46 protein-coding genes and 1 pseudogene are annotated in these 55,746 nt (G+C 66.2%); 34 read left to right on the plus strand and 13 right to left on the minus strand.

Annotated features, from left to right (window positions below; translation table 11 throughout):
- The 6 genes from aroB to B447_RS16300 form a co-directional block, all read left to right on the plus strand.
- Nucleotides 1-777 (plus strand): 3-dehydroquinate synthase (gene aroB / locus B447_RS16275; RefSeq protein ID WP_002942823.1); only part of this gene is annotated, 777 nt, incomplete at its 5' end.
- Between the two features lie 38 nt (nt 778-815).
- Nucleotides 816-1,940 (plus strand): deoxyguanosinetriphosphate triphosphohydrolase, encoded by a 1,125-nt coding sequence (locus B447_RS16280; protein WP_002925801.1) that lies wholly within the window; start codon nt 816-818, stop codon nt 1,938-1,940.
- A gap of 341 nt (nt 1,941-2,281) precedes the next feature.
- On the plus strand, nt 2,282-6,964 hold the full coding sequence (locus tag B447_RS16285) for a glutamate synthase-related protein (protein ID WP_002925802.1): 4,683 nt from the start codon (nt 2,282-2,284) through the stop codon (nt 6,962-6,964).
- The gene (locus B447_RS16290; protein WP_002925803.1) at nt 6,965-8,428 is read left to right on the plus strand and encodes a glutamate synthase subunit beta; all 1,464 of its coding nucleotides are present in this window, start codon (nt 6,965-6,967) and stop codon (nt 8,426-8,428) included.
- An 81-nt stretch (nt 8,429-8,509) separates the two neighbouring features.
- Complete coding sequence (gene aroQ, locus B447_RS16295; protein WP_002925804.1) at nt 8,510-8,944, plus strand: type II 3-dehydroquinate dehydratase; 435 nt, start codon at nt 8,510-8,512, stop codon at nt 8,942-8,944.
- A 142-nt stretch (nt 8,945-9,086) separates the two neighbouring features.
- Entirely contained in the window at nt 9,087-11,066 is a 1,980-nt protein-coding gene (locus B447_RS16300) for an LTA synthase family protein (protein ID WP_232431654.1), read from the plus strand.
- A 48-nt stretch (nt 11,067-11,114) separates the two neighbouring features.
- Here the strand turns inward: B447_RS16300 and B447_RS16305 are convergent, their stop codons facing one another.
- Nucleotides 11,115-12,368 (minus strand): D-amino acid dehydrogenase, encoded by a 1,254-nt coding sequence (locus B447_RS16305; RefSeq protein WP_002942828.1) that lies wholly within the window; start codon nt 12,366-12,368, stop codon nt 11,115-11,117.
- A gap of 33 nt (nt 12,369-12,401) precedes the next feature.
- Entirely contained in the window at nt 12,402-13,223 is an 822-nt protein-coding gene (locus B447_RS16310) for an IclR family transcriptional regulator (RefSeq protein ID WP_002925813.1), read from the minus strand.
- Nucleotides 13,224-13,382: 159 nt separating this feature from the next.
- Here B447_RS16310 and xsc (B447_RS16315) point away from each other — a divergent pair, with 159 nt between their 5' ends.
- The 4 genes from xsc (B447_RS16315) to B447_RS16330 all read left to right on the plus strand — a co-directional run bounded on the left by xsc (B447_RS16315) (nt 13,383) and on the right by B447_RS16330 (nt 19,180).
- Complete coding sequence (gene xsc / locus B447_RS16315; protein ID WP_002942831.1) at nt 13,383-15,200, plus strand: sulfoacetaldehyde acetyltransferase; 1,818 nt, start codon at nt 13,383-13,385, stop codon at nt 15,198-15,200.
- A gap of 179 nt (nt 15,201-15,379) precedes the next feature.
- On the plus strand, nt 15,380-16,396 hold the full coding sequence (gene pta / locus B447_RS16320; RefSeq protein ID WP_002925818.1) for a phosphate acetyltransferase: 1,017 nt from the start codon (nt 15,380-15,382) through the stop codon (nt 16,394-16,396).
- Nucleotides 16,397-16,440: 44 nt separating this feature from the next.
- The gene (locus B447_RS16325) at nt 16,441-18,321 is read left to right on the plus strand and encodes a methyl-accepting chemotaxis protein (RefSeq protein WP_002942834.1); all 1,881 of its coding nucleotides are present in this window, start codon (nt 16,441-16,443) and stop codon (nt 18,319-18,321) included.
- 106 nt (nt 18,322-18,427) lie between these two features.
- A complete protein-coding gene (locus B447_RS16330) occupies nt 18,428-19,180 on the plus strand; it encodes a sulfite exporter TauE/SafE family protein (RefSeq protein ID WP_002925830.1) in 753 nt (250 codons plus the stop codon).
- A gap of 171 nt (nt 19,181-19,351) precedes the next feature.
- Here the strand turns inward: B447_RS16330 and B447_RS22285 are convergent, their stop codons facing one another.
- Both B447_RS22285 and B447_RS23060 read right to left on the minus strand, forming a co-directional pair.
- Entirely contained in the window at nt 19,352-19,996 is a 645-nt protein-coding gene (locus B447_RS22285; RefSeq protein ID WP_232431655.1) for an IclR family transcriptional regulator, read from the minus strand.
- A 21-nt stretch (nt 19,997-20,017) separates the two neighbouring features.
- A pseudogene (locus B447_RS23060) lies at nt 20,018-20,428 on the minus strand (hypothetical protein); the annotation flags it as partial.
- Nucleotides 20,429-20,691: 263 nt separating this feature from the next.
- Here B447_RS23060 and B447_RS16345 point away from each other — a divergent pair.
- From B447_RS16345 to B447_RS16365, 5 genes are all read left to right on the plus strand, one after another.
- A complete protein-coding gene (locus B447_RS16345) occupies nt 20,692-22,287 on the plus strand; it encodes a GMC family oxidoreductase (protein WP_002942840.1) in 1,596 nt (531 codons plus the stop codon).
- A gap of 79 nt (nt 22,288-22,366) precedes the next feature.
- Nucleotides 22,367-23,593 (plus strand): TRAP transporter substrate-binding protein, encoded by a 1,227-nt coding sequence (locus tag B447_RS16350; RefSeq protein WP_002942841.1) that lies wholly within the window; start codon nt 22,367-22,369, stop codon nt 23,591-23,593.
- 93 nt (nt 23,594-23,686) lie between these two features.
- Nucleotides 23,687-24,220: a TRAP transporter small permease gene (locus tag B447_RS16355; protein ID WP_002925844.1), complete on the plus strand. Its 534-nt coding sequence runs from the start codon at nt 23,687-23,689 to the stop codon at nt 24,218-24,220.
- A 9-nt stretch (nt 24,221-24,229) separates the two neighbouring features.
- Nucleotides 24,230-25,516 carry a TRAP transporter large permease gene (locus tag B447_RS16360; protein ID WP_002925845.1) on the plus strand — a complete coding sequence of 429 codons (1,287 nt, stop codon included), beginning with the start codon at nt 24,230-24,232 and terminating at the stop codon, nt 25,514-25,516.
- 247 nt (nt 25,517-25,763) lie between these two features.
- Complete coding sequence (locus tag B447_RS16365; protein ID WP_002942843.1) at nt 25,764-26,144, plus strand: hypothetical protein; 381 nt, start codon at nt 25,764-25,766, stop codon at nt 26,142-26,144.
- Nucleotides 26,145-26,160: 16 nt separating this feature from the next.
- Here B447_RS16365 and B447_RS16370 read toward each other — a convergent pair whose 3' ends face one another.
- From B447_RS16370 to B447_RS16385, 4 genes are read right to left on the minus strand one after another with little or no spacing between them, the layout of a single operon-like run.
- On the minus strand, nt 26,161-26,538 hold the full coding sequence (locus B447_RS16370) for a Lin0512 family protein (RefSeq protein WP_002925847.1): 378 nt from the start codon (nt 26,536-26,538) through the stop codon (nt 26,161-26,163).
- On the minus strand, nt 26,531-26,884 hold the full coding sequence (locus B447_RS16375) for a Lin0512 family protein (RefSeq protein ID WP_002925848.1): 354 nt from the start codon (nt 26,882-26,884) through the stop codon (nt 26,531-26,533). Before B447_RS16375 ends, B447_RS16370 begins: the two co-directional genes overlap by 8 nt.
- Nucleotides 26,885-26,935: 51 nt before the next feature.
- Complete coding sequence (locus B447_RS16380; RefSeq protein ID WP_232431656.1) at nt 26,936-28,669, minus strand: cobaltochelatase CobT-related protein; 1,734 nt, start codon at nt 28,667-28,669, stop codon at nt 26,936-26,938.
- Nucleotides 28,666-29,646, minus strand: coding sequence for an AAA family ATPase (locus B447_RS16385; RefSeq protein WP_002942853.1), 981 nt, complete (start codon nt 29,644-29,646; stop codon nt 28,666-28,668). Before B447_RS16385 ends, B447_RS16380 begins: the two co-directional genes overlap by 4 nt.
- A 232-nt stretch (nt 29,647-29,878) precedes the next feature.
- Here B447_RS16385 and xsc (B447_RS16390) point away from each other — a divergent pair, with 232 nt between their 5' ends.
- The 4 genes from xsc (B447_RS16390) to B447_RS16405 all read left to right on the plus strand — a co-directional run bounded on the left by xsc (B447_RS16390) (nt 29,879) and on the right by B447_RS16405 (nt 38,272).
- Nucleotides 29,879-31,696 (plus strand): sulfoacetaldehyde acetyltransferase, encoded by a 1,818-nt coding sequence (gene xsc / locus B447_RS16390; protein ID WP_002942855.1) that lies wholly within the window; start codon nt 29,879-29,881, stop codon nt 31,694-31,696.
- 103 nt (nt 31,697-31,799) lie between these two features.
- A complete protein-coding gene (locus tag B447_RS16395; RefSeq protein ID WP_002942868.1) occupies nt 31,800-32,840 on the plus strand; it encodes a YeiH family protein in 1,041 nt (346 codons plus the stop codon).
- 21 nt (nt 32,841-32,861) lie between these two features.
- Nucleotides 32,862-34,778 carry a phosphomethylpyrimidine synthase ThiC gene (thiC, locus tag B447_RS16400; protein ID WP_002942875.1) on the plus strand — a complete coding sequence of 639 codons (1,917 nt, stop codon included), beginning with the start codon at nt 32,862-32,864 and terminating at the stop codon, nt 34,776-34,778.
- A gap of 203 nt (nt 34,779-34,981) precedes the next feature.
- Complete coding sequence (locus tag B447_RS16405; RefSeq protein WP_002942878.1) at nt 34,982-38,272, plus strand: DEAD/DEAH box helicase; 3,291 nt, start codon at nt 34,982-34,984, stop codon at nt 38,270-38,272.
- A 276-nt stretch (nt 38,273-38,548) separates the two neighbouring features.
- Here B447_RS16405 and B447_RS16410 read toward each other — a convergent pair whose 3' ends face one another.
- The 4 genes from B447_RS16410 to crcB all read right to left on the minus strand — a co-directional run bounded on the left by B447_RS16410 (nt 38,549) and on the right by crcB (nt 41,253).
- On the minus strand, nt 38,549-39,205 hold the full coding sequence (locus tag B447_RS16410) for an OmpA family protein (protein WP_002942880.1): 657 nt from the start codon (nt 39,203-39,205) through the stop codon (nt 38,549-38,551).
- Between the two features lie 44 nt (nt 39,206-39,249).
- Nucleotides 39,250-40,173 carry a hypothetical protein gene (locus B447_RS16415; RefSeq protein WP_232431657.1) on the minus strand — a complete coding sequence of 308 codons (924 nt, stop codon included), beginning with the start codon at nt 40,171-40,173 and terminating at the stop codon, nt 39,250-39,252.
- A gap of 4 nt (nt 40,174-40,177) precedes the next feature.
- Nucleotides 40,178-40,756 (minus strand): tetratricopeptide repeat protein, encoded by a 579-nt coding sequence (locus B447_RS16420; protein WP_232431658.1) that lies wholly within the window; start codon nt 40,754-40,756, stop codon nt 40,178-40,180.
- Nucleotides 40,757-40,863: 107 nt separating this feature from the next.
- Complete coding sequence (gene crcB / locus B447_RS16425; protein ID WP_002942884.1) at nt 40,864-41,253, minus strand: fluoride efflux transporter CrcB; 390 nt, start codon at nt 41,251-41,253, stop codon at nt 40,864-40,866.
- A 182-nt stretch (nt 41,254-41,435) separates the two neighbouring features.
- Here crcB and B447_RS16430 point away from each other — a divergent pair, with 182 nt between their 5' ends.
- From B447_RS16430 to mnhG, 15 genes are all read left to right on the plus strand, one after another.
- Nucleotides 41,436-43,169, plus strand: coding sequence for a glutamine--tRNA ligase/YqeY domain fusion protein (locus tag B447_RS16430; RefSeq protein ID WP_002942886.1), 1,734 nt, complete (start codon nt 41,436-41,438; stop codon nt 43,167-43,169).
- 23 nt (nt 43,170-43,192) lie between these two features.
- On the plus strand, nt 43,193-43,525 hold the full coding sequence (locus B447_RS16435) for a nucleotidyltransferase domain-containing protein (RefSeq protein ID WP_002942892.1): 333 nt from the start codon (nt 43,193-43,195) through the stop codon (nt 43,523-43,525).
- A complete protein-coding gene (locus tag B447_RS16440; protein ID WP_002942895.1) occupies nt 43,509-43,928 on the plus strand; it encodes a HEPN domain-containing protein in 420 nt (139 codons plus the stop codon). The genes B447_RS16435 and B447_RS16440 overlap by 17 nt, the downstream gene beginning before the upstream one ends.
- Nucleotides 43,925-44,074: a hypothetical protein gene (locus tag B447_RS16445; RefSeq protein WP_002942897.1), complete on the plus strand. Its 150-nt coding sequence runs from the start codon at nt 43,925-43,927 to the stop codon at nt 44,072-44,074. Before B447_RS16440 ends, B447_RS16445 begins: the two co-directional genes overlap by 4 nt.
- 13 nt (nt 44,075-44,087) lie before the next feature.
- The gene (locus tag B447_RS16450; protein WP_002942900.1) at nt 44,088-45,230 is read left to right on the plus strand and encodes an efflux RND transporter periplasmic adaptor subunit; all 1,143 of its coding nucleotides are present in this window, start codon (nt 44,088-44,090) and stop codon (nt 45,228-45,230) included.
- A 36-nt stretch (nt 45,231-45,266) separates the two neighbouring features.
- A complete protein-coding gene (locus B447_RS16455; protein ID WP_002942904.1) occupies nt 45,267-45,962 on the plus strand; it encodes an ABC transporter ATP-binding protein in 696 nt (231 codons plus the stop codon).
- The gene (locus B447_RS16460) at nt 45,959-47,167 is read left to right on the plus strand and encodes an ABC transporter permease (RefSeq protein WP_002942908.1); all 1,209 of its coding nucleotides are present in this window, start codon (nt 45,959-45,961) and stop codon (nt 47,165-47,167) included. The genes B447_RS16455 and B447_RS16460 overlap by 4 nt, the downstream gene beginning before the upstream one ends.
- Nucleotides 47,168-47,173: 6 nt before the next feature.
- On the plus strand, nt 47,174-48,373 hold the full coding sequence (locus B447_RS16465) for an ABC transporter permease (RefSeq protein ID WP_002942910.1): 1,200 nt from the start codon (nt 47,174-47,176) through the stop codon (nt 48,371-48,373).
- Between the two features lie 170 nt (nt 48,374-48,543).
- Nucleotides 48,544-48,759 carry a hypothetical protein gene (locus B447_RS16470; RefSeq protein ID WP_002942911.1) on the plus strand — a complete coding sequence of 72 codons (216 nt, stop codon included), beginning with the start codon at nt 48,544-48,546 and terminating at the stop codon, nt 48,757-48,759.
- A 207-nt stretch (nt 48,760-48,966) separates the two neighbouring features.
- Entirely contained in the window at nt 48,967-51,753 is a 2,787-nt protein-coding gene (gene mbhE / locus B447_RS16475; RefSeq protein ID WP_002942915.1) for a hydrogen gas-evolving membrane-bound hydrogenase subunit E, read from the plus strand.
- A 3-nt stretch (nt 51,754-51,756) separates the two neighbouring features.
- On the plus strand, nt 51,757-52,182 hold the full coding sequence (locus tag B447_RS16480; RefSeq protein ID WP_002932681.1) for a Na+/H+ antiporter subunit C: 426 nt from the start codon (nt 51,757-51,759) through the stop codon (nt 52,180-52,182).
- Nucleotides 52,179-53,672 (plus strand): proton-conducting transporter transmembrane domain-containing protein, encoded by a 1,494-nt coding sequence (locus B447_RS16485; protein ID WP_002942917.1) that lies wholly within the window; start codon nt 52,179-52,181, stop codon nt 53,670-53,672. Before B447_RS16480 ends, B447_RS16485 begins: the two co-directional genes overlap by 4 nt.
- 2 nt (nt 53,673-53,674) lie before the next feature.
- Nucleotides 53,675-54,184, plus strand: coding sequence for a Na+/H+ antiporter subunit E (locus B447_RS16490; RefSeq protein ID WP_232431659.1), 510 nt, complete (start codon nt 53,675-53,677; stop codon nt 54,182-54,184).
- Nucleotides 54,181-54,549, plus strand: a complete 369-nt coding sequence (locus tag B447_RS16495; RefSeq protein ID WP_002932674.1) for a monovalent cation/H+ antiporter complex subunit F — start codon at nt 54,181-54,183, stop codon at nt 54,547-54,549. Before B447_RS16490 ends, B447_RS16495 begins: the two co-directional genes overlap by 4 nt.
- Nucleotides 54,546-54,920, plus strand: a complete 375-nt coding sequence (gene mnhG, locus B447_RS16500; protein WP_002942922.1) for a monovalent cation/H(+) antiporter subunit G — start codon at nt 54,546-54,548, stop codon at nt 54,918-54,920. The genes B447_RS16495 and mnhG overlap by 4 nt, the downstream gene beginning before the upstream one ends.
- Before the next feature lie 19 nt (nt 54,921-54,939).
- Here the strand turns inward: mnhG and B447_RS16505 are convergent.
- On the minus strand, nt 54,940-55,746 hold an 807-nt coding region (locus B447_RS16505), incomplete at its 5' end, for a pseudouridine synthase (RefSeq protein WP_002942925.1).

Here is a 55,746-nt window from a genome sequence, read left to right on the forward strand (position 1 = left end):
GGGGGGGGGGTCGTGGGCGACATGGGGGGCTTCGCCGCTGCCTGCTACCAGCGCGGCATGCCCTTCATCCAGGTGCCGACCACGCTGCTGGCCCAGGTCGACTCCTCGGTGGGCGGCAAGACGGCGATCAATCATCCACTCGGCAAGAACATGATCGGCGCCTTCTACCAGCCCCGCCTGGTGCTGGCCGACATCGATACGCTGGCCACGCTGCCTGATCGCGAGCTCTCTGCAGGCCTGGCCGAGGTCATCAAGTACGGGCTGATTCGCGACCCCGAGTTCCTCGCCTGGCTTGAGCAGAACCTTGAGCGCCTGGTGGCGCGCGACGCCGATGCGCTGGCGTATGCGATCGAGCGTTCCTGCCGCAACAAGGCCGAGGTGGTGGCTGCGGATGAGACTGAGCAGGGCGAGCGCGCGCTGCTGAACCTCGGCCACACTTTCGGCCATGCGATCGAGACCGGCCTTGGCTATGGCGAATGGCTTCATGGCGAGGCGGTGGCTGCCGGCACCATGATGGCAGCGGAGTTGTCGCGTCGTCTCGGTTGGCTGGGCGATGCCGAGGTCGCGCGAGTTGGCGCGCTGTTCGAGCGTGCGCGGCTGCCTGTGTGGGGGCCGCTGCTCGGGGCTGAGCGCTATCTCGAGCTCATGGCGCACGACAAGAAGGTGGAGGCGGGGCGCCTGCGCCTCGTGCTGCTGCGTGAGCTGGGGCGTGCGGTGATCCACGGCGATGCGCAGCAGACCGATATCGCCGCCGCCATCGAGGCGCGCTGCCGCTGAGCGCTTGCGCGTTGCGAGTCTGAACAGAGGAGATGCCGATGCTGCAGCTTGCGCCGTACGCGGTCACCGAACACAACTCGCGTGGCCGTGCCCACGACGAACCCGTGCCGGTGGCGCGCGGTCAGTTCCAGCGCGACCGTGATCGTATCGTGCATTCCACTGCGTTTCGTCGCCTCGAGTACAAGACCCAGGTGTTTGTGAATCACGAGGGCGACCTGTTTCGAACCCGCCTTACTCACAGTATCGAGGTGGCGCAGATCACCCGTGGCATCGCCCGCCAGCTTGGGCTTAACGAGGATCTCGCCGAATCCATCGCGCTTGCCCACGATCTTGGCCACACGCCTTTCGGCCATGCCGGCCAGGAGGCGCTCAATGCCTGCATGCGCGACCACGGCGGTTTCGAGCACAACCTGCAGTCGTTGCGCACGGTGGACGTACTCGAGGACCGCTATGCCGCCTTTGACGGCCTGAACCTCATGTTCGAGACCCGCGAGGGCATCCTCAAGCACTGCTCGCGCGCCAATGCCGAACGCCTGGGCGATGTCGGTCGGCGCTTCCTCGAAGGAACCCAGCCCTCGCTCGAGGCCCAGCTCGCCAATCTTGCCGACGAGATCGCCTACAACAACCACGATGTGGACGATGGGCTGCGCTCGGGTCTGATCACGCTCGAACAGCTCGAAGAGGTCGCTCTGTTCGCCGCGCAGCGTCGCGAAGTCGAGGCGCGCTGGCCCGGGCTGGCGGGACGCAAGCTGATCAACGAGACCGTGCGCCGGATGATCCATCTGATGGTCATCGATCTGCTCGAGCAAACGCGCGCCAACGTCGCCTCAGCCGGTGTCGCCTCGCTCGACGACGTTCGTCGCGCGCCCCGCCTGGTGGCGTATTCCGAGGCGCTGCTGGTGCAACTGCGCGAACTCAAGGCCTTCCTGCGCGAGAACCTTTACCGCCACTACCAGGTGCTGCGCATGACGAACAAGGCGCGCCGCATCGTCAGCGATCTGTTTGCCGCCTTCATGGACGATCCGCACATCCTGCCGCCGCAGTACCAGGCGATGGCGCGCGATGACAAGGCGCGGGCCATCGCCGACTATATCGCGGGCATGACCGACCGCTACGCCATGAAGGAGCATCGGCGCTTGTTCGCCGTTGGCGAGATCCACTGATTCGTGCCACATGCACCTGCCCAATGGCGCGCGGGAATACCTTGCTCCAGATCGCTGCCGCAGTGCAAAAAAATTCTTGAACCCAGCGTTTTGCGGGCGTATAGTTTTTTTCGTCAACAGCCTGTCTGGTGGCGGTGTCCAAAATGGTGCATGCGGGCTATTTGCCCAATCGGCCTGGTCATCCAAAAGCTGTTTTTGCACCAAGTTGGTGCAAATCACAAAGCCGGTGCGCGCGCGCCCGGCTTTTTTGTGCGCGTTCGGTTTTATCGGACCTGACTCCGGTCCGACTGGCCTCCCTGGGCTCCTGCGCGTGATCTTGCGTGTCGTTTGAGGAAAAGAAGATGGATCAGCCCCAAAAGCAGGGTCTGTACGACCCCGCCAACGAACATGATGCCTGTGGCGTGGGTTTCATCGCCCACATCAAGGGCGAGAAACGTCATGACATCATTCTGCAGGGCCTCGAAATCCTGAAGAACCTCGACCACCGCGGTGCGGTTGGTGCCGACCCCCTGCAGGGCGACGGTGCCGGCATCCTGATCCAGATCCCCGACCAGCTCTACCGCGAACAGATGGCCGCCCAGGGCGTGACCCTGCCGCTGCCCGGCGAGTACGGCGTCGGCATGGTGTTCATGCCCAAGGAAGCCGCCTCCCGCCTGGCCTGTGAAGAAGAGATCGAGCGTGCGGTGGTGGCTGAAGGGCAGGTCGTGCTCGGCTGGCGCGACGTCCCGGTCAATCACGACATGCCGATGTCGCCGACGGTGAAGGCCAAGGAGCCGGTGATCCGCCAGATCTTCATTGGCCGCGGTGCCGACGTCATGGTCACCGAAGCGCTGGAGCGCAAGCTCTACGTTGTGCGCCGCCGCGCCGCCAATGCCATTGGCGCGTTGCAGCTCAAGCACGGCAAGGAGTTCTACATGGTGTCGATGTCGGCACGCACTGTGAACTACAAGGGCCTGCTGCTCGCGAACCAGGTCGGCGAGTACTACCTGGACCTGGTCGATCCGCGTGCGAACTCGGCGCTGGCCCTGGTGCACCAGCGTTTCTCGACCAACACCTTCCCGAAGTGGAACCTCGCCCACCCGTTCCGCTACATCGCCCACAACGGCGAGATCAACACCCTGCGCGGCAACTACAACTGGATGCGCGCGCGCGAGAAGGGCGTGCATTCGCCGCTGCTTGGCGACGATCTGCAGAAGATCTGGCCGCTGATCTACCCCGGTCAGTCCGACTCGGCGTCGTTCGACAACGCGCTCGAACTGCTGGTGATGAGCGGTTATTCGCTCGCCCACGCGATGATGATGATGATCCCGGAGGCCTGGGAGTCGCACACGCAGATGGACGAGAAGCGCCGTGCCTTCTACGAGTACCACGCGGCGATGATGGAGCCGTGGGACGGTCCCGCTGCGGTCGCCTTCACGGACGGCCGCCAGATCGGCGCCACCCTCGACCGCAACGGCCTGCGTCCGGCGCGCTATCTGGTTACCGACGACGACCTGGTCGTCATGGCCTCCGAGTCCGGCGTGCTGCCCATCCCTGACAGCAAGATCGTCAAGAAGTGGCGCTTGCAGCCGGGCAAGATGTTCCTGATCGACATGGAGCAGGGTCGCATCATCGGCGATCAGGAGATCAAGGAGTCGCTTGCCCACGCTCGCCCCTACGCCGACTGGCTGCGCCGCATCAACATCAAGCTCGACACGCTGGAGGCGCCTGCGGTAGTCGACGCCGCCGCTGCTGCGGAGCGCGTCGAGCCGCTGCTCGACCGTCAGCAGGCTTTCGGCTACACCCAGGAGGACATCAAGTTCATCCTCGAGCCGATGGGCAAGAGTGGCGAGGAAGGCACTGGCTCGATGGGCAACGACTCGCCGCTGGCGGTGTTGTCCTCCAAGAACAAGCCGCTGTACAACTACTTCCGTCAGCTCTTCGCACAGGTCACCAACCCGCCGATCGACCCGATCCGCGAGCAGATGGTGATGTCGCTGGTGTCCTTCATCGGCCCGCGTCCGAACCTGCTCGAGATCAACGAGATCAACCCGCCGTTCCGCCTCGAGGTCAGCCAGCCCGTGCTCGACTTCGCCGGCATGGCCAAGATCCGCAACATCGCGCGCTACACGCAGAACAAGTTCCGCTCGGCCGAACTTGATATCTGCTATCCGGCCGAGTGGGGCAACGAAGGCGTGGAGGCGCGCCTGGCTTCGCTCTGTGCCGACGCCGAAAACGCTGTGCTGGGCGGTACCAACATCCTGATCGTGTCCGACCGCAAGCTGGCCGCCGACCGCGTCGCCATTCCGGCGCTGCTGGCCTTGTCCGCGATCCACCAGCACCTGGTGGAGAAGGGCCTGCGCACGCGCACCGGCCTGGTGGTCGAGACCGGCTCTGCGCGCGAGGTACACCACTTCGCGGTGCTCGCCGGCTACGGCGCCGAGGCGATCCATCCCTACCTCGCGCTCGAGACGCTCGAGCACATGGCGGGCGATGCCGAAGCCGCCGCCAAGTACGTCAAGCATTTCGTCAAGGCGGTCGGCAAGGGCCTGATGAAGGTCATGTCCAAGATGGGCATCTCGACCTACATGTCCTACACCGGCGCGCAGATCTTCGAGGCCGTCGGCCTCAAGCAGGCACTGCTCGACAAGTACTTCACCGGCACCACCAGCCAGGTGGAGGGTATCGGCGTGTTCGAGGTGATGGAAGAGGCCATCCGTCTGCACAAAGCCGCGTTCTCGGCCGACCCGGTACTGCACGACATGCTCGATGCCGGTGGTGAGTACGCCTTCCGCATCCGCGGCGAAGAGCACATGTGGACGCCGGACGCGATCGCCAAGCTGCAGCACGCCACGCGCTCGGGCAAGGCCGACACCTACAAGGAATACGCCAAGATCATCAACGACCAGGGCAAGCGCCACATGACGCTGCGCGGCCTGTTCGAGTTCAAGACTGCGGCCACCCCGGTGCCGCTGGACGAGGTCGAACCCGCCAAGGAAATCGTCAAACGCTTTGCCACCGGCGCCATGTCGCTCGGCTCGATTTCCACCGAAGCCCATACCACCCTCGCGGTGGCAATGAACCGCATCGGCGGCAAGTCGAACACCGGCGAGGGCGGCGAAGACCCGATGCGCTTCAAGCCGCTGACCGAGGCCATCCGCCTGTCGCAGGTGATCGGTGAGAAGCGCATTGCGCGCGACCTCGAGCTCAAGGCTGGCGACTCGCTGCGCTCGGCGATCAAGCAGGTGGCCTCGGGCCGCTTCGGCGTCACCACCGAGTACCTGGTCAACGCCGACCAGATCCAGATCAAGATGGCCCAGGGCGCGAAGCCCGGCGAAGGGGGCCAGCTGCCCGGTCACAAGGTCTCGGAGTACATTGGCTTCCTGCGCCACTCGGTGCCCGGCGTCGGCCTCATCTCGCCGCCGCCGCACCATGACATCTATTCGATCGAAGACCTGGCCCAGCTCATCCACGACCTCAAGAACGCCAACCCGGTTGCGAGCATCTCGGTCAAGCTGGTGTCCGAGATCGGCATCGGCACGGTGGCCGCAGGCGTGGCCAAGGCTAAGGCCGACCACATCGTCGTCGCCGGCCATGACGGCGGCACTGGCGCCTCGCCGTGGAGCTCGATCAAGCACGCCGGTTCGCCGTGGGAGCTCGGTCTGGCCGAGACCCAGCAGACGCTGGTGCTCAACCGGCTGCGTTCGCGCATCCGCCTCCAGGTCGACGGTCAGATCAAGACCGGTCGCGACGTCGTCGTCGGCGCGCTGCTCGGCGCCGACGAGTTCGGCTTCGCCACCGCGCCGCTGGTCGTCGAAGGCTGCATCATGATGCGCAAGTGCCACCTCAACACCTGCCCGGTTGGCGTCGCCACCCAGGATCCGGTGCTGCGCGCGCGCTTCCAGGGCCAGCCCGAGCACGTCGTCAACTACTTCTTCTTTGTCGCCGAAGAAGTGCGCGAGCTGATGGCCCAGCTCGGCGTGCGCAAGTTCGACGAGCTCATCGGCCGTGCCGACCTGCTCGACATGAAGCAGGGCATCGCGCACTGGAAGGCACAAGGGCTGGACTACTCGCGCATCTTCTACCTGCCGCCGGTGCCGGCCGAAGTGCCGCGACTGCACACCGAGACCCAGGACCACGGCCTCGAGGGCGCGCTCGACCAGCAGCTGATCGCACTTGCCAAGCCGGCGCTCGAGAAGGGCGAGAAGGTCAACATCGACCTGCCGGTGCGCAACATCAACCGCACGGTCGGTGCCATGCTCTCCGGACAGGTTGCGGCGCGCTACGGCCACGCCGGCCTGCCCAACGACACCATCCACATCCGCCTCAACGGCACCGCGGGCCAGAGCTTCGGCGCCTTCCTGGCACGTGGCGTGACGCTCGAGCTGGTGGGCGAGGGTAACGACTACGTCGGCAAGGGGCTGTCGGGTGGGCGCATCGTCGTGCGTCCGAAGGCCGAGTTCCGCGGCAGCACGCCGGAGAACATCATCGTCGGCAACACCGTGCTCTATGGCGCCACCGAGGGTGAGGTGTACTTCGCCGGCGTTGCCGGCGAGCGCTTCGCAGTGCGCAACTCCGGCGCCACTGCGGTGGTGGAAGGCGTGGGTGACCATGGCTGCGAGTACATGACCGGCGGCACCGTGGTCGTGCTCGGCCAGACCGGCCGCAACTTCGCCGCCGGCATGTCGGGCGGCGTGGCCTACGTGCTCGACGAGGACGGCACTTTCGAGCAGCGCTGCAACATGGCGCAGGTTGCGCTCGAGCCGCTGCCCGACGAGATCGCTGCGCGCAAGGGCTCGGAGTCGGGTGACGATCTCGAATCCCATGGCCGTGTCGACATCGACCACCTGACGATGGGCGACGAGCTCATCCTCAAGGGCCTGATCGAGCGCCATGTCCGCTTCGCCGGCAGCGTGCGCGCCCGCGAGATCCTGAACAACTGGGCCACCTGGCGGAAGAAGTTCGTCAAGGTGTTCCCGCATGAGTACCGTCGCGCGCTGGCCGAGATGGCCGAGGCGCGTGAAGCAGAGAAGGAGGCCGCATAAATGGGCAAGCCCACTGGATTTCTGGAGCATCAGCGTCTGTCAGAGGCCTACGAGCCGGTCGACAAGCGCCTGAAGACCTACAAGGAGTTCGTCCTGCGCCTGACCGACGAGCAGGCATCGGTCCAGGGCGCGCGTTGCATGGACTGTGGTATTCCGTTCTGCAACAACGGCTGCCCGGTCAACAACATCATTCCGGACTGGAACGACCTCGTGTATCGCGGCCACTGGCGCGAGGCGATCGAGGTGCTGCACTCGACCAACAACTTCCCCGAGTTCACCGGCCGTATCTGCCCCGCGCCCTGCGAGGCCGCGTGCACGCTGAACATCAACACCGACGCGGTGGGCATCAAGTCGATCGAGCACGCCATCATCGACAAGGCCTGGGAAGAAGGCTGGGTGTTGCCGCTGCCGCCCGAAACCCGGACCGGCAAGAAGGTTGCGGTGGTCGGTTCCGGCCCGGCGGGCTTGGCGGCTGCGCAGCAGCTGGCACGCGCCGGCCATGACGTCACCGTGTTCGAGAAGAACGACCGCATCGGCGGCCTGCTGCGCTATGGCATCCCCGACTTCAAGATGGAGAAGGGCCTGATCGACCGCCGTGTCGAGCAGATGCAGGCCGAGGGCGTGCGCTTCCGCACCGGTGTGCTCGTCGCCGCGAAGGACATGCCGGCCGGCATCGTCAATGATGCCAAGGAAGTCATCAGCGCCGAGCAACTGCAGAAGGACTTCGATGCCGTGGTGCTGGCAGGCGGCGCCGAAGTGCCGCGCGACCTGCCGGTGCCGGGGCGCGAGCTCGGTGGCGTGCATTACGCGCTCGAGTTCCTCATCCCGCAGAACAAGCAGGTCGCCGGCGACAAGCCCAACCCGATCTCGGCCAAGGGCAAGCACGTGGTGGTGATCGGCGGCGGTGACACCGGTTCCGATTGTGTCGGAACCTCGAACCGCCACGGCGCGGCGAGCGTGACCCAGTTCGAGCTGATGCCGATGCCGCCCGAGCAGGAGAACAAGCCGCTGGTGTGGCCGTACTGGCCGACCAAGCTGCGCACCTCCTCCTCGCACGAGGAAGGCTGCGAGCGCGACTTCGCTGTTGCGACCAAGGAGTTCATCGGCAAGAACGGCAAGGTCAAGGCGCTCAAGGCCTGTCGCCTGGAGTGGAAGGACGGCAGGATGTCCGAGGTGCCGGGCTCCGAGTTCGAGATCAAGGCCGACCTCGTGCTGTTCGCCATGGGCTTCACCCAGCCGGTGGGCGGTGTGCTCGAGGCCTTCGGTGTCGACAAGGACGCGCGCGGCAACGCCAAGGCGACCACCGACGGTGAAGGCTGCTACACCACCAACGTGCCCAAGGTATTCGCCGCCGGCGACATGCGCCGTGGCCAGTCGCTGGTCGTTTGGGCAATCAGGGAAGGTCGCCAGTGCGCCCGCGCAGTCGATGAGTTCCTGATGGGTGAGAGCCTGCTGCCGCGCTGATATCCTCTGCGCTGAAGCGATTCGCGAAAGGCGGTCTGCGGGCCGCCTTTTTTACGACTGTGTTTTGCGGAGTCCTGCCCCATGCCCAAGGTTCTCGTCATCAACGGCCCCAACCTAAACCTGCTCGGTACGCGCGAGCCCGAGATCTACGGCGCCACCACCCTTGCCGATGTCGAGCGCGGCCTGCAGGAGCAGGGCGAGGCGCTGGGCGTCGAGGTGCTGTGCTTCCAGAGCAACCATGAAGGCGCGATTGTCGATCGCATCCATGCCGCGCGTGGCGAGGGCGTCGCCTGGGTGCTGATCAACCCGGGTGCCTACACGCATACCAGCGTGGCGATCCGCGATGCGCTTGCCGGGGTGGCGATCCCCTTCGTCGAGGTGCATATCTCGAACGTGCACAAGCGCGAGCCCTTCCGTCACCACTCGTACTTGTCGGATGTTGCCGAGGCGGTGATGGCCGGCTTCGGCACTCAGGGCTACGGACTTGCGCTGCAGTTCGTCGCTTCCCGTTGCTGAGACCGTGAGTGGGCGGCTGCGGGTCGCAAAGACTTGTCGCAATTTGCGTTGTTGCATTGCGGGGAAAAGCGGACGCGTTCGATAACAGACGATTGTTACACGCGTATTATCCTCACTCCCGATTTTCATCCGGAGTGCCGCCGTGCCCACGTCCGCAAGCCGTTCCCCCGCCAGGTCCGAGTCACAGTCAGCGGCGCAGTCTCCCGCTGTCGGCGTCACGCGTCCGCGCGCAGGGCTTCGTCACGTGCGCGAGTGGGGCTATGCGTTGGGCCTGGTGGCCGCCTGGTATGCGCTCGCACAATGGGCCAGCGCCCATTTCCTGGATGTGGCGCCGCGTCCGGACGCCTGGCTGCGTGACCTCTCCGCACACCTGCTGATCGGCGGCCTGCTGTTCCTGATGGCGCGCAGCGTCGCGCGCTTCGGCGTGGCGATGGCCGTGCTGTTCTCTGCGTTTACGGTAGGTAATGCGCTCAAACTTGCGGTGCTGGGCGGCCCGGTCATGCCCGACGACTTCGTCGCGGCAAGAAATCTCTTTTTGTTGCTGGAAGGCTGGCAGCTTTGGGGCAGCGTGGCGATGCTCGCGTTGCCGCTGGGGGCTCTGGCCTGGATGTTCGCCTGGCGCCGTCCGCGCGCCTGGGGCACCGTGGCCGCGGTGGCCGCGGGCGTCTGGATGATCGTTGCCCAGCCGGCCGTGGTCACGAGCTGGATGGATGCCCGCTTTGGCGACTGGGTGTGGAACCAGCGCGGCAACTATGAGATGCGCGGCCTGCCCATTCATCTGGTGCAGGAGGCGGCGCGCAACCTTGCGCGCAGGGGGGCTGCACCGGCCTCCGACGAGGTTGATGGCGCGCTCGCCCTGCTCGGTGCGACTCAGCCCAGCCCCTTCATGCGCGCCGCGGCCCGTCGTGACGGACGGGGCGGGCGCAATGTGCACATGATCGTGCTCGAGTCCTTCTGGGATCCGGTGGCGCTCAAGGCGGCCGGTCTGTCGGCCGACCCGCTCGATCCGGCCTTCCGCAAGCTGTGGAAAGCTGCCGGCAACGCCAAGGTGATGTCGCCGGTGTTCGGCGGCTACACTGCAAATGCCGAGTTCGAGGCCTTGTGCGGCTTCCCGGTGATGACCGATGCCGTCTTCTTCGAAGGCCGGCTGCGGCGCGACGTGCCCTGCCTGCCGCGTCACCTGGGCGAGGCCGGCTACCGCAGCTACGCCTCGCACCCGAATGCGGCGCCGTTCTGGAACCGCATCAACGCCTACCGACGCATTGGTTTCGAGCACTACTGGTCCGACCGCGACTTCGAACTCGACGACATGAACCGCGAGTTCCTCAGCGATGCGTCGCTCTATCGCCAGGTGCTCGAACGCATCGGCCCTGAGCTCGGTAATGGCCAGCCGGTGTTCAACTATGTGCTGACCTATTTTGGCCACCTCGACTATCCGCTCAACGCGCAGCGCCCGCAGGTCATCGATACCAGGACCGACAACGCCCTGGTCAAGGCTTATGCCAACACGGTGTATTACAAGTCGCGCGAGCTGATGGCCTTCCTCGGCGAACTGCGCGGGCGTGACCCCGACGCCATCATCGTGCTGTTCGGCGACCATCTGCCTTCGCTGGGCTGGAACCATGGCGGCTATGCCGAGTCAGGCCTGCTCGCGCCGAACCGCGCACAGTTCGACGACCCCATGTTCCGTACCCTGGTGTCGACTCCGCTCGTGGTCATCGACGGCAAGCGTGGTCCCTTGCGCACCGGCGACCTGCCGATCTACGCCTTGCCCGCGCTCATCCTCGATCTGCTCGACGACGAGCGTGAGACCATGCTGCGCTTTGCTGCGCGCAGTGACGATGCGGTCCGAATCCGCCCCTTGCCCGGGGTCCAGCTGGCGCTCGAAGGCAAGCGCCTCACGGTGTGCCGCAATGGCGAACTCCTGCCCGAGTGCGAGCCGGTTGCCGCCTGGGTTGCAGCCATCGAGACGCTCAAGCGCGACCTCTTCAGCGGCGCCCAACATGCGCTGCAGGCTCCGGCAGGCAAGCCGATGCTGCAGACGGTGGAGCTGGAGGCCGAGGAGGTGACGGTGGAAGCCGCGCTCGATACCTTGGCCACCGAGGGCGCGCCGGACGTCTGACGCCGCCCCGCCTGGGGGGGGCGTGCGCGCTGCGCAGCTTGAGCCCTTTCAGGCAACTTCAGCTAGATGCACCGCGGGTGCGTGCCCCGCAACCAGGTCGCTCAGCGCGGCGGCCGATCCGCAGGCCATGGTCCATCCGAGTGTGCCGTGGCCGGTGTTCAGCCACAGGTTCTCGTAGCGGGTTGCGCCCACGAGGGGTACGCCTCCCGGGGTCGCTGGTCGAAGCCCGCACCAGGTCTTTGCTGCGCCCGCGGGCCTGAGCTGAGGGAACAGCTCGTGCACCCGGCGCATCATGGCCTCCTGGCGGACGAGGTTGGGGCGCAGGTTGAAGCCGTCGAACTCGGCCGTACCGGCGACCCGCAGCGAGTTCCCCAGGCGCGAGAACACGAGTTTGTGGCCGTCATCGGTCAGGCTGGTGAACGGCGCAACGCTATCTTCTGCGAGGGGAATCGTCGCCGAGTAGCCCTTGGCCGGATAAATGGGTGCGCGAATGCCCAGTGGCGTCAGCAGCTGTGGGCTGGCGCTGCCCGTGGCGACGATGAAACCATCCGCTTCGATGTGCTCGCCCTGAAGCGTACGTGCAGCAGCAATGCGCTGCCCTGTGCGCTCAAGGTTCGTGATCGTGGTGCCGAAGCGAAATGCCACGCCGGCGCGCCGGCAGCGCTCGCCGAGGCTTCGGGTGAAGCGATGTGCATCCCCGGACTCATCGTCGGCGGTGAAGTCACCGCCCACCAGCAGCTTGCGGGCACCCTCGAGCGCGGGTTCGATCGCAATGCACTCATCGACCCCGACTGGCCGCCGGTCACAACCGAAGTCGCGCAGGACAGATGCCGCACGCAGCGCGTGCTCATACTCCCGGCGGTCGGTGTAGAAGTGCAGGATCCCGCGTTCCTGATGGTCGTAGTCAAGCGGGCAATCCTCTGCAAAGGCGGCGCGCAGCCTCTGTAGTTCGCTGCGGCTGTAGCGCGCCAACTCCACGATGCGTCCAATGTTGGCGCGTGTGCGCCACGGCAGGCATTCGCGGAGGAAGGCCGCCGACCAGTTCAGCAGTGCCCGGTCGGCGCGCAGCCGGAAGCGCAGTGGCGCGTCTTCGCGACCGAGCCAGTACAGGGCTTTCAAAGGCGTACGCGGGCTTGCCCAAGGTTCGGCATGCGACACCGAGATCTGCCCGCCATTGGCATAGCTGGTCTCCATGCCGGCATCGGGTTGGCGATCTATGACCGTCACCTCGAAGCCCTTGCTGTGCAAGTACCAGGCAGTGCTGATGCCGATGACGCCGCCGCCGAGCACCGCAATCCTCATCCTGGCCTCCCCGATCCACGTGCTGGTTCTGACTCAGGCGCACTCGGCCTGCGAGCTACCGGCGCTGTCGGCTTCGATTGCCGCCAGTGCCGAGGCCGCGCGGCGCAGCGCCGGTAAGGAGTCGAGAGCGTTGCGTTCGGTCATCCGCATGATCGGGGCCTGCATGGCGATCCCCATGTTCGAACGCCCCTCGGGCGCGGGCACAAGGACGGCAATGCAGAACAGGCCGGGCAGAAACTCCTCGTTGTCGAAGGCATAGCCAAGCTCGCGCACCTGTTCGATTTCGGCTTCAAGGGCGTTCAGGTTGGTGAGCGTACGCGTCGTGTATTGCATCAGCGGCGCGTTGGCGAGCAGTCGGCGGCGTTGGGCGGGCGTCATCTGCGCCAGGAACAGCTTGCCGCTTGCGGAGCAGTGCGCCGGAACCCGCGAGCCCGGGTGCAGATAGAAGCGCAGTGGGGCGGCTGTCTCGACGCGGTCCAGATACAAGACCTCGCTTCCCGACAACGCGGTGATGTTGCAGCTTTCGCCCACTTCTTCCACGAGCTGCCGCAGCACGGCGTGGCGCGCCCCATGGATCGTGTCATTGAGGAGGAGGTTCTCGGCGAGGCGGCGCAGGCGCGCGCCGGTGCCGTACTGCCGCCCATCGCTGTCGCGCTGGAGCATGCCTGCCGCCTCCAGTTGCTGGAGCATGCGGTGCAGGGTCGGCTTGGGCAGGCCGGTTTCCTCGACGAGCCCCTGCAGCGTCACGAGCTGGTCCTTGGCCGCAATGACCTCGAGCAGCGCCAGCAAACGCATGGTGGGGGTATCGCCATCGATCTTGGCGATCTCGGCGCGGTTCGAACGGAGCTCAGTCATGGTGTCCTCTCCGAAATATTCCTGAAAAGTGAACGTATCGTACCGTTTTTTGGAATTTGATGTTGACCTTTTGGGGTGTTGGACCTAGAGTGCGTTCACGTATCTCGGATATCGGAATGTTTGGTACCGATTTCGTTCAACTAACTCCCAGGAGACAGCATGAGCCAGCCCACCCCCGACGGCCGCAGCGTGGCCAGCGGCCCGACCAAGATGACCCCCTCCGAAGCCTTCGTCGAAACCCTGGTGTCCAACGGCGTCACCGACATGTTCGGCATCATGGGCTCGGCCTTCATGGACGCGATGGACATTTTCGCGCCGGCCGGCATCCGGCTGATCCCGGTGGTGCACGAGCAGGGCGCGGGCCACATGGCCGACGGCTACTCGCGGGTGTCGGGCCGCCACGGCGTGGTGATCGGCCAGAACGGCCCGGGCATCAGCAACTGCGTGACCGCGATCGGCGCGGCCTACTGGGCGCACAGCCCGGTGGTGATCATCACCCCCGAGACGGGCACGATGACGATGGGGCTGGGCGGCTTCCAGGAGTGCAAGCAGCTGCCGATGTTCCAGGAGTTCACCAAGTACCAGGGCCACGTCACCCACCCGGCGCGCATGGCCGAATACACCGGCCGCTGCTTTGACCGGGCGATGAGCGAGATGGGCCCGACGCAGCTGAACATTCCGCGCGACTACTTCTACGGCGAGATCACCTGCGAGATCCCCAAGCCGGCGCGGCTGGACCGTGGCGCGGGCGGCGAGCAAAGCCTCAATGAAGCGGCCGAGCTGCTGGCCAAGGCCAAGTTCCCGGTGATCATCTCGGGCGGCGGCGTGGTGATGGCCGACGCGATCGAGGAGTGCAAGGCGCTGGCCGAGCGCCTGGGCGCGCCGGTGGTCAACAGCTACCTGCACAACGACTCGTTCCCGGCGAGCCACCCGCTGTGGTGCGGCCCGCTGGGCTACCAGGGCTCGAAGGCGGCGATGAAGCTGATCAGCCAGGCCGACGTGGTGGTGGCGCTGGGTTCGCGCCTGGGCCCGTTCGGTACGCTGCCGCAGCACGGCATGGACTACTGGCCCAAGAACGCGAAGATCATCCAGATCGACGCGGACAACAAGATGCTCGGGCTGGTGAAGAAGATCTCGGTGGGCATCTGCGGTGATGCCAAGGCGGCGGCGGTGGCGCTAACGGCGCGGCTCGCGAATCGTGCGCTCGACTGCGACGCCACCAAGGGCGAGCGCGCGGCGAAGATCGCCGCCGAGAAAGCCGCGTGGGAGAAGGAGCTCGACGAATGGACGCACGAGCGCGACCCGTTCAGCCTGGACATGATCGAAGAGAACGCCAAGGAGAAGCCGTTCTCGGGCGGCGAGTACCTGCACCCGCGCCAGGTGCTGCGCGAGCTCGAGAAGGCGATGCCCGAGGACGTGATGGTGTCGACCGACATCGGCAACATCAACTCGGTGGCCAACAGCTACCTGCGCTTCGAGAAGCCGAGGAGCTTCTTTGCGGCGATGAGCTTTGGCAACTGCGGCTACGCCTTCCCGACCATCATCGGTGCCAAGGTGGCCGCGCCGCACCGTCCGGCGGTGTCGTACGCGGGTGACGGTGCCTGGGGCATGAGCCTGATGGAGACGATGACCTGCGTGCGCCACAACATTCCGGTGACCGCGGTGGTGTTCCACAACCGTCAGTGGGGTGCGGAGAAGAAGAACCAGGTGGACTTCTACAACCGCCGCTTCGTCGCTGGCGAGCTGGACAACCAGAGCTTTGCCGAGATCGCGCGCGCGATGGGTGCCGAGGGCATCACGGTCGATCGTCTGGAGGACGTGGGGCCGGCGCTGAAGAAGGCGATCGACCTGCAGATGAACCACGGCAAGACGACGATCATCGAGATCATGTGCACGCGCGAGCTGGGCGACCCGTTCCGTCGTGACGCGCTCTCCAAGCCGGTGCGATTCCTCGACAAGTACAAGGACTACGTCTGAGCGCTCCGGGGTTCCGAACCCCCGCCGCGCCCAGCTCGGGCGTGGCGGGTTCCTCCGCTCAATCCACTCCTCCCTCCCCCTGGGATTGAGCTTGGCCGGCGCCAGGGCCCCGTGCCCTGGCGGCCGGCATCTTTTCCCGCTCGAGCGTGTGCAGGGCGGGATGCAGAGGACCCAGAATCATGAAGGCTATCAATCGCATCATCGATCGCGCCCGTGCCAATCCGGGGCGCATCGCGCTGTGCGAAGGCGACGACCCACGCGTGCTGCAGGCCGGGCTGCGCGCGACACGCGAAGGTACTGCGCGCATCCTGCTGGTCGGCGATCGTGCCCGCATTACCCAGCTGGCGGAGAACGAGGCCATCGACCTGAGCGGCATGACCCTGATCGACCCGGCCGATTCGCCTCTCGCCGAGGGCTATGCCGAGGAGCTGTTCCGGCTGCGCGAGAAGAAGGGCATGACGCGCGCGGCAGCTGCGGAGGAGGTGCGCAAGCCGCTCGTGTTCGCCAACCTCATGGTGCGCATGGGCGATGCCGACGGCTCGGTGGCCGGCGCGGTGCACACCACCGCCGACGTGGTGCGGACCGCGATCCAGGTGATCGGTACCGACCCGGCGTTCAAGCTTGTGTCGAGCTTCTTCCTGATGATGATGTGCGAGCCCTTCCACAGTCTGAAGGGAGGGCTCATCTTCTCGGATTGCGGCCTGGTGGTCGATCCGGATGCCGAGGCGCTGGCCGAGATCGCAATGGCCGCGTCCGACAGTGCCCGCAGCCTGCTCGGAGAGGAACCGCGCGTAGCGATGTTGTCCTTCTCCACGAGCGGCAGCGCCAAGCATGCAGCGGTGGACAAGGTCGTTGCCGCTTCCGAGCGCGTCAAGGCGCTGCGCCCTGGACTGGCGATAGATGGCGACGTCCAGCTCGATGCCGCCATCGTCGCCGAGATTGCGAATCGAAAGCTCCCCCAGTCGCAGGTGAAGGGGCGGGCCAACGTACTGATCTTCCCCAATCTCGAGGCCGGCAACATCGGCTACAAGCTTGCCGAGCGCGTCGGCGGCGCAGTCGCCATCGGGCCGTTGCTGCAGGGCCTGGCCAAGCCGGCCAACGATCTGTCACGCGGTTGCAGCGCCGAGGACGTGTTCCACGTCATCGCGGTGACCGTCGTCCAGGCACAGGATGCCGCAGCCAGGGCGGCGCGCTGAGTGCAGTGGCGGACGCGTCCGGCTGAGGGCAGGGAGGAAACGCGATGAAGGTATCGTACAAGGTGGGTATCGCCAGCGCGCTCGTGCTGTTCGTCACCCTGAGCATGCTGTCGTTCGTGCAGGTCGCACAGGTGCGTGCCAGCCTGCGTGCACAGGCCGAGGCCAGCATCGGCGAGGCCGGCGCAGGCCTTGCACGCCAGATCGAACATTGGCTCAACGCCAAGCTCCAGCTCATCGACATGGCGGCGCAGAGCATCGATGCCGACTTCAGTGCCATCCACATTCAGCGTGTGTTCGACCGGCCGCTGCTGCGCGAGCAGTTCCTGTTGATCTTCGGCGGGCTCGACAGCGATGGTGCCCGCATCACCAATACGCCGAGCTGGGACCCGCCGGGCTGGGACGCGCGCAAGCGGCCATGGTACGCGCTGGCCGAGCGCGCCGAACGCGCCGTGCTCACCGAACCCTATGCGGACGCGGCAAGCGGCGAGATCCTGATCTCGGCGGTGGCACGACTCAGTGACCGCGGCCGTTTCATGGGTGCCTTTGGTGGCGACCTGAGCCTGCAGACGATCGCCGAGGCGATCAACACCCTCGACTTCAACGGCGCCGGTCACGCTTTCCTGATGACGCGTACCGGCCGCATCATCTCCCACCCCGATGCGGCACTCAACGGCAAGCCCTATGGCGAACTCTTCGATGGCGCACAGCCTCCGCTCGACAAGGGGCTCACGGAGACACAGGCTGGCGGCCGACGCCTGCTGGTCTCGTTTACGCCGCTTGCGGGACTGACCGGCATGGATTGGTACGTCGGCATCGTACTCGACGAGGCCGTGCTGATGGCCGAGGCCGACGCACTGAGCCGGCGCGCGGTTGCCGGCACCCTCGCAGGTGTGCTGGTGAGCTTGCTCGTGCTCGCCGTGCTGATGGGCCGGCTGCTCGATCCGCTCGCGCGTCTGCACCACGCGCTGGACGAGGTCAACCGAGGAGAGGGAGACCTGACGCGTCGTCTCGGCGAGAAGGGACGGGACGAGATTGCGCACGTCTCGCGCGCGTTCAATGGTTTCGTCGCCCATCTGCAGGCCCTGATCCGCAACGTCAAGGACAGCGCCCACCAGCTTGGTGAGGCGAGCGCCAGGACATCGGGCGAGGCCGGTCATGCCGCCGAGCGCCTGCGCCGGCAGATGGAAGAGCTCGAGCGGCTGGTCGGTGCAATGCACGAGATGAGCGCTGCGGCGCAGAACGTCGCCGTCCACGCTCACGAGGCTGCGCAGGCCGCGGTCGCTGCCCATGACGAGACCGGGGAAGGCGTGCGCGTGGTATCCAGCTCGACTGCGGCCATCCGCCAGCTCGCCGAGGAAATGGATGCCACCAGCCACTCTGTCAACGCGCTGGTGCGCTTGAGCCAGAGTGTCGAATCGATCCTCGCCAAGATCACCGGTATTGCCGACCAGACCAATCTGCTCGCCCTCAATGCGGCGATCGAGGCGGCGCGGGCGGGTGAGGCCGGCCGTGGCTTCGCCGTCGTCGCCGATGAGGTCCGTAACCTCGCGGCCCTCACGCAGGAGTCGACGCGTGATATCCGCGGCATCATCGAGGAGCTGCGCACCGGCGTCCAGCAAGCCGAAAGCCGTATGCTCCAGAGCAGCGAAACCGCCGCGCGGACTGCCGTCGAGGCCGAGACTGCAAATGGCATCCTTGCCCGTGTGCGCGAGGCAATCACCCTCATCAGCACGATGAACCTGCGCATTGCCGAACTTGCTCAGCAGCAGAGTGCGAGCGCGTCCGAGATCGACCGCAACACCGGCGTGATCCGCGACATCGGACGCGAAGTGACCGAGGTGGCCGAGCGGCAGCTCGACCACTGCAAGGTCATGGCCGCGCGGGTGCATGACCAGGATGCCTTGCTCGGTCAATTCAAGGTCTGAACATGAGTCGGCGCACGATCCTGCCTGTGCATGTGCTGGTACGCAGCTCAGGGAGCGTGACGACGTCTCAAGGTGAGGACGATCATGAATCCATGAGGAGAGTCCGATGAGCATCGAGACTGCGGTGGCCCTGCTGGCGGTGATCGCCGTCGGGACCTACTTCCAGACCGTGACCGGCTTTGGCCTGGGCATGATCGTCATCGGTGTCAGCAGCGGCTTTGGCCTGGCGCCGATCTCGCTGGTGGCCGCCATCATCAGCCTGGTCACGCTGATGAACAGTGCGGTGGCGCTGCCCGGCAAGCTGCACCACATCGACTGGCCGGCGGCACGCTACGTGCTGGTCGGTGTGCTGCCGTCGACCCTGGCGGGTGTCCTGCTGCTCGAGTACATGAGCGCCACCGCGGCCAACCTGCTGCAACTCCTGCTTGGGCTCACCATCATCTACAGCGGGGTCGTATTCATGCTGCGCCCGGCGCCGCTCGTCAAACGATCCTCCAACCTGAGCTTCTTCGTCAGCGGCTTCTTCTCCGGTCTTTTCGGCGGCCTGTTCGGCATGGCCGGCCCCCCCGTGATCTTTCACTTCTACCGCCAGCCTTTCGATCTGGCGACCGTGCGCAACATGCTGCTGCTGACCTTCGCCTTCACCGCCGGCACGCGGACCATATTCGCCGGTACGCAGGGAACGTTTACGCCGGCGGTGTGGGCGTTGATCGGCTTCACCGTTCCGCTGGTAGCGCTGGCGACGATCGCAGGACGGCGCTATCCGCCGCCCTTCGCTCAAGTCACGATGCGCCGCATCGCGTTCGGGGTGCTGATCCTGATCGGCTCCGGACTGGTCTTCAATACGCTGTATCGTTAGTTGTTTCTGCGGCACCGATCAGGCCGCAAGCTGCATGCACTCTGCTTTTCGTGACTGCGGAATACGTGAGCACCTGGCTAGTCAGATGCCGGAGCATGCTCGATTTTTGGCATGCCGCCCGGTTTCTGGGGCCTCGTGCTCGGCCAGCTGCTCTTAATCTGCGTCGTAGCTTCACGCGCTCGGCGTTGGGAAGAGGATGGTTCGCATCGCGTCTGCTGCAATGCGCATGCTTGGTACCTTGGCCATCAGGTCGTCGAGCGAGACGCGCGCAGTCGGCGCGTGGCAGGCAATCGCCGCCACCGCCTTGCTGCCCTCGCCAAGCACCGGGACTGCGACGGCGATCATGCCGCGGACGAACTCTTCATTGTCAATTCCGAGGCCGAGTTTGGCATTGCGCGCGAGTTCCACCTCGAGCGCTTCCATATCCACCAGAGTGCGGGGGGAGTGGCGTGTCAGGGTGAGGTTGGCAAGCAGGCGGCGACGTTCGAGCAGGGACATGGATGAAAGGAAGAGCTTGCCACTTGCGGTGCAGTGCATCGGCACGAAGGTGCCCGGCTGCAAGTGCATGCGTAACGGCTCGGTGGTCTCAACGCGCTCGACGTAGAGCACTCGGCCTGCATCAGGAACAGTGAGGTTACAGGACTCCCCAAGCTTGTCGACGAGCGCGCGAAGTACGGCGCGGCACTCTCTACGCATGTTCGAGCCGCGAAGCGTGCGTAGCGCCAGCGTAGTGGCGCGCGTTCCGGCGACAAAGCCTCGCTCCGCGGGTAGATGAAGCACGTAGCCTTGGTCTTCCATTGCGCGAAGCAGTCTCATGAGGGTGCTCTTGGGCACGCTCATGAGGCTTGCGAGCTGAGCCAGCGTGAGCGGCTGGGTAGATTCCGTGAGGTGTTCGAGGACAGTGAGCGGGCGAAGGCGGCGAACGTCTTCGCTGCCTTCGTCATGCACGACTACCGCGTCGTCCGATTTCGGTGCGTGGGGCCCTCCGCCCATGTGTCCTGATTCGCGTGTCACTTCCGTCATCCGTGTCGGGCTTCTGTTTCTCTGTGACTCTTGATGCAATGGTACGAAATGTATCGATCTTTTGAAACGCTGTGTTTCATTAAGGCTTGCCTGCGGTACAACGAGAAAGGACTTGGATGGAGGCCTCGGAAGCGAGAAGGTCTCGGCAAGCTGTCGTGAGGTGCTCTTGGCCTTCGGACACGCGTCTACGGAAAGGCGTTGCTTCCGCGCGCCAGTCACTTTCATCTCGCCAATAGCGTCGATGTGCACAAGCTACGTCGAAGGGTCTCCGAGATCCGTAATGCGTTTCTTGACGCCTTTTTGGTTCACTTTTGCGCCGTTGCGTTTCAGTTCGGATCGGAATGCTCGATTTGTGTTTGTTTTGCGTATGGCCTCATTAATAGTGCGTATGCGCTTTATTGAAACGCTGCGTTTCATAAACAAGGCGTGAGGCGTTACTCAGAACATCAGCATCGTATTCCTAACGGTGCAGTCAGGAGACCTTCTAGATGTCCATTGAAGCTGATTACATCGTCGTCGGGGCAGGCTCGGCCGGTTGCGTGCTGGCCAATCGCCTGAGCGCCGACGAGCGTAACCAGGTGCTCTTGCTTGAGGCTGGCGGCCGCGATAGCAACCCCTGGATCCACATCCCGGTTGGCTACTTCAAGACTCTGCACAATCCGAAGCTGGATTGGTGCTACCGGACCGAGCCTGACGAGAAGGTTGCCGGCCGCGAGATCCAGTGGCCGCGTGGCAAGGTGCTGGGCGGTTCGAGCTCGCTCAACGGCCTGCTCTACGTACGCGGCCAGCGGGAGGACTATGACCGCTGGGCAGCGCTGGGCAACGAGGGCTGGAGCTTCGACGAGGTGCTTCCGTACTTCAAGAGGTCCGAAGACCAGGAGCGTGGCGCGAGCGAGTATCACGGCGTGGGCGGACCGCTGAAAGTCTCGGATCTGCGCCTGCGCAGGCCGATCGCCGACCACTTCATCAAGGCTGCGCAGGAGATCGGCATTCCCTATAACGACGACTACAACGGCGCGAGTCAGGAAGGCGTAGGCTACTTTCAGCAGACCGCGCACAAGGGTTTCCGCTGGAGTACCGCGAAGGGCTTCCTGCGGCCCGCCATGGGGCGCTCCAATCTGCGCGTCGAGACTCACGCCCAGATCTTGCGCATCCTCTTCGAGGGCAAGCGCGCGGTCGGCGTGGAGTATCTTCAGGGCGGAGAACGCCGCATCGCCCGGGCGCGCTGCGAGATCGTGCTGGCCGCGGGCGCCATCGGCTCGCCCCAGATCCTGCAGAATTCGGGCGTTGGTCCGGTCGAGGTTCTGCGGCGAGCGGGGGTGCAGGTGCTCCACGCCCTGCCTGGCGTCGGCCGCAACCTGCAGGACCACCTGCAGGTGAGGCTGGTCTTCAAGACCCGCGAGCGTACGCTGAACGACGAGGTGAACAGTCCGATCCATAAGCTCTGGATCGGACTGCAATACATGTTCTCGCGTACCGGACCACTGACCCTGGCGGCCAGTCAGGTGGCCATCTTCACGCGCTCCTCGCCCGAGGTCGAGCGCCCCGACATCCAGTTCCACATGCAGCCGTTGTCTGCCGACAAGCCGGGGGAGGGCGCACATCCCTTCTCGGCCTTCACGTCCTCGGTGTGTCAGCTGCGGCCGTGGAGTCGTGGCCGTATCGAGATCCGTTCGGCCGACCCGCTCGCCTATCCCGCGATCCATGCCAACTACCTGGGTGACGAGCGCGACCATGCGGTGGTGATCGGTGGCGTCAAGGTCGCACGCCGCATCGCCGAGGCGCCCGCGCTCAAGCCGCACATCATCTCCGAGTTCGTGCCGGGCGCGAAGTACCAGAGCGACGCCGAGTTGCTCGACGCCGCTCGCCGCTACAGCCAGTCGATCTACCACCCGGCCGGCACCTGCAAAATGGGCTCGGACGAGGATGCGGTCGTGGACGCTCGACTCAGGGTGCGTGGCTTGGTCGGCCTACGTGTGGCAGATGCCTCGATCATGCCCGAGCTCGTCTCGGGTAATACCAATGCCCCCGTCATTATGATCGGAGAGAAGGCCGCCGACATGATGCTCGCCGACCGCATCTGACGCGGCGACGGCGTCCACTCAACGCAGAAGCGATTCCACACAGGGCCGTCGAGCCCACCCATCAAAGAGGAGACACACCATGAGCAAAGAGACCAAGCTGGATCGTCGCGGCTTTCTGCGCATTGCCGGCCGCTACGGGCTGACCTCCACCGCACTTGCGGCCGCAGGCATGGTCGGCCCGCTGACCTTCGAGGGGCTCGCCCGCGCTGCCTCGCAGACCGCCGACGCGCGCAATGCCTCGACGCCGCTGATGACGCTGAAGTTCGGTGCATCAGGCTTCAACGAAAGCAACCTGAAGATTCAGGAGTCGGGTCAGCTGTGGTTTGCCCAGGAGCTGGAGAGACGCACCAACGGCGCGCTGAAGATCGAGTTCATCGGCAGCAACCAGATCTGCAACCAGCTCGACTGCGTGAAGAAGGCCCAGCAGGGCATCGTCGACATCTTCTCGGCCAGTACCCAGAACTCGGCTGGCTCGGCGCCGTACTACAACGTGCTCGACTTTGCCTACATGTTCCCCTCGCGCGCGGCCCAGCACTACTTCTTCTATCACCCGAAGAGCGAAAAGTTCTTTCGTGAGCCGATGCGCAAGCGCCACAACATCCAGTTCCTGTACACCCACTGCGAACTGCGTGGCCTGATGCTCGGCAAGAAGTTCGCCAACCGCCCGACAGTGACCACCATCGAGGAACTGGCTGGCACCAAGAACCGCGTTACCGGCACCCAGCTCGGCCGCATCGCCATGCAGCTCATGAATCTGAACCCGGTGCCGATCGCCTGGGAAGAGACGCTCGACGGCCTAAAGCAGGGCCTCATCGACGGCGCCGAGACCTGGATGGGGGCGGCGGCCTACGCCAACATGGCGCCTGTGCTCGCGCAGGCGGTGGACCTGAAGTTCTTCTGCGGTACTGAGCACACCGCGATGAACAACGCGACCTTTGAGAAGCTGCCCCCTGCCATCCAGGACATCGTGATGGAGGTGGCCTACGACGCACAGCAATATACCCAGCGCGAGCAGGAGCGTGCGCTCGTTGAAGTGGTCGGTGCGGTCCTAGACCCGGGGCCGGATACCGTTTTCGCAAAGAACGGCGTGCGCGTGGCCACGCTCTCCGATGCCGAGATTCTCAAGGCCGAGAAGATGTGCTCGCCCGAGTACCGACCCGAGCCCTGGGCAGAGTGGCGGGAGCGCCTCAACAAGATGTCCGGGGGGCACGATGTTTACAAGGAGATCTTCATGGTTGCGCGCGAAATCCCGAAAGATACCCCTGTGGCTGACGTGAAACCGCAACGCTGGTGGCAGTCCGCTTGATGGCTGGTTGGTAGCCCCGACCTGCCGTACGCCTTGCGCCGGCTCGTCAGCCTGGTCGGCGCAGGGCGCCTCCCTCATTTCGGAGTTCCCCCAATGGCCTATCTTCTGGCACTCGTTCGGTGGCTAGACCGCAACGCCGAACGCACCCTGATCCTGATCGCCTATTCCAGCATGGCCCTGATCATCGTTTACGCGGTGTTCGAGCGCTATGTTTTCAGTACTCAGGTCCCCTGGAGTTCCTCCATTCCGATTTACCTGTTCCTGTGGGTAACTTGGATTGGCTGCGCCTACAACGTACGCAAGCGCACTCATCTGGTGTTCAACGACCTCCGCCTGCGCATGCCCTACGGAGCCCAGTTCGCCTGCATGTGGCTTGACGCAATCCTGTGGGTCGGCTTCGGCACCATGGTGGCCTGGTTCACCATCGAGCAGACGCAACTCGCCTATGACAACTTCGCCATCGTGCAAGGCACCGACAACGTCATGCAGTGGTGGTTCTACCTGGCCACCCCGGTCGGCTGGTGCCTGCTGATGTTCCGCGCCCTGCAGAACCTGGTCGAAGACATTGGCCGTTACCGCCGCCGCGAACCCTTCCTGGTCGACATCCAGGCAATTGGTGGAGACTGAGGAGGCATCATGGACAATTCGACTCTCATCACTCTGGTTTCACTGGGCGTCGTCGTGCTGTTCCTGCTCGGCGTGCCCATCTTCCTCGTCATCGGCATGTGGGTCACCGGCGCGTCGCTGGTCATCGACTTTACGCTTGCCAACATCGGTGTGACGCTATTCGAGGGGCTGAACTTCTTCGGGCTGCTTTCGCTGCCCTTATTCATTCTCACCGGTGACCTCATCGCCGCAGCGGGCATTGCCAAGCGCCTGGCCGAGTTCGCCCACGCCTGCCTGAGCTGGATGCGCGGCGGCCTCGGCCTGGCCACGATCGGCTCCTGCGGGCTGTTCGCGGCCATCTCGGGTTCCAACTCGGCGACCACCGCGACCATCGGCGGCATCATGCAGCCGCTGCTGGTGAAGGATGGCTACGACAGCCGCTTCGCCGCTGCCACGGCCGCGGCCGGTGGCACGGTCGGGATCATCATTCCACCGTCGATCATCTTCATCGTGTATGGCTTCCTGATGAACTTGTCGATCTCCGATCTGTTCGTTGCCGGCATCCTGCCGGGCATGCTGATGGTGATCGCGATGCAGGCGGTGTGCTGGTGGATGTGCCGAAAGCATGGCTGGGGCTCCATCTCGCCGCTCGATGTGGGGCGCGTAGTGCGCTCGGCGGGCAGTGCCTATCTGGGGTTCTTCGCCATCTTCATCGTCATTTTCGGGATCTACTCGGGCATCTTCTCGCCCACCGAGGCGGCGGCGATTACCGTGGGCTTCTGCCTGATCGCCGGCCTGATCGTCACCCGCGAAATCAGGTGGCGGGCCTTGCCCGACATCCTGCTGCGCTCCGGCCAGCTTACCGGCATGCTGGCGCCGATGATTGCCATTTCCATCGTGATGCAGCAGGTCTTCGCCCTGCTCGGCGCCGCCGAGACGGTGCAGTCCTTCATCGCCTGGTTCGGAAGTGGTGACGTAGTCGTGCTGCTGGTGTGCATGGGTATCGTGCTTGCCGCCGGTACGATTCTCGAGAGTCTGCCTGTGACGGTGATCTTCGCCCCCATCCTTGCGCCGATCGCGATCGCGGCGGGCGTTGATCCGGTGCATTTCTCGGTGATCTTTCTGGTAGGTGCCGCGATCGGGTTCATCACGCCGCCTTTCGGCCTCAACCTCTTTGTGGCCAGCGGCGTCACGGGTATCCCGTATTCGAAGCTCGTGCGCTTCGCGCTGATGTACATGATGGGCCTCACCATCTCCTGGCTCATCATCGCCTTCGTGCCCTGGTTGTCGCTCGGCCTGATCCCGCAGCCTGGTTGAGCGGGTCCCAGGCTTCGTCAGGCGCACATGGCCGGTCGCCGACTGCTTGCGCGGTCGGCGACCGGTTCGTCATCCTGCGGCGTGCGGAAGGCGGTCGGGTTGCTTATAGCAATTGGTTTTATAGATAGGGGTGCTTCAGAACTCCATTCGTTTTATTCTCCCCACACATGATCTTGATCAGGGAGACCATCCCGAGCCGTTCGGCTGCGGGCTCTCCTTGCATGTCGTTCATTGGGGGGAGTCATCCATGCTCGAGTTGCTGACCGGTTTCGTGGCCCTGGCCGCCTTTCTGGCGATCTCCTATTTCAGGGGACGTACCAAGAAAGAGGGCGCGCTGGAGACGGCGCTGTCCTCGCCGGAAGAGGTCGCGCGTCTCTACCTGCGGCATTCGCCGGAAACGGATGCCTACTGGCTCCATGTGCAGTTCCGCAATGGCCGCAAGCGCCTGCTCGCCGCGCCCTGGGAACTCGACGATATGCTCGGCCAGCTCGAAGCCCGGGGTCTCCATCTCGACGAAGCGGACCGGGCCCTGCTCGCAGCGGCCGAGGCTCCGGTAGTACGCTCACGTCAGCCAGCGGGCAACTGTGGTCGGACGGCGGCCGGCGTGCCGATGCGCGCGGGTGCCTGAAGCCGGACGGCGGCGTTCAGGCCTGCGCAGGCGCGCTCAGGCGCCAGGCACCCGGCTCGATCGGCAGCAGCGCGGCAACGGCTGCGGTGGCGATCACATGCGTGGTCTCCTGCACTGGGTCGTGGACGTCCAGTCCGCCGAACACCACCTTCACCTCGGCGCGCCCGCGTGGCAGCGTGGCGGCGACCACTGCCGCATCGACCTTGTCGGGCTGCTGCACGCCGATCGTCACCTGCACGCGCATATCGCGGTGGTCGTAGCCGAGCGACTTGAACAGCACGATGGATGAATGGTGCAGGGCGTCCTGCACTGCACGGCAGGCGGCCTTGGTGTAGTCGCCGCCGTACAGGTCGTTGCCGGTCCCCATTTCGAGGATGATGCGTTTCTCAGTCATGATTGCGCTCCATGTCGAAGGACACCACGATGGCGGCGTTGGCGATCACGGTAGGATCGCTGCCGTCCGGCTTGCAGACGTCGAGGCCGCCGCGTACGACGCGGATAGTGGGTTGGCCGTAGGGGAAGATGTCGAGCAGGGCGGTGCTGTCGACCGCCTCGGGTTTCTGCACGCCGATCTCGACGTCGATCAGCATCGCCTCGCGCGGGAAATCGAACGCGGTCGCCACGTTGAGCGAGTTGTGCCATAGCGCGTCGCGGATCGCGCGTGCCGCGGCCTGTGTGTAGTCCTGACTGCGGATAGAGGTCCCCAGGCCGAACTGCGTGACCATTCGTGTCTTGGCCATGTCGAATGCTCCGATCGTAAGTGGTTGATGTCCTTGCGCCGTGGCGAACCGTCAGCGCCGATGGCGGCCGCTGATGAGTTGGACAATGTCAAAGAACAGCTCGTTGTCGAGCGCCTTGCTCATGTCGGTGGCCAGACAACGGCGGTAGAAGGGGCTGAGGTCGAGGCCGACGCCGAGGCCGAGGATCTCCACTGCGCCCTGCTGCTCGCGGCGCGCGACCACGTCCTTGAGGTGGTTGTCGAGGTAGAAAGGGTCGTTTGCCAGTCCGGTTGCGCCGTCTGCGGGGCTGCCGTCGGAGATCACGACCAGGATGCGCCTTGCCTCGCCGCGCGCCAGCATGCGGTTGCACGCCCAGTCCACCGCCTCGCCGTCGATGCCTTCGCGGAACAGGTCGGCCTTGAACAGCGCGGCGATGTCGGTGCGCGCCCGCCGCCAGCTGCGATCGGCGTCCTTGAACACCATGTGGCAGACCTCGTTCAGGCGTCCCGGGCGGAGCGGGCGGCCGCGGGCGAGCCATTCGCGGTGGGCGCGGCCGCCGTTCCAGGCCCCGGTGGTGAAGCCGAGCAGTTCGGTGCGCACGCCCACCATCTCGAGCGCGCGGATCATGATGTCGACCATCATCGCGACCGGCTCGATGTGCGCCTTCATCGAGCCCGAGCAATCGAGCAGGAAACTCACCACGCAGTCGGCCGCCGGCTTGTACTGCTCCTGGCGGAACAGGCGGCGCTCGGTCGGTGAGCTCACGAGCTGGCTCAGGCGGCGGCCGTCGATATGGCCTTCTTCCTCACCGAACATCCAGCCGTCGCGCTGCGGCTCGGCAAGGATGGCGGCGAACAGGCGCGCCAGTCGCGGCAGGTTGATGCCCTGCGCGGCGATGCGTTTGTCCAGGCGCTCGCGGTACTCGCGCAGCAGGGCCTTGCGCACGAGCGTCCCGGCCTGCACCTCGGTGTCGTAGCGGGTGGTGAATACGCGGTAGGCCTGTTCTGCGTCCTCGAAGGCCTTGCTGTGGCCGGTGAGGGCCGAGGCGATACCGTCGTCGTCGCCTTCGTCGCGGTCGAAGTCGAGCAGCAGGGCGAAGCCGCGCCGGATCTCTTCGTCCTTCGCGTCGGCCTCCTCGTCGCCAGCCGAGGCTGCGGTCTCGGCATGGATCGTCTCGGCCACGATGCGCGCGATCTCGAGCGCATGGGGGGCGAAGCGGCGCTGGTCGTGGCGATTGCGGCGAATGCCGGCGAGCGCGCTGCCGAGCTGGGAGACGAGCGAGAAGCGGGTGCTCTCGATGTAGTCCTCGGTTTCCTCCAGCACCGGCTTCGTGGTGAGCCGCGACCAGCAGATCTGCGCCACGGTGTACAGCAGGATGCCGAGCCGTCCCTCGGTGAGGCCGGAGCGGTAGAAGGCGCGCGACCAGTTCTCGAAGCGGTGGTGCAGGTTGATGACCATGCCCGGCATGTCGGCCGGCGCGAGGGTTTCCACGCGCAGTTGCTCGAGCAGTTCGAACAGCAGGCGCTCGATCGGGTCGGCGGGGCACAGGCTGCGGTGCAGTTGGGCGTCCGAATGCAGCAGGCGCAGCGCCATGCCGTCGGCGGCGGCGCGACAGTCGGCGAAGTCGTCGTGGTCGGGGTCGATGCGCAGGTGCGGCGCATGCATCGGCAGCGGCCGCGATCCGCGGTGCAGGCGCCGGCCGCGGTAGTGCAGCGCGGCGTCACCAGTGAGGGCGCGCAGGGTGGCGGCGCACAGCTCCTCGACCTTCTGCTGCCGCTTCGCGTTCTGCTGCGCCGTCGCCATCATTGCGCTTCCGACGTACGCATCCAGGATTCGTCCAGCTCCTCGCCGAAGCAGCGCTGGTAGTACTCGGCGACGATCGGGCGCTCGACCTCATCGCATTTGTTGAGGAAGGACAGGCGGAAGGCGAGCGCCGGATTGCGGAAGATCTCGCAGTTCTCGGCCCAGGTGATGACGGTGCGCGGCGACATCAGGGTCGAGAGGTCACCGGCGGCGAAGCCCTTGCGTGTGAGCTCGGCCACCGCGACCATCGAGGCGATCAGCTGGCGGCCCTTGTCGTAGTTCTTGCCCGGCACGCGCGCGAGCACGATCGCGACCTCTTCCTCGCGCGGCAGGTAGTTGAGCGTGGCGACGATGTTCCAGCGGTCCATCTGGGCATGGTTCAGCACCTGGGTGCCGTGGTACAGGCCCGACAGGTTGCCCAGGCCAACGGTGTTCGATGTGGCGAACAGGCGGAACCAGGGGTGGGGGTGGATCACGCGGTTCTGGTCGAGCAGGGTGAACTTGCCGTCGCGCTCGAGAATGCGCTGGATCACGAACATCACGTCGGGGCGGCCGGCGTCGTACTCATCGAAGATCAGCGCGACCGGGCGCTGCAGCGCCCAGGGCACGATGCCTTCCTGGAACTCGGTTACTTGCAGGCCATCGCGCACGACGATGGCGTCCTTGCCGACGAGGTCGAGGCGGCTGATGTGGCCGTCCAGATTCACCCGTACGCAAGGCCAGTTCAGGCGCGCCGCCACCTGTTCGATATGGGTGGATTTGCCGGTGCCGTGCAGGCCCTGCACCATCACCCGGCGGTTGCGGCTGAAGCCGGCGAGGATTGCCAGCGTGACGTCGGGGTTGAAGCGATAGGCGGTGTCGACGTCGGGCACATGGTCGTCGCGTTCGGCGAACGCCGGCACCTTCAGGTCGGTGTCGATTCCGAACACTTCGCGCACCGACACCATGCGGTCGGGCTGGGTCAGGACTGTTTCCGTCACTGCTGTCTCCTCGGTCTCTTCATGCACGGAGCAGGCCTTGCTTCCGTGGCGCCGGATACACGATTCGTTCCGGTGCGGCATATTAGTCCGGTTTCAAAAAAATATTCAAGTCGTACCGTTTTTTGGAATTTGATGTTGACCTTTTGGGGTGTTGGACCTAGAGTGCGTTCACGTATCTCGGATATCGGAATGTTTGGTACCGATTTCGTTCAACTAACTCCCAGGAGACAGCATGAGCCAGCCCACCCCCGACGGCCGCAGCGTGGCCAGCGGCCCGACCAAGATGACCCCCTCCGAAGCCTTCGTCGAAACCCTGGTGTCCAACGGCGTCACCGACATGTTCGGCATCATGGGCTCGGCCTTCATGGACGCGATGGACATTTTCGCGCCGGCCGGCATCCGGCTGATCCCGGTGGTGCACGAGCAGGGCGCGGGCCACATGGCCGACGGCTACTCGCGGGTGTCGGGCCGCCACGGCGTGGTGATCGGCCAGAACGGCCCGGGCATCAGCAACTGCGTGACCGCGATCGGCGCGGCCTACTGGGCGCACAGCCCGGTGGTGATCATCACCCCCGAGACGGGCACGATGACGATGGGGCTGGGCGGCTTCCAGGAGTGCAAGCAGCTGCCGATGTTCCAGGAGTTCACCAAGTACCAGGGCCACGTCACCCACCCGGCGCGTATGGCCGAGTACACCGGTCGCTGCTTCGACCGCGCGATGAGCGAGATGGGCCCGACGCAGCTGAACATTCCGCGCGACTACTTCTACGGCGAGATCACCTGCGAGATCCCCAAGCCGGCGCGGCTGGACCGTGGCGCGGGCGGCGAGCAAAGCCTCAATGAAGCGGCCGAGCTGCTGGCCAAGGCCAAGTTCCCGGTGATCATCTCGGGCGGCGGCGTGGTGATGGCCGACGCGATCGAGGAGTGCAAGGCGCTGGCCGAGCGCCTGGGCGCGCCGGTGGTCAACAGCTACCTGCACAACGACTCGTTCCCGGCGAGCCACCCGCTGTGGTGCGGCCCGCTGGGCTACCAGGGCTCGAAGGCGGCGATGAAGCTGATCAGCCAGGCCGACGTGGTGGTGGCGCTGGGTTCGCGCCTGGGCCCGTTCGGTACGCTGCCGCAGCACGGCATGGACTACTGGCCCAAGAACGCGAAGATCATCCAGATCGACGCGGACAACAAGATGCTCGGGCTGGTGAAGAAGATCTCGGTGGGCATCTGCGGTGATGCCAAGGCGGCGGCGGTGGCGCTGACCGCGCGGCTCGCGAATCGTGCGCTCGACTGCGACGCCACCCAGGGCGAGCGTGCGGCGAAGATCGCCGCCGAGAAAGCCGCGTGGGAGAAGGAGCTCGACGAATGGACGCACGAGCGCGACCCGTTCAGCCTGGACATGATCGAAGAGAACGCCAAGGAGAAGCCGTTCTCGGGCGGCGAGTACCTGCACCCGCGCCAGGTGCTGCGCGAGCTCGAGAAGGCGATGCCCGAGGACGTGATGGTGTCGACCGACATCGGCAACATCAACTCGGTGGCCAACAGCTACCTGCGCTTCGAGAAGCCGAGGAGCTTCTTTGCGGCGATGAGCTTTGGCAACTGCGGCTACGCCTTCCCGACCATCATCGGTGCCAAGGTGGCCGCGCCGCACCGTCCGGCGGTGTCGTACGCGGGTGACGGTGCCTGGGGCATGAGCCTGATGGAGACGATGACCTGCGTGCGCCACAACATTCCGGTGACCGCGGTGGTGTTCCACAACCGTCAGTGGGGTGCGGAGAAGAAGAACCAGGTGGACTTCTACAACCGCCGCTTCGTCGCTGGCGAGCTGGACAACCAGAGCTTTGCCGAGATCGCGCGCGCGATGGGTGCCGAGGGCATCACGGTCGATCGTCTGGAGGACGTGGGGCCGGCGCTGAAGAAGGCGATCGACCTGCAGATGAACCACGGCAAGACGACGATCATCGAGATCATGTGCACGCGCGAGCTGGGCGACCCGTTCCGCCGTGACGCGCTCTCCAAGCCGGTGCGATTCCTCGACAAGTACAAGGACTACGTCTGAGCGACGGCAGCTTCCTCCGCCTGCTGCCGCAGCGCCGCCCATGCGCGCTGCGGCAGCGTTTACCCGGCCCCGACGGCTTCCTCGCGACACGGATCGCCTGCTCATGAACGCTCAGACCAAGCCCCTCTCAGTGCCGATGTTTACCGAACTTCGCCGGCTGCTGCCCGGATTCATGCTGTGCGGCGTGATCGCGATCACCGCAGCCTTCGTGTCCGAGCATTATGGCGGCCCGAAATTCCTCTATGCGTTGCTCATCGGCATCGCCTTCCACTTCCTCTCCGATAACGACAAGTGCATTCCGGGTATCGAGTTCTCGGCCAAGAAGCTTGTCCGCCTCGGTGTTGCCCTGCTCGGCGCACGCATTGCCATCAGCGATGTGTCCGATCTCGGTTTGGCCGGTGTCGGTGCCTTGGCCGGCGCGACGGTGCTCACCATCGGCTTCGGCATGCTCATGGCTCGCGTGCTCGGGCTGCCGTCGATGCTTGGCTTGATCTCGGGCGGCGCTACCGGCATCTGCGGCATCTCGGCCGCGATGGCGATCTCGGCCACGCTGCCGCAGACCAAGGAGAACGAGCACTACACCCTGCTTACGGCGATCGGCGTCGCCACTTTCTCGACCGCGGCCATGATCCTCTATCCACTTGTGGTTTCGGCGGGCGGATTGTCGGTGGGCGAGGCCGGCATGTTCCTGGGTGGCTCAATCCACGACGTGGCGCAGGTCGTCGGTGCCGCCTTCATGATTTCGCCCGCGGTCGGCGATGCGGCGACACTGGCGAAGATGTTCCGCGTGGCCATGCTGGTGCCCGTGGTGATGGTGCTGGCGCTGAGCTTTCGGGCCGAGTCTGCCCGGACTGCGGGTGGCGGCGCGAAGAGAGCCCCCTTGTTGCCCTTCTTCCTGGTTGCGTTCGCTGCCCTGGTCGTGATCAACAGCTTCGGCTGGATCCCCGCCGAAGTGGTCGCAGTGAGTTCTGACGTTTCGCGTTGGTGCCTGGTGATCTCGATCGCGGCGCTTGGCGTCAAGACCTCGTTCGAGAAGCTCGCCGCCCTGGGCTGGAAGCCGATCGTGCTGCTGTCGAGCGAGACCCTGTTCATCGCCCTCTACATGCTCGCGATCGTGTTCCTGACGCGCCTGCTGTCCGCCTGACCACCGCTCCACGGAGAACCCATGAACGCCACCGAGAAATTCATCGCCGCCACGGCCCATGTGGATGCGGCCGCGATCGCCCCGCTGCCCAACTCGCGCAAGATCTACGTCGAGGGTTCGCGCCCGGACATCCGCGTGCCGATGCGCGAGATCACCCAGAGCGACACCCCGGCCTCCTTCGGCGCCGAACCCAACCCGCCGATCTTCGTCTATGACTGTTCGGGCCCCTACACCGACCCGGCCGCCAAGATCGACATCCGCTCCGGCCTGCCCGCGCTGCGCCAGCCGTGGATCGAGGCGCGCGGCGACACCGAAGTGCTGCCCGGCCTGTCCTCCGAGTACGGCCGCGCCCGCGCCGCCGACACGGCGCTCGACGAGCTGCGCTTTCCCGGCCTGCACCGCGCCCCGCGCCGCGCCAAGCCGGGTGCCAATGTCACCCAGATGCATTACGCCCGGCGCGGCATCATCACCCCCGAGATGGAATACATCGCCATCCGCGAGAACCTGAACCGCGAGCAGTACATCGCCTCGCTGCGCGCCACCGGCCCCAAGGGCCAGAAGATGGCCGACATGATGCTGCGCCAGCACCCGGGCCAGAACTTCGGCGCCAGCCTGCCGCCGGTGATCACCCCCGAGTTCGTGCGCGACGAAGTGGCGCGCGGGCGCGCCATCATCCCCAACAACATCAACCACCCCGAGAGCGAGCCGATGATCATCGGCCGCAACTTCCTCACCAAGATCAACGCCAACATCGGCAACTCGGCGGTCACCTCGTCGATTGCCGAGGAAGTCGACAAGATGACCTGGTCGATCCGCTGGGGCGGCGACACGGTGATGGATCTCTCCACCGGCAAGAACATCCACGAGACGCGCGAGTGGATCATCCGCAACTCGCCCGTGCCGATCGGCACCGTGCCGATCTACCAGGCGCTGGAGAAGGTCAATGGCAAGGCCGAGGAGCTGACCTGGGAGATCTTCCGCGACACCCTGATCGAGCAGGCCGAGCAGGGCGTGGACTACTTCACCATCCACGCCGGCGTGCTCTTGCGCTACGTGCCGCTCACCGCCAACCGCATGACCGGCATCGTGTCGCGCGGCGGCTCGATCATGGCCAAGTGGTGCCTGGCGCATCACAAGGAGAGCTTCCTCTACGAGCACTTCGAGGACATCTGCGAGATCATGAAGGCCTACGACGTGGCCTTCAGCCTGGGCGACGGCCTGCGCCCGGGCTCGATCTACGACGCCAACGACGAGGCCCAGCTGGGCGAACTCAAGACCCTGGGCGAGCTCACCGACATCGCCTGGCGCCACGACGTGCAGGTCATGATCGAGGGCCCCGGCCACGTGCCGCTGCACCTGATCAAGGAGAACATGGACCTGCAGCTCGAGTGGTGCAAGGAGGCGCCCTTCTACACCCTGGGGCCGCTCACCACCGACATCGCCCCGGGCTACGACCACATCACCAGCGGCATCGGCGCGGCCACCATCGGCTGGTACGGCACCGCCATGCTGTGCTACGTGACGCCCAAGGAGCACCTGGGCCTGCCCAACAAGCAGGACGTCAAGGAAGGCATCATCACCTACAAGCTGGCCGCGCACGCCGCCGACCTGGCCAAGGGCCACCCGGGCGCGCAGATCCGCGACAACGCCTTGAGCAAGGCGCGCTTCGAGTTCCGCTGGGAAGACCAGTTCAACCTCGGCCTCGACCCGGACAAGGCCAAGGAATTCCACGACGAGACCCTGCCCAAGGACTCGGCCAAGGTGGCGCACTTCTGCTCGATGTGCGGGCCGCACTTCTGCAGCATGAAGATCACCCAGGACGTGCGCGACTTCGCCGCACAGCAGGGCATCGACGAGGCCGAGGCGCTCAAGAAGGGCATGGAGGTGAAGTCGATCGAGTTCGTCAAGAGCGGTGCCGAGGTCTATCGCAACGTGTAAGGTCAATCGCCAGAGCGTAAGCCTCGACGGGCCGCACATGCGGCCCGTCGGCTTTTTGTACATCACGCTCGGAATTCGAAAGGCAACCGCCCCGGCAAACTGCAAGCCGCAGTTTCCAACGCGCTACACGAGCCAGCCCTCACGTTCGACGTGTAAACTGACGGGTTTTCCGCTCAAGCCCGTCTCGGGCGCGCCCCAAGCCCATGACCCCGCTCGACCGCTTCACCCAGGATGACCTGATCGCCCAACTCGGCATGGAGACCGTCGCCAAGGGGCTGGGCTATCTGAGCCGGGTGAGCGCACTCTCCGCCGACGGCTGCTCGGTGTCAGCCCTGGTCAAGGGCAGGCAACGTACGCCCTACGACGTTTCCGCTGACGTGATCGAGGAAGAAGGACGCCCTGCGCTTGTCAGCGCATGCACCTGCCCCATGGGTTACGGTTGCAAGCATGTCGCCGCGATGATGCTGGTATGGCTGCACCAGCGTCGCCGACCGGACCGCCCGCGCGAGCAGGTGCGGGCGTGGGTGGAGGGCTTTCGCCAGGCCGCTCGGGCGCTTGAGCCAGGAGCCGCGGGCAAGCCCCAGTCCAGCAAGACGACCCACGCACTGCACTACGTCATCGAGCACGATGCCTACAGCAGCGATCACCGCGTCGCTTGCTACAAGGTGCGCCTGGACCAACATGGACAGATACGCCAGCATGAACGCTGGAACAACATCGAGCGTGCGCTGCAGGCACCGCCCGCCTTCGTTGCCGATGACGACCACGAGATCCTGCGTCTGCTGTGGGCGCACAGGCCGCATGGCCGCCCCATCCCGGGCGATGGCGTGACACTGGAGGGCAGGCACAGCAACGCGCTGATGGCGAGCCTGCTCGCCAGCGGTCGCGCGCACTACGACAGTCTCGCCACACCGGTACTGAGCGCCGGCGAAGCGCGCCCGGGCACCCCGGACTGGACGCTCACCGCCGACGGCCTGCGCGCTCCGGTGCTCAAGCTCGACCCCGCCGCTGCCCGGGTCCTGCCACTGCTGCCGCCCTGGTACATCGACACGGCCAGCGCGAGTGCCGGCCCGATCACGCTCGACCTTGCCCCCGAACTGGTGCAACGCATGCTGTGGCTGCCGCCGCTGACACAGGCGGAGTCGGAACTGGTGGCCGAAACCCTTGCCGAAGTCGCCCCCACCTTGCCCCCGCCGACCCTGCGCGGCGAGCCGCCCGTCGAAGTGAGCGGAACACCGGTACCCATTCTGCGCCTGGAGACTCGGCCGGTGCTGCAGGCGCGCTATCGCAGCTATGCGGCCTATGGCACCTATGTCTTCGACTTCGCGCTGCTGGCCTTCCGCTACGGCCCGGTAACCATCGACGCCGGCGACGGCCGCCTCTTCCTCCCCCTGCCGGACGGCCGCAGCGCCCGCCTCACGCGTGACGAGACAGCCGAGCGGGTCGCGGCCCAGCGGCTCGCCACCGCTGGCTTCACCCGCATTCCGCCGGGTGCGATACAGGGCAGTTTCGGCCCCCTGCCGGCAGACGCACTCGGACTCGCAAGCGAGGCCGAGTGGCCGACCTTCATGGCCGACACAGCGGCCGCACTACGCGCCGAAGGCTGGACAGTCGAGTTCCCGAGCGACTTCCGCCACCACGCCATCGACATCGACCACCTGATGCTCGACATCGACGAGCATGAGGACGGCTGGCTGGGCCTGTCGCCCGGTATCGAAGTGGATGGCAAGGCATTGCCACTTGCACCTTTGCTGGCGGGGCTGTTCGCACACGATGCACGCTGGCTGTCGGGACGGCTGGACGACATCGACGACCACGAGGCGCTCATCCTCGAGGACCAAGAGCTCGGCCGCCTGCGCATCAGCGCCGGCCGCGTGAAGCCGCTCGTGCGCGCGCTCGTCGACCTCTTCGACCGCCCCGACCACGACTGGCGTCTTTCAAGGCTCGACGCCACACGACTGGCCGAGCTCGACCTGCCGGGCCGCGGCCACGATCTCATCGCACAACTCTCCAGCCGCCTGCGCGGCGCCACCGGCATCGCCGCAGTGCAAACGCCGAAAGGCTTCGGCGCCGAACTGCGCCCCTACCAGCTCGAAGGCCTGGCCTGGCTGCAGCACCTCGTAAGGCACGACCTCGCCGGCATCCTCGCCGACGACATGGGCCTGGGCAAGACAGCGCAGACGCTCGCTCACCTGCTCACCGAGAAGCACGCCGGCCGGCTGGATGTGCCCGCACTGGTCATCCTGCCTACCTCGCTGGTGTTCAACTGGCAGGCCGAGGCCGAGCGCTTCGCGCCCGAGCTGAAGGTGCTCAACCTGCACGGCTCGGATCGTCATGCGCGCTTCGACGAGCTCGATGCCGACGTGAAGATCGATGTGGCGCTCACCACTTATCCGCTGCTGTGGCGCGACGCAGAACAGCTGCAGGCGCGCCAATGGAGCCTTCTGATCCTGGACGAAGCGCAGACGGTAAAGAATGCCGCCAGCAAGGGCGCGCAGGTGATCCGACAGCTCAAGGCCCGCCACCGTCTCGGCCTTACCGGCACGCCGCTGGAGAACCACCTCGGCGAGCTCTGGGCGCAGTTCGACTTCCTGCTGCCGGGTTTCCTCGGCACGCACAAGCAATTCACCCAGACCTGGCGCACACCGATCGAGAAGCATGGCGACAGTGACCGCCGCGACCTGCTCGCCGCCCGCCTGCGCCCCTTCATCCTGCGCCGGCGCAAGGAAGACGTCGCCACCGAATTGCCGCCCAAGACCATCATCGTGCGCAGCGTCGGTCTCGAGGGCGGACAGCGCGACCTCTACGAGACGGTGCGCGCGGCCATGGACGAGAAGGTGCGCGCCGAGATCGCCGGCAAAGGCTTTGCGCGCAGCCAGATCGTGATCCTCGATGCTCTGTTGAAGCTGCGCCAGGTGTGCTGCGATCCGCGCCTGCTGAAGTCACCGGCTGCGGCGCGCGTCAAGGAGCGCGCCAAGCTCGACCTGCTCATGGACATGCTGCCCGAGTTGATCGACGAAGGCCGGCGCATCCTGGTGTTCTCACAGTTCACCTCCATGCTCAGCCTGATCGCTGCGGAGCTCGACAAGGCGAAGATTGGCTGGGTGGCGCTGACCGGCGACACCCGCGACCGCCGCATTCCGGTCGAAGACTTCCAGAAGGGCCGCGTGCCCGTGTTCCTGATCAGCCTGAAGGCGGGCGGCGTGGGTCTCAACCTCACCGCGGCCGACACCGTGATCCACTACGACCCGTGGTGGAACCCTGCAGCCGAGAACCAGGCCACCGATCGCGCCCACCGCATCGGCCAGGACAAGCCGGTGTTCGTGTTCAAGCTGGTATGCGCAGGCAGCATCGAGGAGAAGATCCTCGCCCTGCAGGAGAAGAAGGCCGCACTCGCCGAGGGTGTGCTGTCGGAAGACGCCAACGCGCTCGCCAAGTTCGGCGAGGCCGACATCGCCGCGCTGCTGGCGCCCCTGCCACCCGCCGGGCGTTGAGCCCGGGCGGCGAGGCGCTCCCGGCAGGAGCGGTACCAAGCACGGGGTTGAAGGCAATGCGAGTCGGTCAGGGCCGACGAGAAGCAGGACCGGTAGGAGCTGAGCCAGCCGCGAGGGGTTGAGGGCGACGCGGCAGGGCGGAACCGATGAAAAGGCTCGCGGCTTGCGCCGCTCCTACGGAGGGTGCGAGACATCTGCCGCAAAAGGCCTCTCGAAACGCGTGCTGCTGTCCCGCGGGACACGCCTCCGAGGCATCTTGGGGCACGGAGGTGCTCGTCAGCGTGCCTGCTCGGCGATGAAGATCTCGACGCGGCGGTTCATCGCCCGCCCCGCCGCAGTCGCATTGTCGGCGATCGGCTGATAGGAACCGCGGCCATCGATCGAGATACGCTGCGCCGAAACCCCGCGCGCGACCAAGTAGTCGCGCACGGCAGCGGCACGGTTGACGGACAAGGGGTTGTTGATCGCATCCGTGCCCGTGCTGTCGGTATGACCGATGATGCTGACGGTCGTGACCGGGTGCTGGTTCAGCGTTGCGGCAAGTCGATCGAGCACCGGCCGCATGTTGGCCTTGATGTCGTGGCGGCCGACGTCGAAGGACACATCTGCGGGAATATCGACCTTCAGCTGATTGTCCACGGTCTGGCTGACACCGACGCCAGTCCCTGCGGTTGCCTGCTCCATCTCGGCGCGTTGCCGCTGCATGTTCTGCGACCACAGGTAACCGCCCGCGGCGCCCACTGCCGCCCCCACTGCGGCGCCCGTCGCGGTACTTCTGCCCTTGTTTCCGCCCGCCGTCGCACGGCCGATGACTGCACCGGTCACGGCGCCGATACCTGCACCCACCGCAGTGTCGCGCTGGGTTTCGGTCATCGTCGCGCAGCCGCTCATCACGAGGGCCGTTGCACACACACTCATCGCAAGTATCTTCATGTTGCTCGTTCTCCGATTAGGTGCGGGCGGGCAGGTTCGACCGATCAGTTGACCTTGAGCGTACCGCCACGCCCGAGACCACCTTTTACATCCTGCGCCTTGTAGTTGCGAAGCGCCACGACCATATTGTTGTAAGCATCCATGAATGCCGCGACGGTCGCCTTGCCTTCGGGCGTACGCGAGAAGCCGCCCAGAGCGCCCCCGGCACCGCCACCGAAGGCACCCAGTGCTGCGCCGAAGTTCGTTGCCGTCGAGCTCCCCTCGGAAGCAGCAATCTGGACCGCCGAGCGGATATCGAAGAGCGACAGCGTCACGACCGACGCCTTGGACTGGATGCCGCCGGCGAGCGCGCCGAGGCGGCCACCAACGAGGCCGCCGACCAGGCCGCCCACGGAGCCGACCGAATCATTATTGATGATGATCTGCGGCTCAAGATAGTAGTCGGCCGCAACGCGTTGCCCCTTCTGCTGCTTGGAGCCTGCACGATACTCGCCCGAGTTGCGCTGGATATCGGTAATCCGCGACAGGCGGCTGTCCGTGCGAAGGTTGCCGATCGACGTGATCACGAAGCAGTTGGATTGCTGAACGGCAAGGCGAAGCAGGGGCTCGATGGTCGTCACCTGGGTTGCGCTACCGAATTGGCCATACCAGTCGGCGGCCCGTCCATCGTCCACCGCGAGCGTACCGAGCGGCGCGTCGCAGCGTTCGAGTTGGGGGTTCGCATCGACGCTCGCCCCTCCGCCTGCCGCCCCCGACACCGCGGTCGAATTCGTTCCCGTCGTAACGCACCCGGTGAGTGCAGTCGCTGCTGCAAGCGCCAGCGCAATTTTGGAAATCCGGTGTTGGATCATGCTGCGTTCCTCCTGTTGAGTTTTTCCTTGAGCGTCGAGGGGTCCGCCGACGCAGGCGTGACTCGGGGCCGAGTCACTCGCAAAAAACCCCTGCACAGGCTGCAGGGGTTCGATCATGCGCTCAGCGGTAATACCAGTAGCCGTCGCGCCAGTAACCCAGATAGGTGTAGCGCCGGTACCAGTAGTCGTAGAACACACCTCTCCAGCGCTGGCGCCACTTCCACTCCGCCTCCTCCGACTTGCGCGCTGCAGAGGCCTCCGCAAGCAGGGTCCGCGCCTCCGCGTCGCCACGCCCCGCGGTAATGGAGAGCCATTTCTCGGCTTCACGGGGGTCCGGCCCCATCTCTTCCAGTCCGGTCAGGTAAAAGCGTCCGAGCGCCTTCTGCGCCTCCAGATGGCCACGCTCGGCGGCTGACCGCATCCATGTCAGCGCCTTGTAGCTGTCCTGTCGCACGCCGTCGCCGCGGAAGTAACGCAGACCCAGATCGTAGGCCGCACGGGGATCCTGTTCCGCGATGGCTTCGAGGGCTGCGGCACGGCCGTCATCCGCCTCATTGAAGGTCCGCGTCTCCTGCGTGACGACGTCCCTGCCCTGCTCGCGGCAACCGCCGCCATCGCATATCGTCACCGTTTCGCGTTGCGGTGGCTGCGCGCAGGACGCCAGCACGACACAACCGACAATAACGAGCCATCTCTTCATGATGAAGACCTCCACACCAGCGCGCAGCATATCAAGACTCGTTACATTAAAGCACAAAGTCATGAATCTGAAGATCCGACTCGCGAACACGCCTGCCCCAGGAGCGCTCACCCCCCCCGCGTCACCGCATTGAACAGCGCAAACCCTGCCCAGGTCATCAGCAGGGAGCCCAGGACATGGGTCAGCAGATGCACGCCCAGCCAGCCCAGCGCTCCGCGCTGCAGCAGGTGGAATGCCTCGGCCGAGAAGGTCGAAAAGGTCGTCAGGCCACCCAACAGCCCCGTCGTCAGCAGCAACTTCAGGGCGGGCGACATTGCCGGCCAGGCCTGCACCGCAGCCAGCGCCACGCCCATCAGCAGGCCGCCGACCAGGTTGGCCGCCAGAGTGCCGAGCGGCACCAAGGCGAACACCGGGTTCAGCCACAGCCCGAGCCCCCAGCGCAGCCAGGCGCCGCACGCCGCGCCCACCCCTACCGCCGCAAATGCCGCAAGATTCATTCCCACCGCTCCATCGTCAAGCGTTCGCACATACGCGCCCCGAGGCATCAGGCTCACATGCAGATTCTAACCGCGGCGGTGCAGCATCCGAGCCGGCGGGGCGGATCGGCTACAATTGGCGGGTTATCGCACCCTGGCAAGCACGGCCCGTGCCGCAGCGCCCTCACCAGAACGCTCAACAGATGAAACCCGAAAAAAACTCCGCCACCGAAGCCCCCGTCGTTTCCAACTTCATCCGCAACATCATCGACGAGGACATCCGCACGGGGAAATGGGGCGGCCGCGTCGAAACGCGCTTCCCGCCCGAGCCCAACGGCTACCTGCATTACGGCCACGCCAAGTCGATCTGCCTGAACTTCGGCCTCGCCGAGTCCTATGGCGGTGCCTGCCACATGCGCTTCGACGACACCAACCCCGAAAAGGAAGAGCAGGAATACGTCGACGCCATCATCGAGGCGGTGAAGTGGCTCGGCTTCGAGTGGGGCGAGCATCTGTATTTCGCATCCGACTATTTCGATCGCATGCACGACTGTGCGCTCAGCCTGATCAGGGCCGGCAAGGCCTATGTGGATTCGCAGTCAGCCGAGGAGATGCGTGCCAACCGCGGCACGCTGACCGAGCCGGGCAAGGACAGCCCGTACCGCAACCGCAGCGTCGAGGAAAACATCGAGCTGTTCGCGCGCATGCGCGCAGGTGAATTCGCCGAAGGCACGCACATCCTGCGAGCGAAGATCGACATGGCGAGCCCCAACATCAACCTGCGCGACCCGGCGATCTACCGTATCCGCCATGCCGCACACCACCGCACGGGCGACGCCTGGTGCATCTACCCGATGTACACCTTCGCCCACCCGATCGAAGACGCAATCGAGAGCATCACCCACTCGGTGTGCACACTCGAATTCGAGGACCAGCGCCCGTTCTACGACTGGCTGCTCGACGCGCTCGCCGCTGCGGGCCAGTTCCCGCGCCCGCTGCCGCAGCAGATCGAGTTCGCCCGCCTGAACCTGACCTACGTGGTGCTCTCCAAGCGCAAGCTGATCCAGCTCGTCAATGAAGGCCATGTCGACGGCTGGGACGACCCACGCCTGCCCACGCTCATCGGCGCCCGCCGCCGCGGCTTCACCGCTACCGGCTTCCGTCGCTTTGCAGAGCGTATCGGCGTATCCAAGGCGGACTCGTGGATCGACATGAGCGTGCTGGAGGAATGCATGCGCGACGACCTCAACGAAGCCGCCGAGCGTCGCGTCGCCGTACTCGATCCGCTCAAGCTGGTCATCACGAACTACGCCGAAGGCGCCTCCGAACTGTGCCAGGCGCCGAACCACCCGCTCAAGCCCGAGCTCGGCAAGCGTGACATGCCCTTCGGCCGTGAGCTGTGGATCGAGCGCGAGGACTTCATGGAAGAGCCGGTCAAGGGCTTCCACCGTCTGTACCCCGGCAACATGGTGCGCCTGCGCTACGGCTTCGTCGTCAAGTGCATTGGCTGCGAGAAGGACGCCGCCGGCAACATCACCGCCGTGCTCGCCGAGTACATGCCCGACTCCAAGTCCGGCACGCCCGGCGCCGACAACTACAAGGTCAAGGGCAACCTGCACTGGGTGTCGGTCGCGCACGGCTACGAGGCAGAGGTGCGCATCTACGACCGCCTGTTCGCCCACCCCCATCCCGGCCAGCGCCGCGAGGGCGACGCGCCCGACGCCGAGCGCAGCTTCTTAGACGACATCAACCCGGACAGCAAGCGCATCATCACCGCCTACCTGGAGCCCGCGCTCAAGGATGCACAACCGGAAGAGCGCTTCCAGTTCGAACGCCACGGCTACTTCGTGGCCGACCGGGTGGACTCCAGGCCCGGCGCACCGGTCTTCAATCGCACGGTGACGCTGAAGGATTCGTGGGCGAAGGGCGGGAAGTAAGCCCCAGCCAAAGGAGAGCGAGCATGGCCATCTCAGCCCGAACGACCGACCCAATCGCAGCCTCGCTCGACTGCCTGCGCGGCCACCTGCCACCCGGCAGCCGCGTGATCGTGTTCGGTTCGCAAGCACGCGGGGAGGCTCGCGATGACAGCGACCTCGACCTGCTCGTAGTGGAGCCGGAGGTGCGCAACCGTTTCGACGAGATGGCCCGCCTCGCCTCCCTGCTCGGTCGTCAATTGATCCCGGCCGACGTGGTCGTGATGAGCGATGAAGCGTTCGAGCAGGAGTGCACCCAGCCGAACACCCTCGCTTGGCGCGCCACTCGCGAAGGACGGGTCCATGCATTCCCCCGGTGAACCCGCGCTCGGATTGCTGCGCAGGGCGCGGGACGATGCCTATGTGGTCGACCGTTTGGCGCAGGATCCCGCAGCACCGGACTGGGTCATCGGATTCCACGCCCAGCAGACGGCAGAAAAAGGTACCAAAGCCGTTCTCGCAAATGCGAACGTCCTCTTTCCGAGGACGCACAACATCGCGATGCTGCTCGCTCTGCTAAAGCAGAACGGAATTCAGCCTCCCGACCAGGACATATTCCTCGAGAGGCTTACCCCCTTCGGAGTTGCGGCCCGATACGACACGGGACTGGATCAAAGCTTTTCCCTGAACCGGGAACGCACCCGATTGGAAACACTGGCGCTGCTCGAGTGGGCTGAAGCGATTCTGAGTAACGCCAAGAATGGCTCCGTGGGATCTCCATGACGGTACCCAAGTATCACGAACTCATTCGTCCCCTGATCGATGGCGAGGAGTTCGCCCGGCTCGCGGTCGAACACAAGGTCGGCGTGTCGGTGAAGCGCAGGATCGAGTTGAAACGCCTCGACTCCGACTTCTTCGACGAGCTCTGAACGTCCACGCTCGATGAAAGCCCTGCGCCGTCTTCTTCTCCTCGCACTCCTCGCCGCGCTGGCAGGCGCAGGGATCTGGTGGCTCACCAGACCGAAACCGGTCGAGGTGGTGGTGCATGAGGTCGCCCGCGGCACGGTCGAGGCCACGCTGACCAATACCCGTGCGGGCGAGATAGAGGCCTGCCAGCGCACACGGCTGGCCACCATCGTGGGCGGCCGCATCGACTGGCTGGGGGTGGAAGAGGGCGACCGGGTGGAAGCCGGGCAGGTGCTGATGCGCCTGTGGCACGGCGACCTCGATGCACGCGCGGCGGTCAATCGGGCCCAACTCGCAACCGCCCGCCAGCGCGTGCACGAAGCCTGCACCCTGGCCGACAACGCCGAGCGCGAGGCGGCACGCCAGGCGCAGCTGGTGCGGCGTGGTTTTGTTTCCGCCAGCGTCGAGGAGCGTGCGCGCACCGAGGCGCGCGCACGCCGCGCCGCCTGCGACACCGCCCGTGCCGACATCGCCACCGCCGAGGCCCAGCTCGCCGCCACCGAAACCGAGCGCCAGCGCCTGGTGCTCACCGCGCCCTTCGCCGGCACGGTGGCCAAGATCAGCGGCGAGCTGGGCGAATACTCCACGCCCTCGCCCCCCGGTGTGCCGACACCGCCGGCGATCGACCTCATCGACGATTCCTGCCTCTACGTGAAGGCACCGATGGACGAGATCGACGCGCCCAGAATCCAGCCCGGCCTGCCGGTTCGGATCACGCTCGAAGCCATGCCCGGCACCGTGTTCGAAGGCCGGGTCAAGCGCGTCGCACCCTACATCACCGCGGTCGAGCGCCAGGCCCGCACCGTGGCGGTCGACGTGGACTTCGTGCGTCCCGAGGAGGCGCGCGGCATGCTCGTGGGTTACAGCACCGACGTCGAGATCGTGCTCGCCACCCGCGCCGACACGCTGCGCATCCCCACCAGCGCGCTGCGCGAAGGCAGGCGGGTGCTGGTCGTCGAGGGCGACACCCTGATCGAGCGCGAACTCGAGACCGGGGTGGCGAACTGGGCGTTCACCGAGGTCCTGTCCGGACTGGCCGCAGGCGAGCGTATCGTGACTTCGCTGGAGCGCGACGGCGTGTCTGCGGGCGCGAAGGTGACCCTTCAGGCTGCGCCCTGAGCACACATGCAGCACAGCCGAGACGTACGCACGGCCATGGCCCAGATCGAACTCGACGGCATAAATCGCATCTTCAGGCTCGGTGACAGCGAGGTGCATGCGCTGCGCGACGTGAGCCTGCGCATCGAGGCCGGCGACTACGTCTCGGTGATGGGCCCCTCCGGTTCTGGAAAGTCCACCCTGCTCAACCTGCTCGGCCTGCTCGACCGCCCCGACGGCGGCAATTACCACCTGGAAGGTCGCGACGTCACGACGCTGTCGGCGGACGAACAGGCGGCCGTGCGCAGCGCACGCATCGGCTTCGTGTTCCAGAGTTTTCACCTCGTGCCACGGCTGACGGCAGCGGAAAACATCGGCTTGCCGCTGATGCTGGCCGGCCTGGCGGCCACCGAGCGTAGTGCGCGCATCGCGCAGGCGCTGAAGGACTTCGGCCTCGAAGGCCGCGCCCACCACCGACCGGAGGAACTCTCCGGTGGTCAGCGCCAGCGCGTGGCGATCGCCCGCGCCACCATCATGCGCCCGGCCGTCCTGCTGGCCGACGAACCCACCGGCAACCTTGACCGCAGCACCGGTCACGAGGTCACCGCCCTGCTCGAGGCGCTCAACACTGCGGGCACCACGCTGATCGTGGTCACCCATGACCCAGCGATGGGCGAGCGCGCCCATCGCTGGCTGCGCATGGAGGACGGTGCCATCGCCCAGGATCTGCGCCGGCACGAGCTGCCCGCATGAGCCCGACCGACACCCTGCGCTTCGCCACCCGCGCCGCCACCGCCTACCCGCTGCGGACCGCGCTGATGACGCTGGCGATGTCGATCGGCGTCGCCGCAGTCGTGGTGCTGACCGCGCTCGGCGACGGCGCGCGCCGCTATGTGGTGGGCGAATTCGCTGCGCTCGGCGCACAGCTGCTGATCGTGCTGCCTGGGCGCACCGAGACCGGCGGCGTCAATCCGGGCAGCTTCGTCACCAGCACCCCGCGCGAACTAACCAATGCCGACGCCGCAGCCCTGTTGCGCCTGCCACTGGTGCAGCGCGTAGCACCGATCACGGTGGGCAACACCGAGGTTGCAGCCGCTGGCCGGCTGCGCGAGGTGATGGTGGTCGGCACCAGCACCGATTTTCTCGAACTGCGCGGCATGCGCATGGCACACGGCAGCTTCCTGCCCCGCGAGGACTTTGAGCGCGCCAGTGCGCTGGCGGTGCTCGGCGACGCCATCCGCGCCGAACTGTTCGGCCACGAACCGGCGGTCGGCCGCATGATTCGGGTCGGCGACACCCGGCTGCGCGTCATCGGTACGCTCGCTCCGGGCGGCCAGGGCCTGGGCATGACGACCGACGAACTGGTGCTGGTACCAGTGGCCACGGCGCAAGCCATGTTCAACACCAATGGCCTATTCCGCATCCTGGTCGAGACCACCCAGCGCGATGCCCTGCCCGCCGCCCAGCGCCAGCTCGAGGAGTTGCTGCGCGCACGCCGCGACGGCGAACTCGACGTCACCGTGATCACCCAGGACGCCGTGCTCGGCACCTTCGACCGCATCCTCGGCGCACTCACACTGGGCGTCGCCGGCATCGCCGCGATCAGTCTCGCCGTAGCCGGCATCCTGGTGATGAACGTGATGCTGGTGGCGGTCACCCAGCGCACCGCCGAGATCGGCCTGCTCAAGGCACTCGGCGCCAGCACCGCGAGCATCCGTGCCGCTTTCCTCACCGAGGCCGCGCTGCTGTCGGTCGCGGGCGCGCTCACCGGCTTCGCGCTCGGCCACCTCGGCGCCTGGGGCGTGCGCCTGACCTGGCCCATGCTGCCTGCCTGGCCGCCCGACTGGGCGGTGATCGCCGCGCTTGGTACCGCACTCGGCACCGGCATCGCCTTCGGCGTGCTGCCCGCGCGCCGCGCCGCCGCGCTCGATCCGGTACAAGCCCTGGCCAGGCGCTGACACAGCATGCGCTGGCAGGACAGTCTCCACCTCGCCCTGCGCGCGCTCACCGCGCACCGGCTGCGCAGCTTCCTGACCCTGCTCGGCATCGCCGTGGGCATCGCCGCGGTGATCCTGCTGACGTCGATCGGCGAGGGCCTGCACCGCTTCGTGCTCGCCGAGTTCAGCCAGTTCGGCACCAATGTGCTCAGCATCACGCCTGGCCGCCAAGGCGCGCGCGGCGGCCCCCCCGGGCTGCCCTCCACCGCGCGCGACCTCACCCTTGACGATGCGGCAGCGCTTGCACAGCTGCCCCATGTGCGCCAGGTCAGCGCCTCTGTGAGCGGCAACGCCGAGGTCCGTGCCCAGGGGCGTGTGCGACGCACGATGGTGCTCGGTGTCGGACCGCAGATGCAGGAGGTGTACTCGATCCGCGTGCGCATCGGCCAGTTCCTGCCGCCAGACGAAGCAAGCAGCGCGCGCGCCTTCGTCGTGCTGGGCGCAAAGCTGAAACGGGAGCTCTTCGGCGTCGGCAACGCACTCGGCGAACGCGTGCAGATCGGTGACGAGCGCTTCCGCGTCGTCGGCATCATGGAGGAAAAGGGTCAGTTCCTCGGCGTTGACCTGGACGACGCCGCCTACATCCCGGTGGCGCGCGGCCTGGCCTTGTTCCGCCGCGACGGCGTGATGGAGATCGCGCTCACCTATGCGCCCACGGTACCGGCCGCACAGGTGGCCGAGAGCGTACGCACGCTGATGAGCGCCCGCCACGGCCGCGAGGACTTCACCATCATCACGCAGGAGGACATGCTCGCCACCTTGTCGAACATCCTCGCCATCCTGACCGCCGCGGTCGGCGCACTCGGCGGCATCTCGCTGGTGGTGGGCGGCGTCGGTATCGTCACCATCATGACGATTGCCGTCAGCGAGCGCACCAACGAGATCGGCCTGCTCGTCGCCCTCGGCGCACGCCGACGCACCATCCTCGCAATCTTCCTCGGCGAAGCGGTGGTGCTGGCAAGCCTGGGCGGCCTGCTCGGCCTGGCCGCCGGCATCGGACTCGCTCAGGGCATCGGCCTGCTGTTGCCGGCGATGCCGGTCAGCACCCCATGGCATTTCGTTGTCATCGCCCAGGCGCTCGCGATGATGGTCGGCCTGCTCGCCGGCGTCCTGCCAGCGCGGCGCGCTGCGGGCATGAACGCCGTCGACGCGCTGCGGGCGGAATAGCACGCCTGGTGACGAGGCCGCAGGTGCTTGATTTTTGTCAAACTCCTGGCAGATCGAGCAGCGCGGCAGCGCACATCGGCTAGATTGAAATCAAGCGTGACGTGAAATATTTCACGCCGCACAACGAATGGACTTCAGTCATCGCAAAAGAACGACACGAGGAGATGATCATGTGCACGCTGGATGCCCCCATCGCCCGCTGCGAAGCCGCCCGTACCATGGTAGTGCTGGATGAAACCCAGATGGAATGCGCAGTCGAGCATGAATGCCCGCCAGGGCGCAAGTGTCCGCTGCAGGGATGCTTTGCCAAGGTGAGCGGCCTGTACGAGGCCCACCCCGAACTCGATGCGCGCATGCGCAGGACTTCACGCAAGGCCGCGCACTGACGCCGCAGTTCAAGCGCTGCGGCCTGCACCAAGCGTCGCGGCGAACGCGACGAGCACGCCCGACTTGGCGCCGGGACTCCGCGCCCGAGGACGACGGCTGGTGCCCTGACAAGGCGCCAGCCGTTCGCTTTTTGACGACATTGAGGAACCCCGGGCTGACGCGCATAGTCAGTTTCTCCCGCATAGAACGATAATGTGCCGCGCGCCATGGTGCCGACGGCAGCCTCGAAGGGAGATGACGAACATGTGCATGAAGCGGGTGAAGGCGTGCTGACCAGCATCGGACTGATCGCGTTGGCGATGCTGGCCGCGCCATTGCTGACCCGTCCGCTGGACGATCGCGCGGGCTGGATCCTCGCGCTCGCGCCGCTTTCGGTGTTTGCCTATTTCGTCACGCTGGTGCCCGAGGTCGCACAGGGCGGCGTTATCACGCAGAGCGTGACCTGGGTCGGCGCGCTCGGCATCGAACTCGCCTTCCGCCTGGACGGGCTGTCGCTGCTGTTCGCCCTGCTGATCAGCGGCATTGGCACGCTGATCGTGCTGTATGCCGGCGCCTACCTGTCCGACCATCACCACCTTGGCCGCTTCTACGCCTACCTGCTGGGCTTCATGGCCGCCATGCTCGGCCTGGTGCTTGCGGACGACCTGATCGTGATGTTCGTGTTCTGGGAGCTGACCAGCGTCACCTCCTTCCTGCTCATCAGCTTCCAGCACGACCAGGCGGAGTCTCGGCGCTCGGCGCTGCAGGCCCTGCTCATCACCGGCGGCGGCGGCCTGGCCCTGCTCGCCGGCCTGATCCTGCTCGGCAATGTCGGCGGCAGCTGGCAGTTCTCGGGCCTCTCTCCCGCGCTGATCGCCGATCATGCACTCTACCCCGCCATCCTCGCCCTGGTGCTGCTCGGCGCCTTCACCAAGTCGGCCCAGGTGCCTTTCCACCTCTGGCTGCCAAACGCGATGGCCGCACCCACACCGGTGTCGGCCTACCTGCACTCGGCGACCATGGTCAAGGCGGGCGTGTACCTGCTCGCACGCCTGAACCCATCGCTCAGCGGCTCGATGAGCTGGAGCACGATCCTGATCACTGTCGGCGCCACCACCGCGCTGGTCGGCGCCGTACTGGCGATCCGCCAGACCGACCTCAAGCGCGTACTGGCCTACACCACGGTCACCGTGCTCGGCCAGCTCACCATGCTGCTCGGCACCAATACCCCCTATGGCCTGCAAGCCTTCGCGATCTACCTGGTCGCGCATGCCTTCTACAAGGCAGCGCTGTTCATGGCGGTGGGCTCGATCGACCACGCGACCGGCACACGCCAGATCTCCAGGCTCGGCGGCCTGCTGCGCTACATGCCGCTCACCGGCTTTGCCGTGGCACTGGCGGCGTTCTCCAACGCCGGCCTGCCACCGTTCTTCGGCTTCATTGCCAAGGAGTTCAAGTACGCCGGCCTCATCGAGCTCGGCATGGCGGGCTGGGTCACCACCCTGGTGATGATCCTCACCAATGCCTTGCTGCTCACCGCTGCCGGTCTCGTGTTCGTGCGCGCCTTCCTCGGCAAGGAAGGCCGCTATCCGCACAAGCCACACGAGGTGAGCCTGCCGATGTGGATCGGCCCCATGCTGCTGGCCGTGGGTGGCTTCGTATTCGGCGCCTTCAACAACCTCGCCGAGGTCTGGCTGATCGACGCCGCCGTGCAGGCGGTGTCCGGCACCGCCGTGCCGGTCAACCTCTACCTGTGGGGCGGAATCACGCCGGCTCTGGTGGCCAGCCTGCTCACGGTTGCCCTGGGTGTGTTCTTCTACCTGCGGCGGACCCGCGTGCGGCGGCGCCTGTCGCTGTGGCGTGTGCTGTGGCGCACCAGCGGCGACATGATCTGGGACCGCCTGCTCAAGCGCGTCTTCCTGTTTGCAGGCGGGGTGGCCGACCGCTTCCAGCATGGTTCGCTGCGCCAGCACATCAGCGCGCTGGTGGTCGCGATCGTCGGTTTCGCCCTCATAGGGGTCTTCGCCTCCACCGGAGAAGACCTGGCCTGGCCCGAGGTCACCAACCCGGTCAATCTCGCCGCCCTGGTCGGCTGCGTGCTTGCGGTTGCCGGTGCCGCCGCCGCTGCGGTAATGCCGGGCCGCGTGGCCCTGATCGCGACCCTGGGTGCGAGCGGTCTCGGGCTGGCGCTGTTCTTCCTCGCCGCACGCGCGCCCGACGTGGCCATCACGCAGCTGATGGTGGAGACGCTGACCGTCATCTTTCTGGCCCTGGTGCTGCGCAACCTGCCGCCAACGCGGATGGTCGGCTCGCGCAAACCGGCAGCCAAACGCTTTCATGCCCTCATCGCCGGCGCGATCGGGCTGGTCGTGAGCGCGATGATGCTGATGACCGTCAGCCAGCCCTTGCCGGGCGACATCGCGCGCTGGTACCTGGACAACAGCCTGCCGGGCGGCCACGGCGCCAACGTGGTGAACGTGATCCTGGTCGATTTCCGCGCCCTGGACACCCTGGGCGAGATCCTGGTCGTCGGGCTGGCCGCACTCGCGGCCGCTCCCCTGCTCGGCAGCGGCAAACCCGGCAAGGTCGCGGCCGAAGGCAGTTCGGACTTCGGCTCGGTGCTGCTGCGCCACGGCATCCGCCCGCTGTCCGCGCTGCTCGCGCTCATTTCGCTGATGCTGCTGTGGCGCGGGCACAACCTGCCCGGTGGCGGCTTCATCGGCGGGCTGGTGGCGGCGACCTCGGCGGTGCTGCTGGCACTGGCTTTTGGCGTCAACCGCGCGCGCGCCGTGCTGCGCGTACCGCCGACCACCGTCCTCGCCGTCGGCCTCGCCCTGGCTGCATCAGCGGGTGTGATCGGCCTGCTGCAGGGCCAGGCCTTCCTCACCGGTGGCTGGCTGTTCCCCGGCGGGCTGCCGCTGGGGACCCCCCTGCTGTTCGATGTCGGCGTCTTCTTCACCGTGCTGGGCGGCGTACTGCTGATGCTGTTCCGACTGCTCGAGCGCGAGGACTGAACCATGGAAATCATCGCCTCCATCACCGTCGGACTGCTCGTCGCCATCGGCATCTGGATGATGCTTGACCGCGGCCTGCTGCGCGTCGTGCTCGGCGTCATCGTGCTTGGCAACGGGGTAAACCTCGCCGTGTTCGTCTCCGGCCGCCTCGATGGCCGCGCCGCCGCCTTCGTGGGCGAGAGCGGCGCCCCCGCGCTGGCAGCCAACCCGCTGCCCCAGGCGCTCGTGCTGACCGCAATCGTCATCGGCTTCGCCCTCTTCGTGTTCGCACTCGCCGTACTCAAGCGCAGCTGGGAGCTGCACGACAACGTCGAGACCGATCGCATCACGGCGGTGGCCGAGGAGCCGGCACCGGATCTGGCGCCCAAGCCCGTCGCGGACGGCCACGCCACGCCCGCAAGGGCAGCGGAAACGGAGGGCAAGGCATGAACGCCCTCATCATCGCTCCCATCCTGATCCCGCTCGCCACCCTGGTCCTGACCCTGCTCGCACGTCGCCACGGCCGCCTTGCGACCTTCTTCAGCCTTGCCGGCGCTGCCGCCCTGGCCGCGGTCGGCCTGGCGCTGGTGGTATTCGCCGCGGAGGGGCGCATCCTCGCCAGCCAGGCCGGCAGCTGGGCGGCACCCTACGGCATCAGCGTGGTGATCGACCGCCTCTCCGCCGCCATGGTGGCGATCACAGGCATCATCGGCCTCGCCACCGTGGTGTTCGCGCTGGCGCGCGACGACGACCCGGCGCGCAGCCGCGGCTTCCACCCACTGGTGCACGGCCTGCTGGTCGGCGTGTGCGGCGCCTTCATCACGGGCGACGTGTTCAATCTCTACGTCTGGTTCGAGGTGCTGCTGGTGGGCTCGTTCGCCCTGCTGGTGCTGGGTGGCGGCAAGCGCCGGCTGTCCGGCACCGTGGTGTACGTGGTGCTCAACCTGGTCGCAACGATGATGTTCCTGCTCGCCGCCGGCATGCTTTACGGCGCCAGCGGCAGCCTCAACATGGCTTTGCTGGCGCAGGCCTTCGCCGCCGGCGAGGTGCCGGCCACGGCCAATGCGGCGATCGTACTGATGCTCACCGCGTTCTCGATCAAGGCGGCGCTGTTCCCGGTGTTCGGCTGGCTGCCGGCGTCCTACCACGTCGCGTGGACGCCGATCTCCGCACTGTTCGCCGGCCTGCTCACCAAGGTGGGGGTGTATGCGCTGATCCGCATCGTCACCCTGTTCTGGCCGGACGCGGGCATCGCCCACGACGTGCTGCTGTGGGTGGCGTGCGCGACCATGCTCATCGGCGTGCTCGGCGCCGCGGCCCAGGTCGAGGTACGGCGCATCCTGTCCTTTCACATCGTAAGCCAGGTCGGCTACATGATCCTGGGCCTGGCGCTGGCCACGCCGCTCGCGCTCGCCGGCGCCGTGTTCTACCTCATCCACCACATCGTCGTGAAGGCAAACCTGTTCTTCATCGGCGGCATCGCCGCCCGCCTTACGGGCTCGGAGCGCCTGGCCGCAATGGGCGGTCTGTACGCCCATGCGCCCTGGCTGGCGATCCTGTTCGCCATCCCTGCCCTGTCGCTTGCGGGCATCCCGCCGCTGTCCGGGTTCTGGGCCAAGTTCGTGCTGGTCAAGGCCAGCCTCGATGCGAGTGCCTGGATCGCCGCCGCGGTGGCCCTGGTCACCGGCATCTTCACGCTGCTGTCGATGAGCAAGATCTGGAACGAGGCCTTCCTCAAGCCCCACCCCGCGGGCGGTATCAGCGCACGCAGCGCGGCCGGCCTGCGCCCGGCGCTGTGGGCCGTGAGCGCGCTGGCTGCGATGACCGTGGCGATCGGCCTTGGTGCCGGCCCGGTGATGGACTACGCGGTCGCCGCGGCCGACCAACTCGCCGCACCGCAGGCCTACATCCAGGCCGTGGTCGCGGCCGGAGGGCGATGAACATGTTGGGCTTGCATATTCTGCTTGCGGTGGGCCTCGCGGCCTTCGTCGGTGTTCTCAGCCCGCTCGGCGTGCTGGCCGCCTTTGTGGTGATCCACATCGGGCTGCGCCTGGCGAGCGACCTGCTCGGCCTTCGCCGCTACGTGTGCCGGCTCGAACACGGCACGCGCTTCGCGTTCTGGTTTGCCGCCGAGATCTTCAAGGCCAGCATCGACGTCGCCCGCATCGTGCTCGGCCGCAGCGTGCGGCCACAACCTGCGGTGATCAAGCTGCGCCTGGCGCGCCGGGACGATCGCGTCGCCACCCTGCTCGGCTGTCTGCTGACGCTCACACCGGGCACCCTCGCCCTCGACTACGCGCCCGAATCGGGCCTGCTGTACATCCACGCCATCGACGCCCGGGACGCCGACGCAGTGGAGTCCGGCGTGCGCGAGATCGAGCGCCGGCTGCTTGCCTGGATCGATGGCGGCGAGCCGCCCGCCCCCAAGGCCACCGATGGAGGACAGGCATGATCAGCGAAATCGCCGGCGCCAGCTGGGTACTGCCCCTCACCTTCGCACTCCAGGGCATCAGCGCGGTTCTCGTGCTCGTGCGCCTGATCCGCGGCCCGCACGCAACCGACCGCGTGGTCTCGATCGATGCGCTGACCTTGCTCGGGATCGGCGTCATTGCCCTGCTGGCGCTGGCGACCGCGGAACCGATGCTGCTCGATGGCGCCGTGGTGCTGGCGCTGGTGTCATTCCTCGGCACCACGGCCTTCATCCTGATGTTCCGCCGCCGCGGCCGCGGTGCGGACGAAAAGGTGACCTGGGTAGACCGCCCGCCGCCGGACGAACCCGCCGCGCTCAGCCCGCAACCGATGGAGGACAAGCCATGAGCAACGGATTCCTCGCCTGGCTATCGTCTGCCCTGCTGTTGCTGGGTGCCCTGATCGGCCTGATCGGCGCCATTGGCGTATTGCGCCTGCCCGACAGCTACACCCGCATGCACGCTGCGAGCAAGGCGGGCGCGCTCGGCGCCGCGCTCATCCTCGGCGGCGTCGCGGCAGCCACCAGCGGCGCCTTTGCGCTGGCGGCAGTGTTCGCCCTGGTCATCGTGCTCGCCACCGCACCGCTCGCCGCGCACGCCATGGCGCGCGCTGCCCACCGCTCCGGAATGACCCCGAAGACCGGGCCGCTGGGCGACGAACTCGCCGCCGACGTCGCGCGCGAACGCGCTCAGGCCTCTGCACCCCGCCATGGAGACTGAGCGCAGCCCTGGGTAGCGCTCAGAACCCCTCGTCCGCGCGCAGGAAACGCCACTGCCCGAGTGGCAGATCGCCGAGCTTGACGCGGCCGATACGCACGCGCTTGAGACCAACGACCTTCAGGCCCACAAGTTCGCACATGCGGCGGATCTGGCGTTTGCGGCCTTCGTTGAGCACGAAGCGCAGCTGGTCGTCGTTGATCCACTCGACCTTGGCGGGGCGCAGCGGACGGTCGTCGAGCATGAGGCCATGGTTGAGCAAGGCCAGGCCGCCGTCGATGATGCGGCCTTCGACCCGTACCAGGTACTCCTTGTCGACCTTGGAGTCCTCACCGATGAGCTGGCGGGCGATGCGGCCATCCTGGGTCAGCACCAGCAGGCCGGTGGAGTCGATGTCCAGCCGCCCCGCAGGCGCGAGCTGCTTGAGGTGGCTGGGGTGGAAGCGCTGCGCCGTGTCGCGGTCGAACTGGTTGTCGGCACCGATCAGGCTCACCGCGGGCGCATAGCCCGGCTCGGGCTGGCCGGACACATAGCCCACCGGCTTGTGCAGCAGGATGGTGACGCGCTGCTGCTGGCTGCGCGTGGCCTCGGGCGCGAGCGTGACACGGGCATCGGGGTCGATGCGCACGCCGAGTTCGGACACACGCTTGCCTTCGACGAAGACCCAACCGCGCTCGATGTACTCGTCGGCCTCGCGTCGCGAGCACAGCCCGCGCTCGGCCATCACCTTGGACAGGCGCACGCCCTCCGGCAGGGGGCGATCGGCAGCCGGATGCTCAGCTGGCCGCGGCGTCGGCGCGCGCGCAGTCGCCGGCGCCGGCCTGGCGCG

This window comes from Thauera sp. 27 (genome assembly GCF_000310125.2).
GTDB lineage: Bacteria > Pseudomonadota > Gammaproteobacteria > Burkholderiales > Rhodocyclaceae > Thauera > Thauera mechernichensis.

Bases quoted from the DNA above. Each gene is read 5' to 3' on its own strand.
- B447_RS16280 (WP_002925801.1), top strand. From the start codon at position 816: ATGCTGCAGCTTGCGCCGTACGCGGTCACCGAACACAACTCGCGTGGC.
- B447_RS16285 (WP_002925802.1), top strand. From the start codon at position 2,282: ATGGATCAGCCCCAAAAGCAGGGTCTGTACGACCCCGCCAACGAACAT.
- B447_RS16290 (WP_002925803.1), top strand. From the start codon at position 6,965: ATGGGCAAGCCCACTGGATTTCTGGAGCATCAGCGTCTGTCAGAGGCC.
- aroQ (WP_002925804.1), top strand. From the start codon at position 8,510: ATGCCCAAGGTTCTCGTCATCAACGGCCCCAACCTAAACCTGCTCGGT.
- B447_RS16305 (WP_002942828.1), bottom strand. From the start codon at position 12,368: ATGAGGATTGCGGTGCTCGGCGGCGGCGTCATCGGCATCAGCACTGCC.
- B447_RS16310 (WP_002925813.1), bottom strand. From the start codon at position 13,223: ATGACTGAGCTCCGTTCGAACCGCGCCGAGATCGCCAAGATCGATGGC.
- xsc (WP_002942831.1), top strand. From the start codon at position 13,383: ATGAGCCAGCCCACCCCCGACGGCCGCAGCGTGGCCAGCGGCCCGACC.
- pta (WP_002925818.1), top strand. From the start codon at position 15,380: ATGAAGGCTATCAATCGCATCATCGATCGCGCCCGTGCCAATCCGGGG.
- B447_RS16325 (WP_002942834.1), top strand. From the start codon at position 16,441: ATGAAGGTATCGTACAAGGTGGGTATCGCCAGCGCGCTCGTGCTGTTC.
- B447_RS16330 (WP_002925830.1), top strand. From the start codon at position 18,428: ATGAGCATCGAGACTGCGGTGGCCCTGCTGGCGGTGATCGCCGTCGGG.
- B447_RS22285 (WP_232431655.1), bottom strand. From the start codon at position 19,996: ATGAGACTGCTTCGCGCAATGGAAGACCAAGGCTACGTGCTTCATCTA.
- B447_RS16345 (WP_002942840.1), top strand. From the start codon at position 20,692: ATGTCCATTGAAGCTGATTACATCGTCGTCGGGGCAGGCTCGGCCGGT.
- B447_RS16350 (WP_002942841.1), top strand. From the start codon at position 22,367: ATGAGCAAAGAGACCAAGCTGGATCGTCGCGGCTTTCTGCGCATTGCC.
- B447_RS16355 (WP_002925844.1), top strand. From the start codon at position 23,687: ATGGCCTATCTTCTGGCACTCGTTCGGTGGCTAGACCGCAACGCCGAA.
- B447_RS16360 (WP_002925845.1), top strand. From the start codon at position 24,230: ATGGACAATTCGACTCTCATCACTCTGGTTTCACTGGGCGTCGTCGTG.
- B447_RS16365 (WP_002942843.1), top strand. From the start codon at position 25,764: ATGCTCGAGTTGCTGACCGGTTTCGTGGCCCTGGCCGCCTTTCTGGCG.
- B447_RS16370 (WP_002925847.1), bottom strand. From the start codon at position 26,538: ATGACTGAGAAACGCATCATCCTCGAAATGGGGACCGGCAACGACCTG.
- B447_RS16375 (WP_002925848.1), bottom strand. From the start codon at position 26,884: ATGGCCAAGACACGAATGGTCACGCAGTTCGGCCTGGGGACCTCTATC.
- B447_RS16380 (WP_232431656.1), bottom strand. From the start codon at position 28,669: ATGATGGCGACGGCGCAGCAGAACGCGAAGCGGCAGCAGAAGGTCGAG.
- xsc (WP_002942855.1), top strand. From the start codon at position 29,879: ATGAGCCAGCCCACCCCCGACGGCCGCAGCGTGGCCAGCGGCCCGACC.
- B447_RS16395 (WP_002942868.1), top strand. From the start codon at position 31,800: ATGAACGCTCAGACCAAGCCCCTCTCAGTGCCGATGTTTACCGAACTT.
- thiC (WP_002942875.1), top strand. From the start codon at position 32,862: ATGAACGCCACCGAGAAATTCATCGCCGCCACGGCCCATGTGGATGCG.
- B447_RS16405 (WP_002942878.1), top strand. From the start codon at position 34,982: ATGACCCCGCTCGACCGCTTCACCCAGGATGACCTGATCGCCCAACTC.
- B447_RS16410 (WP_002942880.1), bottom strand. From the start codon at position 39,205: ATGAAGATACTTGCGATGAGTGTGTGTGCAACGGCCCTCGTGATGAGC.
- B447_RS16415 (WP_232431657.1), bottom strand. From the start codon at position 40,173: ATGATCGAACCCCTGCAGCCTGTGCAGGGGTTTTTTGCGAGTGACTCG.
- B447_RS16420 (WP_232431658.1), bottom strand. From the start codon at position 40,756: ATGAAGAGATGGCTCGTTATTGTCGGTTGTGTCGTGCTGGCGTCCTGC.
- crcB (WP_002942884.1), bottom strand. From the start codon at position 41,253: ATGAATCTTGCGGCATTTGCGGCGGTAGGGGTGGGCGCGGCGTGCGGC.
- B447_RS16430 (WP_002942886.1), top strand. From the start codon at position 41,436: ATGAAACCCGAAAAAAACTCCGCCACCGAAGCCCCCGTCGTTTCCAAC.
- B447_RS16435 (WP_002942892.1), top strand. From the start codon at position 43,193: ATGGCCATCTCAGCCCGAACGACCGACCCAATCGCAGCCTCGCTCGAC.
- B447_RS16440 (WP_002942895.1), top strand. From the start codon at position 43,509: ATGCATTCCCCCGGTGAACCCGCGCTCGGATTGCTGCGCAGGGCGCGG.
- B447_RS16445 (WP_002942897.1), top strand. From the start codon at position 43,925: ATGACGGTACCCAAGTATCACGAACTCATTCGTCCCCTGATCGATGGC.
- B447_RS16450 (WP_002942900.1), top strand. From the start codon at position 44,088: ATGAAAGCCCTGCGCCGTCTTCTTCTCCTCGCACTCCTCGCCGCGCTG.
- B447_RS16455 (WP_002942904.1), top strand. From the start codon at position 45,267: ATGGCCCAGATCGAACTCGACGGCATAAATCGCATCTTCAGGCTCGGT.
- B447_RS16460 (WP_002942908.1), top strand. From the start codon at position 45,959: ATGAGCCCGACCGACACCCTGCGCTTCGCCACCCGCGCCGCCACCGCC.
- B447_RS16465 (WP_002942910.1), top strand. From the start codon at position 47,174: ATGCGCTGGCAGGACAGTCTCCACCTCGCCCTGCGCGCGCTCACCGCG.
- B447_RS16470 (WP_002942911.1), top strand. From the start codon at position 48,544: ATGTGCACGCTGGATGCCCCCATCGCCCGCTGCGAAGCCGCCCGTACC.
- mbhE (WP_002942915.1), top strand. From the start codon at position 48,967: ATGGTGCCGACGGCAGCCTCGAAGGGAGATGACGAACATGTGCATGAA.
- B447_RS16480 (WP_002932681.1), top strand. From the start codon at position 51,757: ATGGAAATCATCGCCTCCATCACCGTCGGACTGCTCGTCGCCATCGGC.
- B447_RS16485 (WP_002942917.1), top strand. From the start codon at position 52,179: ATGAACGCCCTCATCATCGCTCCCATCCTGATCCCGCTCGCCACCCTG.
- B447_RS16490 (WP_232431659.1), top strand. From the start codon at position 53,675: ATGTTGGGCTTGCATATTCTGCTTGCGGTGGGCCTCGCGGCCTTCGTC.
- B447_RS16495 (WP_002932674.1), top strand. From the start codon at position 54,181: ATGATCAGCGAAATCGCCGGCGCCAGCTGGGTACTGCCCCTCACCTTC.
- mnhG (WP_002942922.1), top strand. From the start codon at position 54,546: ATGAGCAACGGATTCCTCGCCTGGCTATCGTCTGCCCTGCTGTTGCTG.